Genomic DNA, 57,343 nt, shown 5'->3' with positions numbered 1-57,343 from the left:
GGGCGCGCGGATGAATTTCGGCTTGCGACAGCACGGTGGTCTGCGACCTGAAACGCTCCACCAGCGAGTGCACGAAGGGCCGGATCGCCGCCGACGTCACCAGCACCGGCGCCTCGCCGTCGCGCGCGGCCTGTTCGAACCGGTCCCGCACCACTGTCATGAATTCCGACAGCTTCGACGGCTGCATGGCGAGGCTGCGCTCCTCGCCCTGACCGATCAGCGACTCGGCAAAGGCCTGCTCCCATTTGGCCGACAATGCGACCAGCGGCAGGTAGCCGTTGATCGAGGTGTTCTGAGCGCAGATCTGGCGCGCCAGGCGGGCACGGACATGCTCGACCACCGTCGCCGGATTGCGCGAGAACGCCAGCGCGTCCGCAATGCCTTCGAGGATGGTGGAGAGATCGCGGATCGAAATCCGCTCGGCGAGCAGCAGTTGCAGCACGCGCTGGATACCGGACACCGTGATCTGGCTCGGTACGATATCCTTGACCAGTTCGCCCTGCTCTTTCGGCAGGTCCTTCAACAGCTTCTGCACCTCGCCATAGGACAACAAGTCCGACATGTTGTTCTTGAGCAGTTCGGTGAGATGCGTCGACAGCACGGTGGCGGCGTCGACTACCGTATAACCCTTCAGCGAAGCTTCTTCCTTCATCGCCGCGTCGACCCAGGTTGCCGGCAGGCCGAAGGTCGGCTCGATGGTGTGAAGGCCGGGAATGTTGACCTGGTTTCCACCGGGGTCCATGACCATGTACTGGTTCGGCCAGATCCGGCCGGTGCCGGCATCCACTTCCTTGATCTTGATGACGTAGCTGTTGGCCTCCAACTGCACGTTGTCGAGGATGCGCACTGAAGGCATCACAAATCCCATCTCGATCGCGAGCGAGCGGCGCAGCGCCTTGATCTGCTCGGTGAGGCGGTCGGTGCCGTCAGGGCCGTTCACCAGCGGCAGCAGCGCGTAGCCGAGTTCGATCTTGAGATCGTCGATCTTCAGCGCGGTGGCGATCGGCTCGTCCGCCGCCGCGGTGGCCGCGGCTGCCGCCGCCGGCGCGGCTGCCGCGAGCGCTTCGGCGGCCGATGCGGCGCGGTTGCGCTTGCGCGCAGATAACGCCAGCGCCGCGGCGCCGCCGCCGAGCGCGAGAAACGGCAGCATCGGAATGCCCGGCAACAGCGCCAGCACCAGCATGACGCCCGCCGACATGCCGAGCGCCTGCGGATAGCCGGAGAGCTGCTTCATCAGCGCCTTGTCGGCAGCACCGCTGACGCCGGCTTTCGATACCAACAGGCCCGCGGCAGTGGAGACGATCAGCGCCGGCACCTGCGTGACCAGGCCGTCGCCGACGGTAAGCAGCGTGTAGGTTCGCGCGGCTTCGCCAAAACCCAGCGACTGCTGCGCGACACCGATGATGATGCCGCCGATGATGTTGATAAACACTACCAGCAGTCCCGCCACCGCGTCGCCGCGCACGAATTTCGAGGCGCCGTCCATGGCGCCGAAGAAGCCGCTTTCGTCCTCCAGCGCCTTGCGGCGTTCTTTTGCGGCCTTCTCGTCGATCAGGCCCGCCGACAGGTCGGCGTCGATCGCCATCTGCTTGCCCGGCATGGCGTCGAGGTGGAAGCGCGCCGCCACTTCGGCGATGCGCCCAGAGCCCTTGGTGATGACGACGAAATTGACGATCACCAGGATCGCAAACACGATAATTCCGATCACGAAATTACCGCCCATCACGAAATTGCCGAACGCCTCGATGACGTGGCCGGCGGCGGTCGTGCCTTCGTGGCCGCGCGACAGGATCAGCCGCGTGGAAGCAAGATTGAGCGACAGCCGCAGCATGGTGGCAATCAGCAGCACGGTCGGGAACGAGGAGAATTCCAGCGGCGCCTGGATGAACAGCGCCGTCATCAGGATCAGGATCGACAGGATGATCGAGATCGCCAGAAACAGATCGAGCACGATCGAGGGCAGAGGAAGGATCAGCACCACCAGGATAGTGAGGATACCGAACGCCAGCGCGAGGTCGCCGCGCTTCAGCAAAGTGGCGATATCACTCAGGCTGGGGAATCCTGATCCCGGTTGCGCGCCTTGAGCCGCCGTCATATCCGCCATAAAAGCTGCTTCCCCCCGCCGATGCCGTTGGCGGGCGCCAAACGTCTGCGCGGCGGCCGATGGACCACCGCTTCGAAAGTGAGGCACCGCATTGGCGTCCACAGGGTACTCCCCCGCCGCGACCGACGACACTCGACTTCACCTGGGCAAAATTTGCCCGGTTTATGGTTAGGAAAGGGTTAACGTAGGTGTCGCCTCCGCGCAGGCGGGGACCCGGGACCACGGCGGGTGGGTGTCGGCTATGTCTCCGAACACCTGTCGGTGATGTCTCCGGTCTGAACACTTGACCCGGCAATCCATCGCTTCGAAACGGCTCTTCCGAAGATGGATGGATACGCGGGTCAGGCCCGCGCACGACGATTTGTGTTTATGGAGGTCCCGGTTTTGCGGTGAGCACTTTGCGCCGCACCGCGCCGGGAAACGAACCCTCCCATGTGCGGACCATCGTGCCGAGGAGACGGGTCCCGCCGCATTTGCATGCCCAACATTTCATCACGGCGCTTGACCCGCGACCTTCGGCCGACGAAGTTGCGGCCGTGTTCGCAATCTCCGATCCATCCATCGTTTCGCCGGTTTTCATCCCCGACTCGCGCCAGGCGTGGGCGCGGCTGGGGCTCGCGCTGCTGATCGGCTCGCTCGGCAGCGTCGGGATGTGGTCGGTCGTCGTCGTGATCCCGGTGGTGCAGCCGGAATTCGCCGCCTCTCGCGGCGCGGTATCGCTGGCTTTCACGCTGGTGATGCTGGGATTCGGCTTCGGCGGCGTCGCCGCCGGCAAGGTCACCGACCGGTTCGGCATCATCACTGCGCTTGGCATCAGCATCGCCATCCTGACGCTCGCCTATATCGGCGCCGGGCTTTCCACCACGCTGTGGCAATTCGTTGCCGTGCATCTGTTGATCGGGCTGGGAACATCGGCGATGTTCGCGCCGCTGATGTCGGAAGCCTCGCACTGGTTCGACCGCTATCGCGGCCTTGCGGTGGCGATTGCCGCCAGCGGAAATTATGTCGGCGGCGCGCTTTGGCCGCCGCTGGTCAACTGGGGCATTCAGGCCCAGGGCTGGCGCACCACCTATATCGCTGTTGGCGTTTTCTGCGGGCTGGCGATGGCGGCCGTGCTGATGGTGTTGCGGGCGCGGATGGGCGGCGAGACCCGGCGCAGCCATGTCGACGCGCCGCCGCCGCGGGTCGACCTGCGACTGTCGACCAACGCGCTGACCGTAATCCTGGGGCTGGCCGGTTTCGGCTGCTGCACGGCGATGGCGATGCCGCAGGTCCACATCGTCGCCTATTGCGGGGATCTCGGCTACGGGGTGGCGCGCGGCGCCGAGATGCTGTCGCTGATGCTGGGATTCGGAATCATCAGCCGCATCGGTTCGGGATTTCTCGCCGACCGCATCGGCGGCATCCGTACCCTGCTGATCGGATCGATGGCGCAAGGTTTTGCGCTGTTGTTCTACGTGTTCTTCGACAGCCTTTCCTCGCTCTACATCATCTCCGCGATGTTCGGCCTGTTCCAGGGCGGCATCGTGCCGAGCTACGCCATCATCGTCCGCGAATCGATGCCCTCCAGCGAAGCCGCGACCCGGGTGGGCATCGTCATCCTGGCCACCGTGGTCGGCATGTCCGTCGGCGGCTGGATTTCCGGCGTGATCTTCGACGCCACCGGCTCCTATGCGGCGGCATTCCTCAACGGCCTGGGGTGGAACGCGATCAACATCGCCATCATGGTGGGGCTGCTGTTGCGGGCGAGGCAAAGGCTGGCGCTGGCGTGAGGTACGCTGGACTAGACCGCCTGTCCCGTCTTCAGCAGCATGCAGCCGGTGATCTTCAGGCTGCCGTCGGGCTGCTGCTCCAGCGTATACAGCGCTTCCCACGGCACGCCATCGGCGTCTACGATGTGGACGCGCTGCGCGATTCTGCCGTCCGCAACGCGCGCTTCGCCGAATTCGAAACTCTTGTGGCGCAAGACCGGCGCGTAGCTTTTCTGCACCATGGCCGTGAAGGCCCCGGTATCCGGGAACAGGCCCTGGATCGCCGGCGCGGCATAGGAATAGGCCGTTGCAAAATCGTCGCGGCCAAAGGCCTGCTCCTGCGAGCGGATCACGCCTTGCGCGGTGGCGATGTCGTCCGCGGCGCAGGGCGCGCAGAGTCCGATCAGCATTACGGCCAGCATGATCAAACCGCGCATGACGTGCTCCTGTCGGCTCTGTGCTCTCGCCCAACCTATCCAGATACGCTCATTTGCTGAACGGGTTTTGCCAGCCGCCGCGGCCCGGTGCACGGGGCGGGTAGGCGGTCTCGAGATAGTTCAGCAGCACCTCGCGCTCGTTCGGCGCGGGTGGCGGCATGTTGTGGCGGCGGATCATCAGGTTGATGGAGTCGTCCCATCCGGCGCGGCTCAATCCTTGCGCCGCCACCAGCTTGAAGTTGTGGCAGGCGGTGCAGGCATAGAAGGTTTCATCGCGTCCCGGCGCGGCGGCGAATTCTTCCGGACTTTCGTCGCGCGGGGTGAATGTCGTTTGCGCGATTGCGGGGGCCGTCCAGAGCAAGCCCGCGATCGCTAAAATCGCCAACCGCATCATCTACCCGACCAGCACCGCGATCCTGTGCATCGCGTTGCCGCCATAGCCTTGCGGATTCCACGACGCCGCCTGATGCGGCTGCATCGCGCCTTTTGAATCGGTAGCGCGCGCCCACACCTCGTAATAGCCGTCGGACGGCAACTTCACGCTCGCGGTCCAGCGCTGCCAGTCGTATTTGTTCTTCGGCTTTTCGAGTTTTGCCTGTCGCCACGTCATGCCGGCGTCGGTGGAGATGTCCACCTGTTTGACGGTGAGGTCGCCGGCCCATGAGGCGCCGCGCAGTTTCAGGTCCCTGGTCCCGGCGGCGAGTTTGGCGCCGTTTGCAGGGTTGGTGATGATCGAGCGTACCGGCATCGATTCCAGGATGCGGAAGTTCGCCGGATCGCCTTTGTCGCCGGGCACCATCGGCTTGATCGCAATCCGATAGGAAAACTCGGTCATGCCGGGGCCGTCATGCTCCCTGTCGCGCACCCAGATGCGCGTCAGCCATTTTTGCGACGCCGAGCCGGGCCAGCCCGGCACCACCAGCCGCACCGGCCCGCCGTGAATGTTGGGGAGCGGCTGGCCGTTCATGGCCCATACGATCAGCGTATTCGGGTCCAAGGCTTTTTCGATGCGCACGCCACGCGAAAGCGGGGGCTTGCCCGCGTCGCCGGACAGATGCAGGTCGGATGAATAATGCGCGGTGTATTTCGCGGTTTTCTTCAAGCCGGCGGTTTTGAGCAGGTCGGCGAGCGGTACGCCGGTCCATTCGGCGCAACCCGCGCCGCCATTCGTCCACTGATTGCCGCGCGCCGGCGGCGAGAACGCGGCGCGGCCGTTGCCGCCGCATTCCAGCACCATGCGGCGCGTCACCGCCTTGTATTTCGATTTCAACTCGCCGAGCGTGATTTCAAGCTTGTTGTTGACCTCGCCATCGATGGTGATCTTCCACCCGTCGGGATCCCTGGTCTCCTCCGGAATCTGCCCGTTGTTGCGAATATAGAATTTTTCCGTAGGCGTGGTGTCGTCGTCGAGCAGGCTCTCCGGCGTCTCGGCGACCAGCGGCCGGTCGCCGAGCACGACCAGTCCTTCGTTCTTGCCGGGGAATTTCAGATGCTGCGGTGCTTTCGGCGCGACAGGGGCCGGTGCCGGCGGAGCGGCGGACGGAGCGGCGGCCTGCGCGTATGCGCTGGAAATCCCGCTGCCGGACAATGCCCCGGCGTCGCCGATGAGGGCGCCGAGAGCCGCCAACGCCGTGCCGCCCAAAAACCTGCGCTTGCCGGCATCGACGCCGCACCGGGCGTCCGCGGCATTTTTTTCCGCCATGATAGTCCTCCCGTTTTCCGACTTGCGGTCGTGTCTCCCCGCCGGGATTCGCGATCCCGGCCGGGGTCGAGTATTTGCGGTTTGCGGCCATGCTGCAAGGCCGACCGGGATGGCACTTCGTCTACCGATTCAATCCGTTTCGATCGGCAGCGACGTGTCCTCCGCATCATATTTTGGAGCGGGAACGCCGCATCCCAAGGGGAGCGCACTCGCTGGCCGTAAGGCGCGCGGAACGGAGCATTGCCCACCGCCAGCCGCCATTGTAAGGGATATCGGCACCGTCGCGTGTCGCATCGCGACGCTTGTCGGGCCTGTAGCTCAATGGTTAGAGCCGGCCGCTCATAACGGTCTGGTTCCTGGTTCGAGTCCAGGCAGGCCCACCACGCTTTGCGACTTGTCGGCCGCGCTTGGCGCACCGCCGCTCGAAGCTCGCTTTCAGCGAGCAGCAACTGGAAGCCGGTTGCCCGGCAAACCGGTGCTGCCAGGCTTTTCGGAGCAAGCCTCGTTAGAAACACCGACAGCGCCTGTCGGCGCGATCGTGAACATGATCCTTACCGTCATCATTGCACGGTGCTTTTTTTCTCGGCTGCGCCCTTCGCAGTCAGCGAACTCAGTGGAACGTCCAAGATATAAACAAACCCAGCAGGCTTATAGGTAAGTTGCACTTGTCCGTTCAACTGTTGCCCAAGCGACCCCATCATGCGGGTGCCAAAACTTCGCCGGGTAGGCTCCTCGACTGCGGGACCACCGCTTTCCGACCACGTCATTTGCAGTCGTTGGGCTGCATCATCGACCTTCCAAAAGATCTCCACGCGCCCGTCCGGAACCGACAACGCGCCGAATTTTGTGGTGTTGGTACTCAGCTCGTTGAACGTCATCGCCAGCGCGATTACAGCCCCGGAGCTAATTCCGATATCGGGGCCTTCTATCGAAAAACGCCCCGCGCCCTTGCTGTCATAAGGCTCGGTCGCGCTGCGCACCGTCTGCGCCAGACTGGCGTTGGCCCACTGGGCCTGCATCAGGAGGTCGTGCGCCCGTCCAAGCGCCACCAGCCTGCCTGCGATGGCCTGCTGGCCGTGCTCGATGCTTGGCGCTGTCCGGAGACTCTGGGACGCTATCGCGCTTACGGTTGCCAATGTATTCTTGATGCGATGATGCAGCTCTTCCAGCATGAGCCTTTGCAGCTTATCGGCCGTCTGCCGCTCCTTTGCATCTATGCCGGCCTGCGCGAGCAGGGCCTTTGCATCGATGCTCGCCTGCTCCAGCAGAAGGCGAAGGCTGTCATTTTCCACCGTCAGCGAGTGCGCAGTTAAGCGAACTGCCGGCCCGGTTTTAGCGAGCGTTTCAACCGCAAGCGGTATAGCCGCCTCCGGGATGACTTTCAAAGCGCCGGCGCCGACCATATCCCGGAGTTCGGACATCATTCCCTTGACGTCGATGGGTTTCTCGAAAAAGCGGCTGTCTGCGGGCTTATCATCCTCGGTTGGCTTGACCTGTCCGGACACAAGGATGATTTTGATCGAAGGCCAGCGAAGGCGCACGGCCTGCGCCAGCTTTAATCCATCCATGGTGCCTGGCATCTGAATATCAGAAAACAACAGAGAGATGTCGGATCGGGATTCGAGAAGGGAAAGCGCTTCATCGGCATTGACGGCTTCCACGGCATTGAAACCGGCATCCTCGACGAGATCAACGGCTTGCATTCGCAGCACCATTTCATCTTCCACGACAAGAACGGTGGCAGGCTGATCAGATTTCATTAGGTGCCTAGAAGGTTGGAGGTTTCACGGCCCATATCCGGCGTTTCTGTACGGGCGACCGTGCCGGATCGTCGAAAAGGACTTGCGGGCAATAGCAAATAACCGCTGCTGGCGCCGGCCCGTCTTAACATGCCAACAGAATTGTTGCTGCCGGTTGCCGACTTGATCAAGCTCCGGGACTGCCGCAACAACAACCCGTGCGAGAATTCGTTCCTCTTTTGCATCTTTCATCTGCAAGCGCGTGACGAGGGACCAGAAGCCAGGTCCTGAGCGCCGGTCAGGTCACCATGTCGTGGCTGAGACGCCGACTGGAGTGCGAGGGAGATCTGCTTGCAGCCATAAAGATGCTGCCTGGGCCGGCTGTGAGCATGGAACGCTTGCAGCCGAACGTCGTTCTCTGCTCTTTCGGAGCAGGCGTATCCAATGCACAAGGTTGTCGATCAAGATCAAACCAGAAGCCATGACGTCCACGCTGGCGGCGAAGACGACGGGCGCGGACGTCATGCGGTTGCGCCTTGGCAAATACCATGGAAGGGCTGGAAGGATATCCTGATCAGGACCTATCAGCAGATCAACAACGACCGGGTTCTGGCGGTGGCTGCCGGGGTGGTGTTCTACGGCCTGCTGGCGCTGTTTCCTGCCATAACGGCGCTGGTGTCGAGCTATGCGTTGTTTGCTGACGGAAGTACCATCAGCAAGCATCTGTCGCTGCTCGCCGGGGTGTTGCCGGAAGGCGCATTCGACATTGTAAAAGATCAGGTGGACCGGGTGCTTGCCAAGGGCGAGGTCAAGCTGGGACTCGCATTCGCCTTCAGCTTCGCGCTGGCGGTCTGGAGCGCCAATGGCGGTTTGAAGGCCATCATAGACGCCCTTAATGTTGTTTACGAGGAAAACGAAAAACGCGGTTTTTTCAAGCTGAACGCACTTTCGCTTGCCCTGACCTTTGGCGGACTGCTGGCTGTTCTTCTTGCTATTGCCTGTGTGGTCGCGCTGCCGATCGTCCTGAATGCCATTGGTCTTGGATCGGTCAGCGACACCCTGCTGCGGATCGGTCGATGGCCGCTCCTGATTCTCATGATGCTGCTGGGCCTTGCCGTGCTTTACCGCTATGGACCGAGCCGCCGGGAGCCGCAATGGAAATGGCTCAGCGTGGGCAGCACGCTCGCAACCTTGATCTGGCTCGCGGGCTCGGCGCTGCTGTCATTCTATCTGGCCAACTACGCAAATTATGATGCGACCTATGGATCACTCGGCGCGGCTATCGGCTTGATGATCTGGATGTGGATGTCCACCATCGTGGTGCTGATGGGCGCCGAACTCAATTCGGAGATAGAGCACCAGACAACTGCGGACACCACCAAAGGCGGCGAGAAAAGCATGGGGATGCGCGGAGCCGAAGTTGCGGACACCGTCGGGGAAGCCAAGGCCTGAGCTGCGGTAACGCCGCAGTTTTTGTTTGGTAAGCGGCGTGACCCGTGATCGCGCGTTTGTCTGCAGCAGTTTCGTGATGCGGCAGCCCGGTGCGGCGCTGTCCGCCTCAATGAATGACATCGAGCGGGAACCGGCCAACTTGCTCGCCGTCTTCGTCGGTGACCAGAATGGCAAACCCCCGGTTTCTTAGTTCCGGCCGTTCCTGGATGAGCCGTTTCGCCAGCAGGTCGGCTGCAACCGTTGCCGCGGCTTCATCGGGCATTTCCGCGCCGCCTTCGTCGGCGACGATCTGCGAATCCACCAGATCGAAATGATAGCGTGGCATCTTTTGCTTGACCTAGTTGGCGAACGGAGGTGCTCGGCCGGCGCGCGGCTCTTGGTCCACGACGTCGGGACCGTCCAGTTGCTCTGCGGGCGCGCCAGAAAGCAGAAAAGCCGGCGTGCGCAGCACGCCGGCTCGGGTTTCTCAGGCTTCCAGTTCGGATTGCTCGATGGCTGCCGGCATTTTGGCGACCGACATCAGGGTGCGAGCCACCTTGTTCAGCAACTGGTCGGCATTTTCCTCCTCGGCCAGCGATTTTGACAGCAAGGCGACGACGGCGCTGTGGCGGAGCTGCTGGGCAAGATTCCTCGCAGTGGTGTATCCGGACATCTCGTAGTGTTCGACCCGCTGGGCGGCCCCGATCAGCGCGAGATCTGCGGCGGCGTCCTCCTTGGATTTACCGTTCTCCATCACCTCCTGGCCTTCCTCCACCAATCCCATCATGCCCTTGCAGGGTTTGGCCCGCGCATTCGCGCCCAGCAGGGAAAAGCATTCGTTGATGCGCTCGATCTGCTGCTCCGTTTCGACGAGGTGCTGCTCGAACAGTTCACGAAGCTGGTCAAATCGGGCTGCCTTTGCCATCTTGGGCAGCGCCTTGGTCAATTGCTTCTCGGCATGCAGGATGTCGCGCAACTCGTCGATCAGCAATTCGTCCATGCCGTCCGGCGCGGTAGGCGGCGAACTTTCGGTTTTGATGGGCGCAGATGCATCGCCGGCCTGCTGCATCGCCGGCGACTCGACGAATTCCCAATCGCCACCCTCGTTCCACGGACCTCTGGTGTCGATTTCGCCCTCATCTCCAGCGCCGGTCGAGTCGTTGAAGAACTGATCGACCAGTCCGGGCGTCGGCGCGATTTTTCCAATCGAGAAGGCGGGCTTTTTCATGCTTTCAAGCGCCGCCGCGAAGGCCTTCATGTGGGTAATTTCGCGGGTCATCAGGAATTGCAGCGCATCTTTGGTGCCGGCATCGTCGCAGAAGTTGATAAGACGCTCGTACACGATTTTGGCCCGGGCTTCCGCCGCGATATTGCTGCGCAGATCGACATCCAGCTCGCCGGTGATCTTGAGATAATCCGCAGTCCAGGGATTGCCTTGGGAATTGAACAGGTTGACGCCACCGCCGCCTGCAATGGCAATTAGAGGATCCACCTCGGCGGCCTCGCGATCGAACTTGGAAGGCTTCAGATGCATCCGCGCCAGACAGCCGACGACTTCGAGATGGCTGAGCTCTTCGGTTCCGATATCCATCAACAGATCCTTGCGCTCGGGATCCTCGCAGTTCAAGCCCTGAATCGAATATTGCATTGCAGCCGCCAGTTCGCCATTGGCGCCGCCGAATTGTTCAAGCAGCATGTTGCCGAACCGCACGCTTGGCTCGTCGACGCGGACGGTGAACATCAGCTTTTTTACGTGGTGATACATGAAGACCTCATATGTGAAGGGGGAGAACGGGTGGGTAGAACCTCGCATCGGCAACGTCGTTCCTGCCTCAGCCGAACAACTTCGCCTCAATCGACTTCGTCAAAAGCCAGTCAGTCCGGACGCGTCCGTCGCCGTTGGTTATGCCGCCGCTGCCTCATCGATCGCCGACATTACTGACGACGTTGCGGTCTGGTGAACCATATGGCCGCTGCCCGGCACCCGGTGCATCCTGCTTTGGCGAATTTCACCATGAAGACGACCGGATTGCTGTTCCGTATCGATGAGCCGGTCATCGGCGCCGGCAATAATGATCACCGGCATTCTCAGATTTCCATACTTGCGGTTTGAGGCGACTGCATTGGGTATCATAAGGCCCGACTCTTGCGCACTGGCGCGGATTTGCGATGGCCGAACCGCCATTGCTTTCGGGAAACCGTCGAATTTCCTTGGGACCGACCGGGGTCCGAATATCACTTTCAGCAGAAGCGGCCAGATCATCCTGCTGACAAGCGGAGACACCGTGTGGCTCAATACGTCGCCGACACCCGGAATGGCCGGGGCTGACATCGCCGCAAAATCGGCCCGGGCCGACGGAAAGTAATAGCCGGAGGCGAGCACAAGGGCTTCAACAAACGCCGGATGCTTGAGGGCAAGCGACACGGCCACCGAGGCGCCCCATGAATGTCCGAGGACAACGGCGCGCCGGACGCCAAGTCGCTGCAATGCTTCATGAAACAGGTCGGCCTGTGCTTCCGGCGTCCAAATAACGTTGCGCGGGCGCTCGCTATGGCCATAGCCGGGACGGTCGAACACGATGACACGGTAATTTTCAGCAGCGAGTCCGATCAGGCCGCTCGATTGAAAATCCTGGATCATGCTGCCATTGCCGTGGAAAAGAACCAGAGGACGGCCGGCGCCGCGTTCCACGTAATGGATTCTGACGCCGTTGACCTCCATGAAGCGCCCGGCCGGCGGGTTTTCGCGCTGCGCCTTCTTGGCAAGCTGCCTGTTTACGACGGCCGACGCTGCAAGCGCGCCGGCTATCAAGCCTGCCGCGGCGACGAAGGGCCGGGCTTTGATGGCTGATAGAGATTTATCAAGTACTGAGACGGCACCGGGCATGGCATGATCCGAAAGCGCATGCACGATCACCCGGAAATCCGAAGAAATGTTGCAGCAGATGGCGAACAGCCGAGCGCGCCATTCGTTCCCGGAAGCAGGCTTAAAGCTGCCGCACACACGACGGCGACCGCAGATTGGAAGCCCGTTTCCGCATGTATTCGACGCTCCGGATGCCGCGGATTTCAGCCGCGGCCGGAGGTCAGCTACTTAACAATTGACGCAGCTTGAGCGCATCGGCAGGTGCGGCGCTCTTCTGGTCATTGTCGAAATACACGAATACGTCGCAGCCTTGCTTCTTCCATCCCCTGATGCGTTTGGCCCAGTCCGCCAGCGTGTCGGCGCGGTAATGACCTTTATAACGGCCGCCAGGACCGTGTCCTCTGATGTAGACAAAATCCGCCGTGCGCTTCCAGGGGGCAGGTGCGTCATGATGGTCCGACAGGCAGAGCGATATGTTTCGTCCGGAAAGCAGCTTCAGGATTTGCGGCGCGTACCAGCTCGGATGCCGGAACTCGAAGCTGTAGCGGCGCTTTTCCGAGAGCAGTTTCAAGAACGAAGCAAGCCGCTCGCCATTGGCTTGAAAATTCGGCGGCAGTTGAAACAGGATGGGGCCGGCTTTGTCACCCAGCAGCGACAGGCGGGCTTCGAGCAATTCAAGGCTGTTGACAGAGTTTTCCGATAAGCGTTTCCAGTGGGTGATAAATTTCGAAGCCTTCCATGCAAAGATAAAGTCATCGCCGGTTTGCTCGCACCAGCTTCTCACGGCTTCGGGCGTCGGTGTCCGATAGAATACGCCGTTAAGCTCGGCCGTGATGAACTGGCTGGCGTAGTATTGCAGTTGGCTGTTGATCGGCAGACCCTTCGGGAAGAAGGGTCCGCGCCAGGAATCGTAGTGCCATCCTGAGGTGCCGATCAGAATCCGGGCCACGGCGTCCTCGTCATGGTGTCACGACCGATCTGGCTTTGCCCTGCCGTACCAGTGCTTTCCTTGGTCTTTGTGCTGCAAGCGGAAAGGACGGTCACTTCGGATGCAGCAGGCTGATGTCGGAGTTTACATCTTGTTGTGCGGCTTGGCGGCGTGGCTGCCTTCCGGCAGCTTATCCCGGCCTTGGTCGCCATTGTCGTCCTTACCGCCGGACGTCGAGGTGCCGCTGCCGCTTGGATTGGCCGTTGTCGACGTACCCGTTATCGGTGCGCTCGCCGGGTTGGCGGAACTCGCCGCGGGATCTCCGGTCGTCGACCCGCGTCCGCTGGGCGCTCCAGCCTGCGCGACCAAAGCCCCCGAGGGCCTGGAATCCATCTCGCGATGCTTGGACAAGCCGCCTGCGGTGCCATTGGACGCTTGAGCGTATGCGAGGGCTGCCGAAACAGCGAGAGCGGTCGTCACCGCGGTGGGAAGAATCTTCATTGTCGTCTCCGATTTGCTAGCAATGGAGCTTATATCGCCGAGCTCGGGTTAAGGTTCCGCGCCAGCCCCGTCAGTCCAGCCGCTAGGAACGTAACGGCGGCGCACGTTTTCCCGCGTTATCGCGCGCCATCAGCTGGGTTGTTGAAAATGCATCTGATTGAGATATTCCTGCCGTTTTCCGACAATAAGGGCGTGCCGTTCGCTTCCAGTCACTATGTACAACTCGGTGCACTCTGACGAGGCAGAAACAGCCCGGAGCCTCGGCAGGACGCAGGTCTCGCACGTCCACGGTCGGCTTGGTTAGCCCTGCTCCAACGTCCGTCAGAGCGGCGGCGGCTTTTTGAGATGCAGATAATGCGGATCGAACTCGCCTATTTCTGTCAACTTCCGCCAATTCCTGACAATGAGTTCGCCGTTCTGAAAATCCATCGCCCGCGAGACGCGAAGTTCGTGCAAGGTGCGGTTGACGGTAGCGATGGACATGCCGAGCGCCTCCCCCAATTGCACGAGACTGACCGGCACTGCAAAGGCGAAGCCGGTGGCCAGCCCCGAGGCCCGGGCTCGATAAAATATCTCGCAGAAGAGGTGGGCCATGCGGGCGGGCATAGATCTTGCGCTGTTGTTGGTGATGGCTTCACGGAAAATCGCGGCGTCGATCAAGGTTTCCCGCCAGATCGCAAATGCAACCGATGGTCGGCGATTGAATATCGCGAGCAGCTCCTTGTGCGGCAGACTTGCGACCAGCGCCGCTCCGATTGCGCAGACGGCGTGATCCATCCGGTCAACAAAAAGCGCCTGCGAGTCGGGCATATCCCCGGTCATGTGAAACGAGAGATACTGGCGACCGCCGTTCGGAAGCAAGTGATAGCGCGCAACCATGCCCGACAGTATCAGAACAGAGACGCTCGGATCGTCGCCTTGCCGGATCAGGTCCTCGTTCGGTTTGAGCTCCCTGGTAGAACAGCTCAATGAGCCTATTTCGCCGATATCCTCCCTGCTTAAGCGGGAATGCTCCTGGAGCTTGCGGATCAGGATTTGGGGGATGTTCGTCAAAACAGACCTGCCTTTGACCTATCAAATGATACTTCGCAGCCCGCTACGCAGTATAAGGTGACGCCACTATTCAAGTCCAGGGTTGTACTAATCCCGGCATGGCCGGCAGGTTGTGCGACCCCTCGTTCGAGACTCAGGCTATGTGGGGCGCAATGTTTTTTTCCCGGCTGCTGACGATGCCGTTCTCGAAAGGGCGGGGGTCAAGCAATTGCTTACCGAAAGCATCGCTCGATGAGCGCCATGTCGAACCGATGTCGGACCGGCAACTGGCCGTCGCCATCCGCCAATTTCAGCGATCTCCATTGATAAATGGCGGCCCCCGATTCCCGGAACAGCGCCCCGGGCCGGCAGCCAAACTCGATGACGCGGCCAACGACGACAGGCGAACGGACCACGCCTAGAATTTCCGTTCAGTGGCTTTCGATATCAACCTGAAGCGACAAATGAGCCATCCATGATCTTAGAAAGTTTTGATCGGCAAACCCTGGCGAGAATGGAGATCGCCCTGGAGCGCGCATGCAGGTTCGTTGTGACCGGCAATCAGAAGCACAGGTCGCGCCGTTATATCGCCAGACGGATTGTCGGATGTGCGGCCGGCGGCAGCCGAGATCTCGATAGCCTGACACGGTCCGCGATCGCTGCGGCCAAAGAGCTCAATGCGAGACGAAGCAAAAACAACGTCGAAGCGGGTAGGGCATCGCCTGATAATCGGCCGACCCCGAGTCCCGCTGCCGTCGCGCTCGCGTCTAGCACGCGTCAATCGGAGTCGCCGGCGGTGTATGGAGGATTCGGCAAGGGTCGAGAGTACGAAGTGCAACTCGATCGTCGGTAGCGGCGCAGTTCGCGGCCGTGAGGCGGACCAGTTGCTACGCAATCGGATCGAACAGGCCGAGAGCCTCGACGAAGGCAAAGTCTCCGTCAACCAGTTTTGCGCCGATATCGCGACGATATCTCATGTTTGGAACAATAATTCTGTCGGCAAGTTCGCCGGCTTTGCGACGCGCCTCGTCGATGCCGTCGGCTACCGCCGTCGCCACCATGGTCCATCCATACATTCCGGAGGTGACGAGTTGCCCGTTTACGATGCCGACTTCCCCGTAATAAAGCCGATCCTGGTCCTGCTTGCCAAGTCCGCCATCGAACATCACCGGTAGTCCGACCGTGGCTTCCTCGACCGACTCGCGGTCGTAGGGGAACGGCGGCGTGGTCAGCACGATGGCGGCGCAAAACCCCGGCAGCATCGTCGCATTGCCTTTGCGGTCGATCATGGCCCGGAACAGATCGCCCCAGCGGGTTTGCTGAAGCGGTCCCAGCACGGCGAAACCCGGATAACCAAAACGGCAGGTGAATTCCAGCGGCCAGATGCCGCGCTGGTTTACGATCGTATTCAAATTGATGTATCCGCAGTAGCCGCCGGCGGCCAACATCGGTGCCATGCGTTTCAGCGTCCGTTCGAAAAATGTTCTGGATCGGTCGAAGGTGGCGATGGTGCCCATCTCGCCGGTGAGTTCGCCGAGGTTTCCGGGAAAAAACCGCTTGTGTTCCCAATCGAGGCAGGCTTCGCCTATGAAATTCTCGCCATTGAAATAAGCGCCGACTCCCATTTCGACGCCGTCGACGTGCTCCATCAGGACGAAACTGAGCGCCTCCGACTGCTCTTCGAAAAAAAACTTGGTGCGCAGAAGCGCGCGGACATCGGCGCCGTCCGCTAGCCGGCCGACATAATTGTCATACGAACTGAATTTCGGGCCGTTGAATTTGAGGACGTATCGCGCGGGGTGTTCGTCGATGAACTTGCTTGCGCTGGCAAGGTCGTTGAATTCCGCAACGTCGGCAGTCTGGAGTCCGATGTCGGCGAGTACCCGCTGGGCGAAGGCCCTGTCGTTTTCGAGGCGATCGCCATATGCGCTGCCGCCCACGACGTGAAATCCATCCTTGCGCAGCGTGTCCTGCAACTCGCCGCGAGCCTGCGCGACATTCTCGAACAGGATGACGCCGTCCTCTCCGGCAGCCTTGACCCAATCGAGTTCATTCTCCCAATTTGATGTATGTTCGACCAGACCGGCCATCGTGCCCTGCGCCAGAGGGTCCGCGACGAACACCTTCACCTCATGGCCGTCCGCCAGAAGCCTCATGTACAAAGCGCCGAGATCGCAGGTATCGCCTATCCCGAGAAAGCGCATGGCAGGTTATTGAAGTCCTAATTCGCTGCGATACCGGTTGAAACAGCGCGCCCCACATTCCAGTCGCATCAACGCTCCTTCGGCGATCGCCACCGCTACAGCGGGATTTTCGGTTACGAGCGGCTCGATGGCTTCGCTGTTCCAAGCCATCGAGTGTTTGATATCAAGGATAGCATGCAGCGCAAAATAGTGCCGGTTGCCGGCTTTGACGCCGAGCCGTTTCAGCCCCGCGGCGGTTGCGGCCGAACGGCCGGGCGCGGTCATTTCGATGACGCCGAGCGCGCCGACCGAATGATAGGCGTAGCGGCGATTTGCTGCGAGCCCGGCCATCGTATTGGCCAGAGCCAAAGCCTCGGTGACCGTGGTCTCGGGCAAAGGGCTGAGTTCGAGATGGTCTGCCAAGGCGGCCAGAAGGGGGCCATGCATCGCTTTCGGATTCCCGCGTCCCATCTCGTCCCAGTAATTGCGAGCCAGTTCCAGCTTCGGCCGGGTCGGAAGCTTCAATTGCGTCAGTGCCGTCAGGTCTTCGAATCCGGCTTCTCCGGCCACTTCCTGCGTCAGGAACCATTTCATCTGATCCATGGAGCATTCTTCGGCCAGCCAGCGGAACAGGGGGTCGTTCTGGCCCGGGCCGTCTTCTTTAAGCCGCTCGAACCATGCGATGAAATGATCTGCGTCCGTCGGAGCGTCGGCGGCTCGGGCCGCAACCGCCTGCCGGCTGCTCTCGAGGAATTTTCCCTCCAGGAGGCTAAGCTTCGCCACTTCGGAGAGCTGTTCTTTCCAGTGCGGCGATGGAAGCGATGGATTGAAGCGCAGATTATTGAGGCGATTAAGCCGAAACTGCAGGTCCCGCTCGTAGTCCACCTTGGGTGAACGAACAATGTCTAACACGCTAAACTCCTGATTTTCGCGCGGTGAGTACCACCGCGGCTATTCGGTCGACGGTGCTGTAGGCGGGAGTTTCCAACTCTTCTCCAAATACGTCGGGGTCCATTTCCTCGTAGCGCCATGCCAAGTCGCAACCAGCAAAATCCTGCTTGACGGCCTGCAGCAGCCGATCGACCCCACCGACGATTGGTGAACCCGTGTACAGCAACAGCGTTCCACCCCGTGAGAGCCTGTCTTTCGCCGACCGCGCGATCGACAAGGAAAGGGCGCTTCCGAGTTCGCCGCCGCCGTGCCGATAGGCCCGCTGCAGAGAATCGTTGAGATACGGCGGATTGGCAACGATCATGTCGAAACAACCTTCCACGTCTGCAAACAGGTCGCTGCGCACGGTTTCGACGTGGGGCAGGCCGGCTGCATCGGCATTCAGACGAGCCATTTGCAACGCGGTGTCGTTGATGTCTGTCAAAACCAGTTCGCGGCATGGCGCGTTCTTCGCAAGGATGACCCCGCCGGCTCCCGATCCGCATCCCAGGTCCAATGCACGCTGCAGACGGCGCGGCTCGGAGCAAAGATTGTGTTTGATTGCCCCGGCAAACCGATAGGTGTCGGGCCCAAAAAACACCGCATCGGCTGAGACGGTCGGAAACGCCGAATGCAGAAAGAGTTCCCCATCCAACGTCGAGGCTCGCACCGAACTCCTCCAGCCGGCCTCGCATTCGATAATGACGGCGCAATCTCGCAGCAGATCAAACAGCGAACCCGGAAGCAGCGACGGCGGGAAGGGCCGGCTCCAGCCAAACGCATCCGTTAACGTTCGCGACCGCTCGTTCCCAGCCCGCCGATTGTTACGGAAATGAGTAGCGGGAGTGGGCGTGACGAAGCCGTAGCGCTGCTCCTTCAGGAACGAAATAAGCGCGGACAGGCCGATATCGGACTTCAGATTGCGTTCGTGCTGCATGACCGATCAACCCGCTCAAGTCATTGGCGTTCCGTCTTTGGAACAAACCTTTCGCTGAAAGGTTCAGGAAATTATGAGTAGGCGCGTTACAGATATTGAACCCGCGGCAATTCGCCCGGCCTTGACCCCTTCGGCTCCTATTCGTGCTCAGTTGGCGGTATGCGATTTCGGCGATCGCGGCCGGGGCATCGTAGCTTTGGAAGATATTGAAGCCGGACGCCTTGTTGAACGATCCCCGGTTCTGATCATTCCCTCAGAGGAACGCCCTGCGGTCGATAACACCGTCATTTTTACGTACGTGTTCATGTGGGAGCATCAGACGGTGGAGGAGGACCTGTACAAGCACCAAGGTCGCTCCGCAATCGCACTGGGTTATACCAGTCTGCTGAGCCACTCTTACGAACCGAACTGTATTTTCGTCCGTCATATTGACGAACTGCTGATCGATGTGTTTGCCAAGCGTCCCATCAATGCCGGCGAGGAATTGACAATAGACTACCAGATGACGCTGTGGTTCGATCCCGTCAGCATCCGGTCGTAAGCAATGCGGATCCGAGCCTCGCAACGCGATACGGAACCGACAGGTCCTAAGGGCGGAATGCGTCTCCACTGGCCGGTTTCAGCATTTCGCCGTATGCAGCGGTCCGCGGTTCGGACCCGCGATCGGCCTTGGATATCTGCGTATTGTCAACGACCAGCCGCAACACCGGATGCACTGGGTTCAACACTGTGGTCGGCGCCGCCGCAGCCTCTTTTTCTGGCTGTCGCTGCTGACACGCGATCGGCGGTGACGCTTCCAGCGCATCCAGAAACTGCCGGCCGATATCGGTGATCCGCCAGCCGCAATCGTCCCGCAATACAAATGCACTTCCGAAAATGTCGAGCTGTGGAGCGCGAGCAGCCAGGCTTTTCGTGCGGTTGGCCCAATCCGATCCACTTGACATCAAAATACTGACAGAGCGGGTCAGTTCGGCAATACAGGCGCGTCCTTCCGGATGTCCGGCCAAAACCTTCAAGACTGTAATCTGAAAACTCACACGACGCCCCGCGACGAACATGCACTTCTGACTCGCTAGGTGCAGAAAACAACTTCATCCGCTCGCCGTCCAGCCGTCGTTTGGAGCTATTTCTTCTGTGTGTCCTGCCGGCCACAGGTCAGGGAAGCGGCTCAACCGCCGGCTCCGGGCTTGCTCAGGTCGCGCTCCCATCCAAAGACGGAACGGCCGTCCAGTGCCGGCGATGCTGCGCGTTCGGCGGCGATAAAGGATTCCAGGGATGGACCCTGGGTGGTTCGCTCCAGTCGGCGGGCCTGATCGTCCAGACGCTTCAATGCCTGCATCTCCTCCTCGCGTCCAAGTTTCTCGTTCTGAACGGCAGATTTCAGGACCCGGATGGTTTCATCGTAGACCTTGATCGGAACCGGATAGGGATGCCGGTCCTTGCCGCCATGCGCCAGTGAGAACCGCGCCGGATCGCGAAAGCGATACGGTGCGCCGTGGACCACCTCGGCGACCATCGCAAGCGAGCGAACGGTGCGCGCGCCGACGCCCGGGGTCAACAGCAACTCCGGAAAGTCGACCGGCCCGCGGTCGGCTGCTGCGGCGAGCGTGCCATGGAGCCGCCTCGAAAACACATCGCTTGGCCGCACGTCGTGATGCGCCGGCATGATCAGATGCGGCAGCAGACCTTGCGCCGGCGCTTCACCGGTCAAGGCGCCAAGCTCGGAGATGATGCGATCAGGCCCAAACTCGGTCAACAGTTCCAACTGCGCGGCGCGCGATGGCTCGGCCCGCTTGTCCGTGAGATTGACGATCTCGCCCTGCGGCGGTCCGTCGATCGCTCGGTGCGGTTCGTCGACGAAGCTCGTCAGATTCTCCGAATGCCAATGGTAGCGCCGCGCCTGTTTCTTGCCGCCGTTCATGCCCTGCTGCACGACGGTCCATTTGCCGTCGTCGGTGACAAAGAAGCCGTGCAGATAGAGATCGAAACCGTCCTGCACCGCGGCGCTATCGACCTTGGCGACAAGGCGGCTGGCGCGCGTCAGTCCGGCACCGTCAAAACCGATGCGCTCGCCGAGCAGCCGCAATTCATCCGGGGTCTTGCGCGCGTGCTGGCCGCGTCCGCCGCAGACATGGATCCCGAGTTCGCTGTCGAGCGGCCTGAGGCCGCGCTTGAGGGCGCCGATGACGCTGGTGGTGATGCCGGAGGAATGCCAATCCATTCCCATCACTGCGCCGAACGACTGAAACCAGAAAGGATGCGACAGCCGCCGCAAGAATTCGTCGCGGCCGTAATGATGGACGATCGCCTGCGTGATAATGGCGCCAAGCGACGACATGCGCGTCGCCAGCCATGGCGGCACGCGCCCGCCGTGGAGGGGAAGATCGGCACTGCCGGTGCGTCTCGCCATTCGATTCCTGATCCTGCCGGCCGAGCCTATCAGATGGCCCGTTCCGGGGTCACGACCTCCGCCCGACCATGGTTCGAAATGTGATCGAATAGCGCAGCGCGGCGACGGCGGGGATGCTGTGCTCCCAAACCTGCCGGGAGGCATCCGTCATCATGTAGAGCGACCGTGGCTGCGCGTCGAGCGTGAAGCGCTGCCATTTTACGCCGGCGGCCCTGCGAAACCTGAACTTGCATGCGGATCCGAGGGACAGGCCGAACACTTTGTCGAAGTGCGGCTTGTCGCGGTGCCAACCGATGCCGACTCCTTCCTCGTATTCGGTGCAAAGGACCTGGCCGATCCGGATGTCGGGGCCGCCGAATGCCTCGACTTGGCCGATGATCGGGCTCAGCCATTCCGGAATAGGATCAGCGTCCTGCAGCCGCCGCAGCGTGTAGTCGTACTGGAACCCGAACCACGCCACCCGCCGCTTGCCCTCATACTGGCCGAACTGAAATGGCTGTAATGGCAACGCCGCAACACGGCGGACCAGTTCCTGCTCGGTGGCGGGGGAGATAAATTCCGGAGCGTATTGTAACCCCGGGGGTTGGCCGGACAGGTTTGGCATCAAAGCAAGTTGCTCGGACAAACCGGCGCCTTTCTTCATGGTGGTGGAATGGCTCCCATATGGGATCGCGGCGTGCCGATGCAAAGGCCGCCGTCGCACGGCGGGACCGCTGCAGCCCACGCCGCACTGCGAGCGTGTGCAGCAGTGGAACTCTTTGTTCCCCGGCAGATTGTTCACCAGAATTTCGAGCAGATTTTGTGGACAATCGAAGCGCCGCTAATTCAAGCCGGGGCATGACGTGAAAAAAGCCTGGATTCTTTGCCGGTCTACCGTGCTCGCGTTTATCGAGGACGACGCTCTCAGCAAGGGGGCGGCGATCGCCTTTTACACGGTAACGTCGATCGCTCCGATCCTGCTGATCGTGGTGGCCATTGCCGGCCTGGCTTTCGGCCGCGAAGCCGCGCAGAACGGCATCGTCGGGCAACTTACCGGACTGATGGGAAAGGAAAGCGCCCAGCTTCTTCAGTCGGCGATCGCCGGCGCACAGGACAAATCCTCCGGAACGTTGGCGGCGCTGGTAGGGGTGGTGACGATCCTCGCAACGGCGTCGGGGGTGTTCGGTGAAATGCAATCCGCGCTGAACGCGATCTGGAAGATCAAATCCAGCGACGCACCAATCTCCAGGATCATACGGGCTCGGGCCGCGAGCCTGGGCCTTGTCGTTTCGCTGGGATTCCTGATGCTGGTTTCGCTTATTATCAGCGCAGCCTTGACGGCGCTGGGCGAATATCTGAACGCCGTTTTGCCGTTCGGAAAGATTCTGCTGACGGTCATCAACGCCATCGTGTCTTTTTTGCTGATTTCCGTGCTGTTCGCGGCAATCTACAAGGTACTCCCGGACCGGCCCATTCAGTGGCGAGATGTCATCGTCGGTTCTGCCGTGACCGCGCTGTTATTCGCAGGGGGAAAGTCGCTGATTGGCTGGTACATCGGCAGCAGCGCAGTGGCGTCCACCTATGGCGCTGCCGGCGCGCTCATCGTGATCCTGCTCTGGGTATATTATTCGGCGCAGATTTTCCTGCTCGGCGCAGAATTCACGAAAGCTTATTCAGATCTCCGCGCCGGAAAACAGCCCGGGCCGAACGACAACCGCCAGGCGGAACAATAGGAAGAGATAAGCCTTGGGTCAGCGTTGGCCGTCAAAACTCTGGATCGTGCGGCACGGCGAAAGTGCCGGGAATGTCGCGCGCGACGCCGCGCATGCGGCAGGCCTTGCCGACATCGCAATCGACTCCCGCGACGTCGATGTTCCCCTCAGTCCGCTCGGTGAGCAGCAATCGGCGGCGCTGGGGAGATGGTTCGCATCGATGGCGCCAGAAGCGAGGCCCGAGGTCGTGCTGAGCTCCCCCTATCTTCGGGCGCGCAGCACCGCTACGGCGATACACGGGTCGTCGGGTTTCGCGACCGATTTCACCGGGCTGGTGATCGACGAGCGGCTGCGCGAAAAGGAATTCGGGATATTGGACCGCCTGACGCGTCTCGGCATAGAGCAGCGTCATCCCGAGCATGCCGAAGCCCGCCGGCTGCTCGGCAAGTTCTATTTCCGGCCACCTGCCGGCGAAAGCTGGTGCGACGTGATCCTGCGGCTTCGCAGCGTGCTGGACACCATCAGTCTTCACTACCGCGGCAAGCGCGTCCTCATCGTCGGCCATCAGGTCGTGGTGTTGTGCATGCGCTATCTTCTCGAGAACATGGACGAGGAAACCATCCTCGCGATAGACGCCGAGGGCGACGTGGCGAACTGCGCCGTCACCGAATATTCCTATGAGCGGACGACATGCGGCGAAGAGGCTCTCGTGCTGACAAAGTACAATTTCGTGGCGCCGATGGAGCGGGAAGGAACGCCGGTAACCTCGGCTCCCGACGCCAATGTAGCCGCCCGATGAACGCGGTCCGCGTTACACGACCGTTCCTCAAGGCGCATCCGCTGCCCCGGCACGAGGAGAACAGCGACAAGCAAGCGCGAGGGCGCGCGCTGGTGATCGCAGGAAGCGTCGAAGTCCCCGGCGCGGCTCTTCTGGCCGGGCTCGGAGTGCTGCGGGCGGGGGCCGGTATCCTTCAAATCGCAACGTGCCGTTCGGCCGCGCATCATCTCGCGATGGCGATGCCGGAGGCGATGGTGGTCGGATGTGCGGAAACGCTTGCAGGAGGCATCGATCCCGCCAGTTTGCAGCGATTGGCCAGGCTTGGATCGGATTGCGACGCCGTCCTGATCGGCCCGGGCATGGTCGACGAAGCGGCCGTCGCCGAACTGACGCTGGAGCTGTTGAAGCAGCTCGAAAGACCCGTTGTCGTCCTCGACGCTTCCGCGTTCGCAACGCTCAAGATGGACGGAATGACTGCCGGGCGCGACGGCAGGATTGTCGTAACGCCGCATTCGGGTGAGATGGCGACGTTTCTCGATGTCGCGCGCAAGGAGGTCGATGGCGATCCGCTGAGCGCCGCCCGCCAGGCCGCCGAGACCCTGCGGGCCGTCGTCGCGATGAAAGGGGCGAGTACGTATGTCGTTTCCCCGGACCGCGAAGCGTGGCTCTGCGAGAATGGTTCAATCGCGCTTGCGACCTCCGGCTCCGGAGATACCTTGGCCGGCATTCTCGCCGGACTTCTTGCGCGGGGCACCGATCCGGCCTTGGCGACCATCTGGGCCGTCTACCTTCATGGGGAGGCGGGACGACGACTGGCCAAGAAGAACGGAACGTACGGCCTGCTGGCGCGGGAGATTCCGGACGAAATCCCTATTATTATGCAGGAATTGAGCGGCGTCACGATCGCCTGACAGGCTCGGGCGGCGGAGCCGAGGCTGGTCGCCGCTTGCTCCCGGCTGGAACGCCGGCGTTTCCAAGGATGCGGTGTCCCCGATCGTTCCGGGCGCTGGAACATTCGCCGCTACCGCCGATTAAAAAGGTGGCAGCCGGATTGGTCCGAGTCGGCCGCATTGGAGGTCATCGAACTTGGTCGTTCCGGCAGGTCTCGCCTTCACAAACTTCGTCGTCCTGGCGCTCGTCGTTGCCGCCCTTTATTTCACCCGCGACATACTTGTCCCGATAGCCCTTGCCGTCCTGCTCAGTTTCCTGCTGGCGCCGCTGGTGCGGCTGCTGCAGCGCTGGCGGCTGCCGCGCTCGCTCGCCGTCACGTGCACGGTCCTCGGCGCCCTGGCCATCACGCTCAGCCTTGCGACCATGGTGATGATCGAAGTCAATCAGTTGGTCAACGACCTGCCGCGCTATCAGGCGACGTTAGGGCGCAAGGTCCAAAATTTGCGGGAAACGGTGGGAAGCGCAGGCCTGCTGAAGAACGCGTCGAGTATTCTGCAGAGCCTCGACAAGGAACTGAGTAAGAAAGACGACAACGCGGTCGATGGGCCGAAGCAGGCCTTTCCGCAAGAACCGCTGAGGAACTCCCCGATCCCGGTCGAGGTCCATCAGCCCGATCCGGGAGCGTCGGCGGCGCTGATAGCCCTGCTGAAACCGCTTGCAGCGCCATTCACGACGATAGGAATCGTCGTGATCTTTCTCGCCTTCTTTCTTTTCCAGCGCGAAGACCTCCGCAATCGTTTCATCCGCTTGGCAGGTAGCGGCGACCTTGAACGCACGACGGCGGCGTTGGATGACGCAGGCCGCAGGCTCGGGCGTTTGTTCGCGACCCAACTCGTCCTTAATGCAATTTTTGGCGTTGTCATCGGGTTTGGGGTAGCCCTGATCGGAGTACCCAGTGCGCCGCTCTGGGGTCTTTTGGCAATGATCCTGCGGTTCGTGCCGTATATCGGCGCCGTCCTGGCGGCTGCACTTCCGATTTCGCTCGCGGCAGCGGTCGGAAGCGACTGGACCATGACGGTCTGGACCGTCGTCCTGTTCGCGGTTGCGGAGCCGTTGATGGGTCAGGTCATCGAGCCCCTCGTCTGCGGCCGGACCGCGGGACTCTCTCCCGTCGCCATCGTCGTGGCCGCTTCGTTCTGGACATGGCTGTGGGGGCCCTTGGGTCTGTTGCTGTCCACGCCGCTTACCTTATGCCTCGTGGTGCTCGCGCGCCACGTTGAGAGACTGCAGTTCATCGACGTGATGCTTGGGGATCAGCCGGCGCTGACGCCGAAGCAGGCCGCCTACCAGCGAATGCTGACCGGCGATCCGTTGGAGGCGATCGAGCAGGCCCGGGCTTTCCTCAAGGACGGCACCCTTGCCGCGTATTACGACGAGATCCTGCTGGGAGCGCTGCGGCTGGCGCAAGCCGATGCCGAATTGGGCCGGCTCGACGATGTCCGGCTCGAAAACATTTTCCAGACCGTATCGGAAGTCGTAGACGACTTGGCCGAACACGGCGGCGGCAAGGCGTCATCGGAAGAAAAGCCGAGGGGGCGGAGCTGGACCGGCGGCAAGGTCGTAACTTTCACCGGCGGCGATTTCGCAAAGCCGGTGTTCTGCATTCCCGGGCTGGGCCGGCTGGACGATTGCGCAGTCCTGGTGGTCGCGGACGCGCTCAAGCGCGCCGGTATCGATGCTCGCATCTCGGGCGCGACGACGGCGATCGAGGACGGCGAGGCCGCATTGATCTGCGTCTGCTACCTGGAAAATGTTCCGAAGGCCAGGACCGACTATACCGTTAGAAAACTGTCGCGAAAGGCCTCGTCCGCCCGCATCGTGATCTGCCTGCTCGGCGAGCCGACCGAAGTTATGGCGGCGCAGCAGGATATGACGCCGCGTTCGATTAGCGCGGTCGTCGCCGCTTTCGTTGATTCGGAGAGCCAGCAGAGAGTGTCGGGAACTAATGGCAGCATTGCAGGTTCAGCTTTGGAGTAATCTGGAGAGGACCAAACCATGGCACAAGCCGACACCCGTTCACTGCAGCAGATCAAACGGGAAACCGAGCTGACGAGGGCCAACTTGACCGACACCGTCGAGCAGCTTCGCGCCACGGTGTCGGATACGGCCACCGACATCCGCGAGCGGCTTCGTCCCGACGCCATCAAGGCAGAGGTGTCCAACTATATCAAAAGTCGCGGCGAACAGTTGATGGACGATGTTACCACCGCTGCGCGGCGCAACCCCATGCAGGCCGTAGCAATTGGTGCGAGTGTTGCGTATCCGCTGCTTCGAATGGCGCGCGCCATTCCCTTACCGGTGTTGATGGTGGGTGCCGGGCTGTTTTTTGCCGGGTCCAAGACAGGACAGGCGGCATCACAAAAAGCACTTGATGCCGCTTCCGATCTTTCCGACGACGTACGCCGGCGTGCCCATGATATCAGAGATCAAGTGGGCGAAACGGCAACGGCGGCAAAAGCGTTTGCGTCGGATAACCTTGATCGTTTGCGCGATGCGGTTTCCGGCGGAGCCGATCAGGTTGGCCAGGCCGCAGATCAAGTCAATGCAGCCGCCGGTCGAGTCGGCGCAACGCTGGCCTCGGGCCCCGACCGCTTGATGGATAAAGCCGCGTCGATGGGCGCTTCGGCTGCCGATCAGGCGAACGATGTCAAGGACAGGAGCCTCCGGGCCGTCGGCTCGGCAGCCGCCGGCGTGCAGGACCTGGCTTCCGACGCCGCTGCCGCGGCCATGCGAGCGGCAGGTAGCACGGTCGACGCAGGGCTCAATGCCGCCAAGACCGCCCGCGAGACAGCGTCCGATCTTACCGGGCGCGCCGGCAAAACCTTCCTTGAAACCATTGAAAAAAATCCTTTGGTGGTGGCAGGGGTGGGGCTTGTCCTCGGCGGTTTGATTGCCAGCGCGCTGCCGCGGTCGGACTTCGAGGACGGCTTGATCGGAGAAACCAGCAATTCGCTGAAAATGCGCGCTCAGGCCGCCGCAGCGCAGGGTATCGACGCCGCCAAAGACGCCGCCGGCGATGTCTATGACAAAGCGTCACAGCAGGCTGAAGCGGAAGGGCTGACGCCGAATGCGTTAAGCGAAACCGCGCAGGAAATCGGACAGCGCATACGGCGCGTGGCGGAAAGCGCCGTCGCCACCGCGTTTGACCCGCAAAATCAACCTCAACAGAATACCAACGGAGTACGCGATCATGGCTGACCAGACCATAAAAAGCACCAATAAAATCGGAACGCCGACCGGTATTGGTGCGGCTTCCCATGGCTTTGAAAAAGCGGCGAGCACTGCCAAGGGCGCCAGCGACCAGGCCGCAAGCGTGGCCGATCAGGCGCTATCGGCCGGTCGTGATTTGAAGGAAAAGGCGATCGACGTCGCGGGGTCTTCAGCGGAAACGCTCAAGGGTCGTGCCTCGGATTTGATGGATTCGGCCAAGGAGGTGGCGTCGCAAACCACCGACAAGCTGAAACAGACCGTCGATGGGCAGAAGAACGCCGGTGCCGAATATGTTGGAAACCTTGCCGACACCCTGCGCCGCGCTGCACGTGAGTTCGATGCCGATCTTCCTTTAGCAGGGACTTACATCCGCAAGGCCGCGTCGCAGGTCGAAGACATGTCCGAAACAATCAAAAACGGAGACGTCAATGATCTAATCCGAAGCGCACAGTCGTTTGCCCGCCGCCAGCCAACCGCATTCCTTGGAATGGCAGTACTAGCCGGTTTTGGTGTGGTGCGCTTTCTGAAGAGCTCGGCCGATAGTTCTCAAAGCGCAAGCCGTGCCGGCGGAGCCTCGTTCGGCGGTGCCCGTACGGGAGGCGGCGGGTCTCGTACCAGTGGCGGCGCCTATACAGGTGCGGGCGGCGCATATACGGGTTCGGGCAGTGGCGCCTCTTCGGGTGCTGGACGATCCTTTACCGAGAACACGAGGTATCGTGATGAGTTCACCAAGTAATCGTTCGATACCGGATCTCATTAGTGACGCCTTTGGACAACTTGCCAAGCTGGTCGGCAATGAGTTCGACCTGGCGCGGGCCGAGCTTGCAGACAAGGCAAGCCAAGCCGGCCGGGCCGCCGCGCTTATCGGCGCCGGTGCCGTCATCCTGATTCCGGCGTTGGTGCTGCTGCTTTTTGCAGTCGCCGCGGCGCTGATACGTGCCGGATTATCAGAGCCTGTCTCTTATCTGCTGACCGGAGTGGGTGCAGCCGTGGTTTCGGGCGCCCTCGTCGCAATAGGCCTTAACCGCCTGTCCGGCGATGCGTTGAAGCCGTCTGTCACCCTGGGTCAGGTGCAGCGGGATAAGGTCGCGGTCAAGGAGATGGTGCGATGAGCGATATTTCGGAAAAGGGTTCGGACTTCCTCAAGGATCTAGGCGATGCGGCGCGCGGAAATCCTATATCTGCCGCACTCATCGGCATGGGGATATTGTGGCTCATGACCGGAGGGCGGACCGCTGAGAGGGTAGGCGGTTTGGCACGCAGCGCGGGTCTCGATCGAATTCCGGACGCCGCGGGAGCGGCTTTGGATATGGCCCGTTCGAGCGCCGAGTCGATTGGTGACCGGGTCTCCTCTGCCACGGATACGCTTCGCGATGGCGCCGCGTCAGGCTTCGGCCGCGTTGCCAAAGCGGGGTCGGAATATGCCGATGCCGCTTATGGCTATGCGCGCAACGTGCCGGACGCCGGTGGCGCCTTTTTCGGCACGGCACGGGAGAATCTGTCAGAAATGTTCCAAGCGCAGCCGTTGGCGCTGGGCGCGATCGGACTTGCGATCGGAGCTGGCATTGCCGCGGCGCTTCCGGCAACGGAGGTCGAAGCCCAGTATCTTGGCGAGGTCAGCGATAATCTAAAACGTCAGGCCAGTGACTTCGCCTCCGAACAGGTTGACCGAGCAGCGACCATTGCGGATGACGTGATTACGGCCGTGTCGAATGAAGCCCAGAAACAGGGGCTCACGATGGACGCCGCGAAGTCGGCCGTCGCCGACATTCCGGCAAAGGTCAGCCGCGTCGTCGATGCCGCAGGAAAAGGCATGTCGGAAAAATTAAAACCCGCGGCCTCCTAGGCGCGGGACATCGCGGCCGATCGGGCGCCAAGTCAATGGCGCCTGATCAGCCGCGTTCATAGCTATGCAAACCAAGTTCGATTGTCTGATCATCGGCGGTGGCCCGGCCGGCCTCGCCGCGGGGGTATACTTGGCGCGTTATCATCGAAAGGTGATGATCGTCGACTGCGCAGAGAGCCGCACCGCGCTGATACCCGAGAGCCACAACTATCCCGGGTTCGCGCACGGAGTGTCGGGCCGGCGGCTGCTTGCCTTGCTGAAAGAGCAAGCGGATGGCTATGGCGCGGGATATTGCAAGGGGCGAATAATTTCCCTGGAGCGGGAAAAGCAGGGATTCTGGGCAAATATGACGGAAATCAGGTGTCCGCGCCGTTCGTTCTATTGGCCACCGGCCTGGTCGATGTACATCCCAGTATGACGGCAATTGGCGAAGCGCTCGCCAATGGGTCGGTGAGATATTGCCCCGTCTGCGACGGATACGAGGCCACCGACCGAAAGATTGCCGTGCTGGGCAGCAGCGACGATGCGATTGAGAAGGCCAAATTCATGCGCAGCTATTCGAAAGACGTCACGTTGCTGTGGCAGGCCGGCAAGCCCGTCACGAACGCGCAGACGCGGTCAGCGTTGAACGCCGGCGTCGAAATCGAAGGCCCCGTTGACGAACTGACGTTAAATCATAAGCGGATTCGAGCGGATATTGGCGGGCGTCACCTGGATTTCGATATTGTTTATCCGGCGTTAGGCTGCGAGGTGCGTTCAGATCTCGCTTCCGCCTTGGGAGCCGCCACGACTGAAATGGGCTGCCTGAAGGTCGATCAGTATCAGCAAACCACGGTTCAAGGCTTGTACGCCGCCGGCGACGTCGTATCGGACCTGCACCAGATCGCCGTTGCAACGGGGCACGCCGCGATCGCCGCCACCCATATCCACAAATTGCTTCCGGACAATTTTCGCTAGCACTCGATGCGGTCTTGTTGAACCGTCATTGCTTCGCTCGCAATGCCGCGTAGCAATCTGATATCGGCACGTTCTGGCACCCCGAGAAATATCATTCCTGTGCGGAACCATGGGATCAAAGCTCTGCGCCGGCGGTTAGGCATCGTCTGGCGCTGGGATGAACAATGAATAATGATCGCATGACTCGCGGAGCTGATAAGGACCTTGGGCTGGACGGGTATGTCCGCGTTCGGGGGGCCCGCGAACATAACCTCAAGAACGTCGATTTAAACATCCCACGGGACGCCCTCGTGGTTTTCACCGGAGTCTCAGGCTCAGGCAAGTCGTCGCTGGCGTTCGGTACGCTGTACGCAGAGGCGCAGCGGAGATATCTCGAATCAGTTTCGCCGTATGCGCGGCGCCTTTTCCATCAGATGCCGGTGCCGGAGGTCGACGAGATCGAGGGCTTGCCGCCGGCTGTGGCTCTTCAACAGCAACGGGGATCGCCAACCACCCGATCCTCGGTTGGCAGCGTGACGACGCTCGCTAACCTGCTGCGCATGCTGTATTCGCGCGCCGGCGATTATCCCCGCCGTCAGCCGCTGCTCTATGCCGAATCCTTCTCTCCGAACACGGCCGAAGGCGCCTGTCCGAAATGCCATGGACTTGGACGCGTGTACGAAGTGACCGAACAGTCGATGGTCCCGGATCCTTCGCTGACGATTCGCGAACGCGCGGTAGCGGCATGGCCGACGGCATGGCATGGCCAGAACCTCCGCGATATCCTGACGACGCTGGGGTATGACGTCGACCGGCCTTGGCGCGACCTGCCCAAAAAGGACCGCGAGTGGATTCTCTTTACCGAAGAGCAGCCTACGGTGCCGGTATACGCAGGTTACGACGCGGCTGAGGTGAAACGCGCGCTCAGACGCAAGGAGGAAGCGAGCTATCAGGGCACCTTCACCGGCGCCAGGCGCTACGTCCTGCAAACCTTTGCAAATACGCAAAGCCCGCTCATGAAAAAGCGGGCCGCTCAGTACATGATAAGTAGCGGATGTCCGCTGTGCGGCGGCAAACGCCTCCGACGTGAGGCGTTGTCCGTCAAGTTTGCCGGACTGGATATCGCAGAAATTTCCCGCATGCCGCTCAAGCGGCTGGCCGAGCTTATCAAGCCGTTCACCGCAACCCGCGGCGACGGTGCAGACAAGCAAGACCTCGGCGATTCTGAAAAGGCGATTGTGGTCAGGCGGATTGCCCAGGACCTGGCGACCCGGCTAACCGTTCTGCTCGACCTCGGGCTTGGTTACCTCACTCTGGAACGCAGTACGCCGACTTTGTCGCCGGGCGAACTGCAACGTCTGCGGTTGGCAACGCAGGTCCGATCCAACCTTTTTGGCGTAGTTTATGTGCTCGATGAACCCTCGGCCGGACTGCATCCGGCGGATACCGAGGCGCTGCTGAAGGCTCTTGATCGTCTCAAAGCCTCCGGCAATTCGCTGTTCGTCGTGGAGCACGAGCTCGACGTCATCAGGCATGCCGACTGGATCGTGGACGTTGGACCCGGCGCCGGAGAGGCGGGCGGCCATATTCTGTACAGCGGGCCATGTGACGGATTGAGGCAGGTCGAGCCGTCGGAGACAAGGCGTCATCTCTTCCGAAAGGCTGCTCGGCCTCGCTCGGTGCGACGAGCGCCGACCGGATGGCTGAAACTTCGAGGTGTCACTCGCAACAATCTCGAGGGCCTCGACGTCGATCTTCCGTTGGGTGTGCTGACCAGTGTGACCGGCGTTTCCGGTTCGGGAAAATCCAGCTTGATCAGTCAGTTTCTTGTCGAAGCCGTTCAGGAAAGATTGGGCCACCATATCGAATCGGAAGATGAGGGCGATCCGCTGGAAAAAACCACCGTCGAAACGCTGGGTGGGGAAATCGCCGGCGGAATGGAGAGCGTCAGGCGCCTTGTGGTCGTCGATCAAAAACCCATTGGCAGGACGCCACGCTCGAATCTCGCAACCTACACCGGCCTGTTCGACCATGTTCGAAAGCTGTTCGCGGCCTCCAAAATGGCACGAGCCCGCCGGTATGACGCCGGAAGATTTTCATTCAATGTTGCCAAGGGACGCTGTGAGACCTGCCAAGGGGAAGGTTTCGTATGCGTCGAATTGCTGTTTCTTCCGAGTGTCTACGCGCCGTGTCCGACCTGTCACGGCGCGCGGTTCAACGCCAAAACCCTCGAAATCAAGATACGCGACAAGTCGGTTGCCGATGTCCTGGGCATGACCGTCGATAATGCATTGGAATTCTTTGCCGACGAGCCGCAGTTGCGAAGGTCGCTTGATGTCATCAGGCAAGTCGGCTTGGGCTATATCCGGCTTGGGCAACCGGCGACGGAGCTTTCCGGCGGCGAGGCGCAGCGGGTTAAGCTTGCCACCGAACTGCAGCGCACTCAACGCGGCGGAACACTTTATATCCTCGATGAGCCAACCACGGGACTGCATCCCTCCGACGTCGAAAGGCTTACGGCGCAGCTTGAGGGGCTCGTTACAACCGGCAGCACGGTGATCGTCGTGGAACACGACATGAGCGTCGTCGCGGCGAGCGACTGGGTGATCGATATCGGTCCGGGCGCCGGCGACGAAGGCGGGGGCGTAGTCACCGCCGGCATACCCGAGGACATTGCCGGCTCACCAGCAAGCCGTACGGCAAAACATCTGGCACTGGCGTTGCTCTAATCGCGGAACAGCAACGTCCCAGAGGCTTCTCTGCTGCTACTCCGCCGTTTAATCGCTAGTGCATGCGACGATGGGAACGCGCATGGCGCCACGAACGATGATAGCGCATGCCGGCATAGGAGTCGCCGCGGTACCGTCCGGCCTGGTAACTTCCGGTGTAGGGATTGCCCGGCCCGTAGTTCTGGCAATTTGCGTTGGGATAGAACTGGGCGCAGTAGCCGGGGTTGGTGACGACCCTCTGGGCCGCTGCGGGCGTTGCGAGCATCGCCGCGGTTGCCACGAGAGCCGCGCCTATCAATGCGATCTTCATGAATTCCTCCTTGGTTGACGACGAGAGAACATGGGACTTCCTCTTACGTTCCGCCAAACGGTGTTTTGTGATGCAAGCTATCTTGATGGCGTCGGCTGAAACTTCGGCTCTTCTGCGCCGTATCCGCCGGGACGCGTATTGCGGCCATTGCAGCGATCACCAAAGCTGGACCGGCGCTCAAGTGCCGAATGCCAAACATCCGCGCCGAAGCAGGATGGCCGGTGTTTCCAATCGGGCGAGGAACGGAACGGCATAAAAAATGTTCGTGTCGGGAACGTAGGGTTTTCCAACGTACACGGAGTATATTTCATGTCGCCCGATTATCCCAAGCCGCCTTTTCCCGCGCAGAAGCAGCCTGTGCCGGGCTCGACTGACAAGATGCGGCCGCGGCCGGACCATGGCGAGGAGAGCTACAAGGGATCGGGCCGGCTAAACGGGCTCAAGGCCGTCGTCACCGGAGCAGACAGCGGCATCGGCCGGGCCGTCGCGATCGCGTTCGCGCGCGAAGGCGCCGACGTCCTGATCGCCTTCCTCAGCGAGAACGATGAGGCGCAAGAGGTCAAAAAGCTCGTCGAGCAAGAGGGCCGCAAGGCCGTCCTGGTTCCGGGCGACCTTAAAGACGCCAGCCATTGCCGCGACGTCATTCGGCGCGCGGTAGATGAGTTGGGCGGCATCGACATCCTTGTCAACAATGCCGCACACCAGGCAACGTTCAAGGACATCGGCGACATCAGCGACGAAGAATGGGAAATGACGTTCCAGACCAACATCCATGCGATGTTCTATCTGACCAAGGCTGCGGTGCCGCACATGAAGCCCGGAAGTTCCGTCATCAACACCACCTCCGTCAATGCCGACATGCCGAATCCGATCCTGCTCGCCTATGCGACAACCAAGGGAGCCATTCAAAACTTTACAGGCGGCCTTGCACAGATGCTCGCGGAAAAAGGCATTCGTGCCAATGCGGTGGCACCGGGTCCGATCTGGACTCCTCTGATTCCTTCCACGATGCCGGAGGAGACCGTGAAGAATTTCGGCAAGCAGGTGCCTATGAAACGGCCTGGACAGCCGGCGGAGCTCGCAACGGCGTACGTGATGCTGGCCGATCCGATGTCCAGTTACACGTCCGGCACGACCGTGGCGGTTACCGGCGGCAAGCCGTTCATCTGACCATGGCGGGGCTCCAACACCCGGTTACGCCGGACGGAAGATACTTCGTGGTTCGCGGTAAATTGTGGCGGATGGCGAACCCGGACCTTTCCCCGGCGAAAAGGTCTGCCTTGGTCAGCGCCCTCATGAGCGCGCGCAGTTCGGTGCGCTCGGCGAAGCGTTCCGGCGACCACGCCGCGGAAGCCGCGGCTCACAAGGCCGTCGATGTCATTAAAAGAGAGCTGGGGGAGCGAGGCCCGGTCTGGTGGACGGATGCTTCACCCGATCTTAACAGGCACATGGTGAAGAACACCCCGTATGCCGGGTGGTTCTCCGCGCTCAGAGCGACCGCACGACGGCGCGACTCAAAGCATCCGGCGTCCAGCTTGGCCGGCCGCGCGCCGGGAAGTTCCGGCTAGCGTCGGTGCTTACCCGCGGGCGTCTTTTCGGCATCGGATCAACTGGCGACTGCGGAGATCTGCGCAACGTTTGACTCCGGTTTTGGCGGCTTTGCAGCTTTGATGCAGGCATCGACAGCTTCGTGAAGCGATCGGCATGCGAAGTCGGCCTTGGCGTTTTCGCGCAGTTGTTCGAGCGCTGCGTCGGCGATATCGCGGTTCCAAGTGCCCAACAGTATAATCGCCTTTGGAAGTTTGCGCCGGATACGGCGCACCGTGAAGCGCATATGGGCGGGGCTGCTGGTGTCGAGGTAGGAAAGACAGACCAAAGCGACGCCTGCCGTCTCCAGTCGAAAGATGTTCGCGGTCGACAGTGCGTCCGCTCCCTCGATGCGGCCTTCCAGGCCGTGCGCGCGGACCAAGTCCATGAACATCAAGCCGGCGGCCTCGTCCAGGGGGGTCCGTCCCGCGATGCAGAGAATGGCGCGCTCGCTCTGCCATGGCCCGGCGAGTTCGTCCCGGATCACGACTCGCAATTCGGGTTGCGCAGGTGCACCCTCGAGGGCAGCCGCAGCTTCCGGATCGACGATTTCGGATTTGACGGCGCTACCGACGGGATCCGAAAGGTCCTCTGCAAACTCGCTGACCGCGTCGCGGATTTTGACCAGCCGCGCAACGTCGAGGACTTCCCGGTCAAGATCGGCTTGAGCGAGGTGCAACCCCGGCAAGGCCACCTCATCGTAGTAGATAGCAAGCGAGCGCTCTTTCAAGAATTCTTCGGCTTTCTCAGCGGCTTCGGTCGGATCCCCCGCCAGCATGCGCTGGTAGAAGATTTCAGGCGGCGAAAGCGCCGGACGGTCGCCGAACATGACGTCCAAAAACGCCAGCCGTTCGACGTGACGGCCGAGAACGACGAGACACACCGTCAGCGGCGTGGCCAGGACGAGTCCGATCGGTCCCCACAACGCCGTCCAGAATGTCGCGGAAACAACTACCGCGACCGGCGACAAGCCGGTGCTGCGACCGTAGATCATGGGCTCGACGACCTGGCCGATGACGGGCTCGATGACGAAAAACAGCACGGCGGTCCAGGCAAGCATCGTCCAGCTCGGATCGACGGCGACGGCCAGCACCAATGGAAACGCCGCTGCGATGATGGAGCCGATATATGGAACAAAGCGAAGTACCGCGGCAAGGATGCCCCAAAGGACAGCGCTGGGAATACCGATGATCCACAGGCCGACGCCGATCACGATTCCAAAGCCGGTATTGATCAGCAACTGGTTCAGGAATAACCGGCTAAGCCGGCCGGCGGCATCGTCGAGCGCTGCGGTGGTCCGCTGCAGATCGTGTGAGCCCGCCAGACGGATCAGCCGGTTGCGGAGATCCTCACGCTGGATCAGGATGAAAATGACAAAGATGACGATAATGCCAGTGGTGGCGAGCGGAGAAACCAAGGGGGCGATCAAAGAGCGCAGGCTTTCAAGCGTCCCCGGATCAGGCTGCAGTACTTCCACCGGCACGGGCGTCACCGAGCGACCGCCGGTGGTTACGGGATTTGCCGTCTTCGGCAACGTGCCGCCTTTCGGCTTGTTCAGCTCCTTGCCAAGGTCCTGGAGCATTCCTTCGGCGCGCTCAAGCGTGGAACTGCCGCCGGCGATGCCGCGCACCGACTGTATCTTGCCCTGGATGGTCGACTGGTACTGCGGCAGCTCGCCGGCCAGACGGTTCAGTTGAGAGGCGATCAGACTGCCCAGCGCAAAAATGACGGCAAAGGCGAACAGCACGACGCCGACCACCGCAATTCCCCGCGGTACGCGCAGGCGCTGCAGCAGGCTGACAGGAGCGGCCAGTACGAAGCTCAGGAGGATTGCCAGCGCGACGGGGACAAAGATTTCCCTTCCGAGGTAAAGGACGCTGACGATGATCAATCCCAGCACCGTGACGGCGACCGCGCCCAGCAGCGGGACGACCTCCTCCAGCGTACGCGACTTGCCGACCTTCACCATGGCTTACATTGTCCTGCTTCGAGAGTCGTGACGACGATGGCTGCCGGCGTTCATGATGATCGCTGCCTGCGCAGCGCAGTTTGAACCCGGCGTCCGCTGGTTCGGTAGGTGTTCACGAAAGCGACTTGATCTCCCAAAGCGCAAGCGAACGTCCTTCAAGGTGGTGCGTCGGTCCGAACTCCAGATAAGGAAGTTGACGCTGTGAATCGCTGGTCTCGACCAGAAGCTTCCAGACCCGCCCCGAAACATCGGGGAAGGTGAACTCGACGGGCTCGTGATAGGCGTTGAACATCAGCAGCAGTGTCAGATCCGATCCCTTCTGACGTATTCCCGTGGGTTGCGCCCGGCCGTCAAGCAGCATTTGCAGGCACCGTGCGGAGGAATCGTTCCACTGACCCGGCTCCATCTCGGATGCCGACGGATCGAACCAGGTGACATCCTTGACCCCCAGTTCCTCGTTGAAGGCCCCGGTCAGGAATCGTCCGCGATGGAAAAGCGGCTGGCGCTGCCTTATCTCGATCAGCTGCTGCGTGAAATTTCGCAGATCCCAGCCGTCATCGTCGATACCCTCCCAGTCCAGCCAACTGATTTCGTTGTCCTGGGCGTAGGCATTGTTGTTGCCCCGCTGGGTGCGGCCGAATTCGTCTCCCGCCAGAATCATGGGCGTGCCGCGGGCCAGCAGTACGGTCGCAAGCAGGTTGCGCATCTGACGTAAACGAAGAGACCGGATCTCCGGATCGCCGGTCGGCCCCTCGACGCCATGATTCCACGAGATGTTGTTGGAATGGCCGTCCCGGTTGCCCTCTCCGTTCGCATCGTTGTGCTTGTCGTTGTAGGAAACGAGGTCGTTGAGCGTGAAGCCGTCGTGGGCGGTGATGAAATTCACCGACGCCCACGGTTTGCGCCCACGCTTGCTGAACAGGTCGGGCGAAGCGGAGAGGCGGGTCGCGAAATCGGCCAGCTTGCCTTCGTCACCCTTCCAGAACGCACGCACCGTGTCGCGGAAGCGGTCGTTCCATTCCGCCCACCCGGGAGAGAAATGACCGACCTGATAGCCGCCCGGACCGCAGTCCCACGGTTCGGCGATCAGCTTCATCTGGTTCAGGACGGGATCCTGCCGGCAGGCATCAAGGAAGCCGCCGCCTTCGTCGAAACCGTGAGGCTCGCGGGCGAGTATCGTCGCAAGGTCGAAACGAAACCCGTCCACGCGCATTTCCTGCGCCCAGTATCGGAGCGAATCCGCCACCATCTGCAACACCCGCTGATTGCTCAGGTTCACCGTATTACCGGTGCCGGTGTCGTTGATGTAATAGCGGCGGTCCGGCGCCAAGCGGTAGTAGGAGGCGTTATCGATTCCCTTGAAGGAAAGCGTGGGACCCAGCTCATTTCCCTCCGCGGTGTGGTTGTAGACCACATCGAGGATGATCTCGATTCCCGCTCGATGGTATTGCGCGACCATTTCCTTGAATTCATTGACATTCGGCACCGACAAATATCGCGGCTGCGGCGCAAAGAATCCGATCGTGTTGTAACCCCAGTAGTTGCGGCGGCCCTTCTGGACGAGATAGTCGTCGTCCACGAACGCATGGGTCGGCAACAGCTCCAGTGCCGTGATGCCGAGTTTGCCGATGTAGTCGACGACGTCGTGATGCATCAATCCGGCGAATGTGCCCCGGTACTGTTCGGGCACGGCGGGGTGCCGCATCGTAAATCCCCGTGCATGCGCCTCGTAGAAGATCGTCCGTTCCCATGGAATATTCGGCCGCCGTTCCTCTCCCCACGTAAAAGCCGGATCGATCACCCGCGACTTGGGCATGAAGGCTGCACTGTCGCGCGTATCGAACGACAGATCGCCGTCGGGCGCACCGATGGTGTAGCCGAACAAGGCATGATCCCATCGCAGTTCGCCCACGATCTGCTTGGCATAGGGATCAAGAAGCAGCTTGTTCGGATTGAAGCGATGACCTTCCTTCGGCGAATACGGACCGTGGACGCGATATCCATAGACCTGTCCCGGCCGCGCGTCGGGAAGGTAGCCGTGCCAGACCTCGTCGGTATATTCCGGCAGTTCGATGCGCTGGGTCTCCAGCGTTCCGTCGGAGTTGAACAGGCAGAGTTCCACTTTGGTCGCGTTGGCCGAGAACAGTGCAAAATTGACGCCGAGTCCGTCCCAGGAAGAACCGAGCGGAAAAGGCCGCCCTTCCTTGACGCGGTGGAGGTTCGCCAGCGCAACCTCAGGAAGCTCAACTGTGAGCATTTTATTCATGTGATGCCCCTTATCGGCCGGCCCGGGTAGCCGGCATCGCTGCGGCAACCTGCGGACCACATCCCCGTTCGGCGGAACAACATCCGGTCAGGGCTAACGTTCCTGCAGGGCGCTGAAATGATGCCGGCGCGCAGTTATGGATTCGTCGAACAAGCCGAAACGAAGATCGGCGTGCAAGTCCTGCAGAGCGACCAGCGGAATCCGTCCTCATGCTCAGGAACTATGGAAGAAGTGGCGAGTTACGAGCGCTCCAGAAACGTCAGGAGCAGAAAATATGAAACGCTCGTTTATCGCCGCAGTCATCGGCTTGCTTGCCGCAAGTGCGGCTTCGGCTCAGAACCCCCCGGCACAGTCAGGCCCAAACAACAACGCGGTCAACAGCTCGGGCCAGAACAACTCCGACAAACCCGTTGCCGGCCGCAACAGCTTCACCGAGGGCCAGGCGAAATCGAAGATAGAGGATGCCGGCTACACCAGCGTCACTGATCTGAAAAAAGACGACAACGGTGTGTGGCGCGGCAAAGCCGATAAAGGCGGATCGGCCACCGCGGTAAGCGTTGATTTTCAGGGCAACGTCAATTCAGCAAAGTAAGGAAGGTTTCGACATGACTGCCACAATTTCTCGACTTTATGACACCTACAGCGATGCTCAGACCGGAGTTCAGCGGCTTGAAGCCGCAGGGGTACCGCATTCCGATATCAGTATTGTCGCCAACAACTCGGACAGCTGGTATGGCGGCAACAACAAGGTGGATCGCGATGGTGATGGCGTCGATGACCGCGCCGAAGGTGCCGGCACAGGTGCTGGAATCGGTGCGGGCCTTGGCGGGACGGCTGGCCTGCTCGCCGGGCTGGGTCTGCTTGCTATTCCCGGGCTCGGGCCGGTGGTAGCTGCCGGCTGGCTGGCGGCGACCGCAGTTGGCGCCGCGGCCGGTGCAGCCACGGGCGGCATTGTCGGTGCGCTTACCGAGGCCGGCGTTTCCAAAGAAGACGCCGACAGGTACGCGGAAGGTGTCCGTCGCGGCGGTACGCTTGTCACGGCTCGTGTGCCGGACGCCGATCGAACGCGCCTCGATGCGGTGCTCAATCAGTCCGCGGTGGACCTGCAGAATCGCAGCGCAGCGTGGCAGAAGGCTGGCTGGAAGTCGTTCGACCCCACCGGTAAGCCGTACGGCGCCGACGAGGTTCGCAAGGAACGCCAGCTTTATGGCGGCGATTTCCGCTAAAATGCAAAACAAAAGGCCCGCTTCGGCGGGCCTTTTTTCTGCGACGGCAAATCGGCGGCGAAAGCGTGCAGCGAACCCGATCCGGGAGCTTTGTCGGTGACAGGACAGAAACGTAGATTGAAGCCGCCGGATCAGCGTGTCATCATCGGAATTCCTGCTACCCGTCAGAACTTCATGACACTTCGAATGCCGAACACGGACGCATCCCTGAGCCGGATGCCGGGAGTGATTCCTGCGGGATCGGTAGCGCCACCTCCCGGCCGGAAGATATACTGGTAATTGGGCAACAAATTCCAGCCCGACTTGATTTCGTAGAGATAGGATGCCGTAAACAATGCCTCGGAGGTCCTGACCGGCCATTCGGATTGCGCTGTGAAGAAACGGTAGTCGCGGTCGAGTGCCTGCGCGCGTCGGGAAACATGCGCATAACCGACTGCCACCCCGAATTTGTCGTTCTGCCGCTGATCAAAAAATCCGATGAAATCGATCCCGGCGTCGGTATAGAGATCGATCAGGTTGCGGTCGGAAGGACTGGCGGACGTGCGCATGAAAGCCCCGATGCCGCGATCCTTGGAATTCGCGACGCTGTAGACCTTCTGTTCGATGACCGAATAGATCCCGTCGTCGGCCTGCAGCCTTTGGCCCAGTCCTGACCCGCCCGGATCGGCAACCGATCGGCCATCGGCTGTAAAGCGCTGGTCGGTGAAGGTTCCGAAATGATGCCATCCTCCGATCTTCAACGTTCCGGATCGGTTGTCGCCGGGTATGATGTTGTTCCAGGTGAACTGCATCTCCCCAAGCACAAGCGGAGGATCGTTGACGCGGAAATTCAGGCCGAAGCGGTTACGCTGCTGCGGATCGCCGACGCCGGGACCGGCGGAATCGCCGTCAAAGATCGCCGTGAGAACCGTGATATTGTCGCTGAGTTTACCGTACAGCCTCGCGCCGACCGCGGCCAGCGGCGGGGCGGGACCGCCTGCCGGCAGGTTGATGGAGGTGATGGCGGGCCAGCCCATCGAAGCGTTGGTAAACACGTCGGTGTATTTGCTGGCGAGAAACTCGCTGTCCGCCGCCAACTGGCCGGCGCGGATCGACCACTTGTCGTCGAAGAATTTCTGTTCGAAATAGGCCTCATAGAGCCGGGCAGCGGGAAGCGCCTCAATGCCGCTGACGACGAAGTAATTCTGCAGATTGGTGCGCGACAGGCCGTCGCCGTGAATGACAAACACGTTGGCGTGCGCGGTCATTCCCTTTCTTCCGGCGAGCTTGTCGAAATCGACGTCGAGCGCAAGGTTGAGCCGTCCTTCGAACGTCGCGCCCTGTTCGACGCCGCCGGTGGCGTTTCCAAGCACTTCGCTGATATAGGTCGCAGCGAATTTTATGCCAAGGCGTTCGTACGGATTCGGCAAGAGACCGAGCGTGCGTTCGGCAATCGTGCTCTCCCCCGTATCGGGATCCGGCGGTTGATCTTCATTGCTCTCCTGGCAAATCGCGGCGATCGAAGACAGGCCGACGAAAGCACAGGCCAGAACCCGGATTGCGATCGGTTGCCAGCGCGACATGGACGCTCATTTGGAAAAAAAATGACCCCCACCATACATTCAACTGCAGGAATTGGGATGGCCGAAACGCCGATGGAACCCGAAATCCAAGGTTTTCCGGATATGTTTGGTGGGTGCCGGCGCGCTAGTCCACCGACGCTCCGGAGAATTCCACCACTTTGCGCCATTTCTCGGTTTCATCCGCGACCAGCTTGCCGAACTCGGCAGGGGTCATCGGCATCGGCAGGCCGCCGACTTCCGCAAGCCGCGCGATCAATTTCGGATCCTTGAGCGCTTCGGCCACCGCCTTGTTCAAGAGGTCGACAATCTCCGGGGGCGTGCCCTTGGGTGCTGAGATGCCGTAAAATCCGACCGCTGAGAAGCCCGGCACGGTCTCGGCAATGGCCGGCACATCGGGTACGCCCGGCCAACGCTCCGGCGAGGTGACGCCGATCGCGCGCAGGGTTCCGCCGCGAACCTGCTCCAATGCGCCAGGAAGGTTGTCGAAGATGGTCTGCACCTTGTTGGAGATGAGGTCGGGGTAGGCGATCGCGGAACCGCGATACGGCACATGGTTCATGTCGGCCTTGGTCATCGCCTTGAACAACTCAGCCGACATGTGCACCGAGGTGCCATAGCCGGACGATGCGTAGGAGACTTTGCCGGGATTGGCTTTGCAGTAGTCGATGAACTCCTGGACGGTCTTCACCGGCAAATCCTTCGGCACCACCATCATGTTGGTGAGCCGCATGATGCCGGCGACCGGCACGGTGTCGCGAATGAAATCGTAAGGCAGCTTCTTGTAGAGCGAGGTGGAGATGGCGTTGTTAGGCGCGACGAACAGCAGCGTATAGCCGTCGGGCGGCGCATTTACCGCAGCCGCGGCGGCCAGATTGCCGCCGGAGCCGGCGCGATTTTCCACGACGAATTGCTGCCCCAGGCGTTCCGACAGCCACTGTCCCATGATCCGCGCCACGATGTCGACCGGACCGCCGGCCGCAAAGCCGATCAGCCAGTGCACCGGGCGGTTCGGGTAGTCGGCGGCGGATGAGGATGTAACGCCGCCCGTCAGGCCCAGAAGACAAACCAAAGCCGTTATCGCCGCGCGCAAAGAACCAGTCATGAACCGCTCCATAGCAAATCGCGTGCGCTGCACGCGCAACCTTTCATAGTTCGACTCCCGTATGTTTCATAGAAATCTGCGTTTGCCTACATTGCCTTTCGGCCAATGCGTTGGTCTTATGACATTGCGCGCGGTGCGATGGCTGAGGAGTGGTGATGAACATTATCGGCGTCGTCGGCGCGGCCACGTTGATACTGGCGGGGAGCGCCTCCGCGCAGGCCGGAGGAAAGACCATTCCAAGAACGGCGATCACACTCGGGACGGCGACGCCGGGCGGCGGTTTCCCGCTCTACGGCGATATGTTTGCCGAGGTCATGAACGAAATCGATCCAGCCCTCGTGATCGAGCCGCGCAGCACCAAAGGCAGCAACGAGAATATTCCGCTGCTGGAAGCGGGCAATCTCGATATCGCGCTAGTGGCCGGAGAGCCGTCCTATGAGGCATTCATGGGGATCGGACGGCCGGCAACCCGCCTGAAAATCCTGACCGCGATGTATTCGAGTCCGGGGCTGTTCGTGGTGCGGGCCGACAGCTCCTACAAGACCATTCGCGATCTGGTCGGCAAACCGGTCGCGTTCGGCGCCAAAGGCTCCGGTCTCCCGATCCTGTCGCGTTATCTGCTCGATGGCCTCGGGCTGAAGCAGGACGACGATTTCCAGTCGATCTATCTCGACCGCGCCGGCGACGGGCCGGCTATGGTGCTCGACGGGCGCGCCGCCGCGCTCTGGGGCGCGGGCATCGGCTGGCCCGGATTCAAGGCGATGAGCGAGAGTCCCGGCGGGGCGCGGTTCATCGCGCCGGATGCCGACGAGATCGCGCGCATCAAAGCCAAACACACGTTCCTCAAGCCGCTCACCGTGCCGGCCGGCAGTTATCCGAGCCAGTCCGCGCCGATCGATTCGCTGGGGTCGTGGAGCTTCATCCTGGCGCGGGAAAACCTGCCCGATGATGTGGCCTACCATCTCGCGCGATCGCTGCACAACGCTGAAGGCCTATTCTGCAAGAAGCTGCCGCAGGCCTGCGAGACCACGGCCGCGAATACGGCTGCCGCCGCGCCGGATCTCGATCGCATCCATCCCGGCGTGCTCAAATATCTCCGCGAGATCGGGGTGGTGAAATAGGGTATCGTGCGCCGGACGCAGCGCGGTTCTTGCGCAACGGTGCGCTGCATAGCCCGGCCCGTAACAACACAATATTGTCGTCGTGCGCGGGCTTGACCCGCGTATCCATCTTCCTTCGCATGAATCTTTCCAAAGGGATGGACTGCCGGGTCAAGACCTACTGGATGCACACATCTCATCGTCATTGCGGGCTTGACCCTGCCATATGCACACATCTCCGCCGTCATTGCCGGGCTTGACCCGGCAATCCATCCGCTTCGAAACGACTCTTCCGAAGATGGAGGGATACGTGGGTCAAGCCCGCGTATGACGCGATATGTGAACCCATAGGGTCAAGCCCGGCAATGCCGGTTCGCTTGGTACGGTCCCGGCTCCCGCGGAGCGGCACCAAGAATGCCGCACCGCGTCCGGGATACGAGAGCCGGATTACTTCTTCCCCAACGAGCACGCCGGATCGGGCGGTCCGAATGCCTCCTCGCCGGAGATCTTCGCCAGGATCTTGTAATAGTCCCACGGATATTTGGACTCTTCCGGCGTCTTGACCTGCACCAGCATCAAATCGTGCACCATCAACCCGTCCTCGCGCAGCTTGCCGTTGCGCGCAAAAAAGTCCTCGATCGGCTTTTCGCGCATCTTCGCGGCGACCTTGAGCGGCTCATCGGTGCCGGTGTCCTGGATCGCGTTGAGGTAGTACACGATCGAGGAATAGACCCCGGCCTGCCACATCGTCGGCATCCGGTTCATCTTGGCGAAATAGCGCTTCGACCATTCGCGGGTCTTGTCGTCCATGTCCCAGTAGAACGACGTGGTCAGCAGCAGACCTTGCGCGGCGGGAAGCCCCAATGAATGGATGTCAGTGATGAGCGCCAGAAGAGCAGCCATCTGCTGGCCGCCCTTGAAGACGCCGAACTCGGCGCCGGTCTTGATTTCATTGCCGTTGTTCGGCGGACCGCCGGCGATGCCGATGATCTTGGCCTTCGAAGCCTGCGCCTGCAGCACGAAGGATGACAGATCGGGCGTCGCGAACGGAGGGCGGACCGAGCCAAGCACCTTGCCACCCATCCTGGTGACGACGGAGGAAGCATCTTTCTCGAGCGAGTGCCCGAACGCATAATCGTCGGTGATGAAGAACCAGCTGTCGCCGCCGCGCTTCACCACTTCCTGCGCGGTGCCGACCGCGAGCGCACGGGTGTCGAACACCCACTGCATGGAATAGGGCGAGCAGAATTTGCCGTGGAAGTCGGCGGCGCCCGTGGCGTGGGTGATGAACAGCTTCTTCTTGTCGTTGGCGATGTTTTGCACCGCAAGGCCGACCGCCGATACCGGCACGTCGACAATGAGATCGACCTGCTCGACATCGTACCAGCGGCGCGCAATGCCGGCGCCGATATCGGGTTTGAGCTGATGATCGCCGATGATCACGCTGATTGGCTTGCCCAGCACCTTGCCGCCGAAATCATCGACCGCCATTTGCGCGGCGGTGACCGAGCCTTGCCCGGTGGGCGTGGACGCCGGTCCGTTCATGTCGGTGAGGACACCGATCTTCACCACGTCATCCGATACCTGAGCCAAGGCCGGCGGCGACGGCAGCAGCAGCGCGGCGAGTGCTCCAAGCGCAAAACGTCTTCTGGCGGGCATGCTTGTCTCCTCCGATGGATTTGCGGCGCATCGGCCATATTCTTGATTGGCAGGCCTTGATGCTGCGTCTGCCCTCTTCTTCGATTATTCAGCGCCACGCGTCAACTCACGGCAACCCTGCCGATGGCCGAGACCGGAGCAAGGCAATCCACTGTGTATTTCTGAGTTTATTCAGTAAATTGACGCGGCATGACACCGACCCAACGCTTGGCCGTCTCCCTGACGTCGCTCGATGCGGCGCGCGCGATGCTGCTCAAGACAATCGGGCCGGTCGCTCCAGTTGAACTTCCGCTGCTGCAGGCGCTCGGTTGTGTCGCCGCCGAACTGCCGCCGCTGGAACTGCTCCCGCCGTTCGACGTCGCCGCTGTCGACGGCTGGGCCCTGCACGCCCGCGAACTGGTCGGCGCGTCGTCGTATTCGCCGTTACCGCTGGCCGTCCCCCCAGTCTGGGTCGAGGCGGGCGATCGAATGCCGGAAGGCCGCGACTGCGTGATTGATCCGGCCTCCGTCGAGCAGGCGGGCCCGCTGTTTCAGGTTTTGGCCGACGCAGTACCCTGGCAAGGCGTTCGTCGTGCCGGCGGAGATATTACCGAGAGAGATTCGCTGATCGCCGCCGGACGGCAAATCCGGGCGCTCGATCTTCTGACCGCGCGAATGGCCGGTCTCGCCAGGCTTGCGGTTCGCCGTCCGCGGTTGCGCGTGATCGATATCCCGGCGACGGGCGGGAATGCGACGACGGCGCAACTGATCGCGGAGAGCGCCGGGGTGGTGGGCGCCGACGTGGTCTGCGCCAAAGCTGCGGGACGCGATGCGCGATCCATCGCAAACGCGGTCGATGCCGAGTCGTGCGATCTCATCATTACCATCGGCGGCAGCGGCATTGGGCGCACCGATGCGACGGCCCAAGCGCTTGCCCAGCGCGGCGCGCTGCTCGCCCATGGGATCGCGCTGCAGCCGGGCCGAACCGCCGCGATCGGCAAAATCGCCAGCAGTCCCGTTATCGCCTTGCCGGGCGCGGCGGATCAAGCGCTGGCGGGTTGGTGGACTCTTGCGCTACCGGTTCTGGAGCGGCTGTCCGGCAGAGAATCGCGGCCAATGACGACCCTGCCGCTTGTGCGCAAGATCGCCTCAAGCGTCGGGATCGCAGAAATCGCACTGCTCAAAAGGGCCGAGGATGCCTGGATGCCGCTTGCCATCGGCGACCTTGCGCTGGATACCATCGCGATCGCCGATGCCTGGCTCGCCGTGCCCGGCGGCAGCGAGGGATATGCGGCGGGCACGGCGGTCGATGCCTATATGCTTCGGGACTGCTCATGAGCGCTTCCAATATGCCGAATTCTCCGGTGCCGAAAAATCGCGACAGCCTGGAGCAGGATCAGTTCCTGACTGTCCTGTCCCGCGAGGATGCGCTGGCGCGTTTCGAAGCGGCGTTGTTCCCGCGCCTGATCTTAAGCGAAACGCGGACGCTGGCCGATGCGCTCGGTCACGCCCTGGCGGAAGACCTCGTGGCGCCGATCGACGTGCCGCCGTTCGACCGCTCCAATGTCGATGGCTTTGCGGTGCGTTCCGCCGACCTTGCATCGGCCGGCGAAGCGACACCGGTACGCGTCACGCTCAACCACGAGGTCATCGCCTGCGGCGTTGCGCCATTGCTGCCGGTGTTGCCCGGCACAGCAACGGCGATAGCAACGGGCGGACCGGTGCCGCGCGGCGCCGACGCCATCACGATGGTCGAACACACCCAGCCGGCGTCCCACGGTGAAATCGAAATTCGCCGCGCGGCTTCTCCGGGACAATTCGTATCCTACGCAGGCTCCGACATCGCGCGCGGCGAAGCGCTATTGCGTGCCGGGACCATGATCGGCTCGCGCGAAATCGGTATGCTCGCCGCCTGCGGCATCGCCGACGTCGCGGTGGCGCGGCGCCCGCGGGTCGCCGTTATTTCAACCGGAGATGAATTGATCCAGCCTGGACTGCCGCTGCGCCCGGCCGCAATTTACGACACCAACGGCGCCATCGTCGCTGCCGCCGTCGGCGAGAACGGCGGCGATGCGGTGTTTTTCGGCGCCATTGCCGACGATGAGCGGGAACTTGAGGCCGTCATAGGCAAGGCACTTGCGGGCTGCGATATGTTGTTGCTCTCCGGCGGCACCTCGAAAGGCACGGGCGACGTGTCGCATCGGATCGTCGCGCGGTTGGGCCGGCCCGGCATCATCGCCCATGGCGTCGCGCTGAAGCCGGGCAAGCCGCTGTGTCTTGCGGTCTGCGACGGCAAACCGATCGTGATCCTGCCGGGCTTTCCGACCTCGGCGATGTTCACCTTTCACGACATGATCGTGCCGGTGCTGCGCCGCATGGCGGGGTTGCCGCCGCGTTCCGACGCCAAGGTCACGGCAAAAATTCCGGTACGCATCGCATCGGAACTGGGCCGCGCCGAATTCGTCATGGTGTCGTTGGTCGAAGGCCTCGATGGCCTGATCGCATATCCGAGCGAGAAGGGTTCGGGAGCCATCACCTCGTTTGCGCAGGCCGACGGATTTTTACGGATCGACGCGCTTGCGGATCAGATGCCCGCCGGCACCGTGGCCGACATCACGCTGTTCACGCCGCATGTGCAAGTGCCGGATCTCGTCATTGTCGGCAGTCATTGCACCGGCCTCGATCTGGTCGTTGCGCCGCTGGCGCGGGCCGGATTGTCGGTGCGCTCGATTGCCGTGGGGAGTCTCGGGGGCCTGGCGGCGGCCCGGCGCGGTGAATGCGATTTCGCGCCCATCCATTTGTTCGACGAAAATACCGAAACCTACAACGAGCCGTTCATGGCGGCCGGGCTCGAACTGGTGCCGGGATATCGACGCATGCAGGGCATCGTATTTCGCGCGGAAGATGAACGCTTAAAAGGGTTGAACGCACAGGACGCGGTGCGCGCGGCGCTGGCCGATCCCGCCTGCATCATGGTCAACCGCAACCAGGGCGCCGGCACCCGCGCCCTGATCGACCGGCTGCTCGGCACCGCGCGGCCCGATGGCTACTGGAATCAGCCGCGCTCGCATAACGCCGTTGCCGCGGCGGTGGCGCAGAACCGGGCGGATTGGGGCGTCACCATCGCCCCGGTTGCCCATGCGGCGGGCCTTGGCTTTATTCCGCTGGCGGAAGAGCACTACGATTTCGCGCTGGTCACTGCACGAAAACAACGGCCGGCGGTTCAGGCGTTTCTCGCCTCGCTGGCATCAGAGGAAACCCGCGCGGCATTGCAGCGCGCGGGATTCCGGCCGGCGTGAATTGGGGCCCCGACTCTGCAGCGCACCGCTACGCGCTGCGCTGCGTCCGGGCACGTTAGCCGTCAAGCGCCGCCAACCGCTCCGCCTCCGCGATATCATCCATCGTATTGGCGTTGAAGAAGGGATCGAGCGGCTCTGCCGGCCACGTCACCGTCGCCAGCTTGTACCGCGCGGTCCAGCGGTCGATCTTGCGGATATCTTCCTTGACCAGCGCGTGGCGAAGCTCGTCGCGCAAGCTCACATTCCACAGTCCGATGACGGGATGCGTCTGGCCCGCAGAAGCGGCGACCGCAAGCTGCGAACCCTGCTCGATCCGTGCCTGCTGCAAACGTGCAACGAGGTCGCGCGGCAGAAACGGGCAATCGGCGGCGGCGCTCACGACCCAGGCAACGTCGGGGCGATCGGCCGCGGCCCAATCAAGCGCGGCGAGGATGCCGGCGAGCGGTCCGGGAAAATCCTCGACCGTGTCGGCTATGACCGGGAGGCCGAACGAGGCGAAGCGCGCCGGATCGCCGTTGGCGTTGAGAATGAGGCCGTCGCATTGCGGGGCAAGCCGCGCGATGACGCGGTCGAGGATGGTCCGGCCGGCGATGGTTCGCATCGGCTTGTCGCCGCCGCCCATGCGCCGCGCCAGTCCGCCGGCGAGCAGCACGCCGGGAGTTGCAGCAAGGCTAGTCATCCCGCTCGCTCTTGCGTTTATGGCGCGCGGATTCCTCTTCGACGTAGTCGAGGTTCTGGTCGTAGACGATGCGCTCCTGGCCGGCCAGCGCAATGAACCGCTTGCCGCGCGCGCGGCCGATCAGCGTCAGTCCTACCTGCCGTGCCAGATCGACGCCCCACGCCGTAAAACCCGAACGCGAAACCAGGATCGGAACCCCCATGCGAACCGTCTTGATCACCATTTCGGAGGTGAGGCGCCCGGTGGTGTAAAGAATTTTGTCGGCGGGATCGACGCCGTGGCGATAGATCCAGCCTGCAATCTTGTCGACGGCGTTGTGGCGGCCGACGTCTTCGGTGTAGCACACCGGCGTGCCCTTCTGGCAAAGCACGCAGCCGTGGATCGCGCCGGCCTCGAGATAGAGCGAGGGCATGGTGTTGATGGTGTGCGTCATCTGGTAAAGCCACGACGTGCGCAGCTTCGCCTTCGGCAGCGCGACGCTTTCGACGGCTTCGAGCAGGTCGCCGAACGCGGTGCCCTGCGCGCAGCCCGAGGTCTGCGTGCGCTTCTTCAGTTTCTGTTCGAAGTCGGTGTGGTGTTCGGTGCGGACGACAACAACCTGCAGGTCGTCGTCATATTCGACCTCGGTGACAATATCGTCGTATTTCAGCATGTTCTGATTGAGCAGATAGCCGAGTGCGAGATATTCCGGATGGTCGCCGATCGTCATCATGGTGACGATCTCCTGCGCGTTCAGATACAGCGTCAGCGGCCGCTCGACCGGGACGTTGATCTCGATCGTGGCGCCGGCCTGATCGGTTCCGGCGACGCGCTCGGTCAGCCGCGGATCCGAAGGGTTTGGGACGATACGGGGAGCGGGGAGCTTATCCATCTTCATCATGACCGGTTCGATAGCATGACAATGCCGCCAGCCCATATATAAAGCACCGTCGCGATTGCGATTGGGCCGCTGGTCCAGGGTCGAACCGGAGAACCGAATGAAGGTGATTGGTCTGGCGGGGTGGAGCGGCGCCGGCAAGACGACGCTACTGACGCGCCTGATCCCTTATTTCATCTCAAAGGGCTTGCGCGTTTCCGTGATCAAGCATGCCCACCATGAATTCGACGTCGATATCCCGGGAAAGGATTCCTGGGTGCACCGGCAGTCGGGTGCAGCCGAGGTGCTGGTCTCTTCGGCCCGGCGCTGGGCCCTGATGCACGAGTTGCGCGGCGCAAGCGAGCCGGAAATCCCCGAACTGCTGGCGAAGATGTCGCGGGTCGATCTGGTCCTGATCGAGGGTTTTAAACGCGAGCCGCATCGCAAGATCGAGGTATATCGCGCCGCCAACGGCAAGCCGCCATTGTTTCCCGACGATCCCGAAATCGTGGGCATTGCAAGCGATGCCAAGCTGGAAACGGGGCTTCCTACCGTTCATCTCGATGACATCGCCGCCGTCGCCGCCCTGATGCAGGCGTCGGCGATCGGCATTGCGGACGTGCTGACGCGTCACGCGACGGGAACCTGAAAAGCCATGGCGCAATTGTCCGACGATTGCTTTGCCTTCGGCGGACCGATGATGTCGGTCGATGACGCCGTTGCAATCATCGCCGCGCGGGTGACGGCGGTGCAGGATATCGAAACCGTCGACCTGAGGCATGCCGATGGCCGCATTCTGGCGGCAGGCATCTCCGCCCCGCTGCCGCTGCCGCCGTTCACCAATTCCGCCGTCGATGGCTATGCGGTGCGGCACGGCGATCTTCCGCTGACCGCGGAACAGGCATTTCCGGTTACGGGACGGGTGCAGGCCGGCGCCTCGGCACAGGGGCCGGTCGAACCGGGCCACGCCGTGCGCATCTTTACCGGTGCGCCGATGCCCGAGGGCGCTGATACCGTGTTCATGCAGGAGGATGTCCGTATCGACGAGGCAGGCAAAGTCGTTCTTCCCGGCGGGCTGAAAGCCGGCGCCAATGTCCGCCCGGCGGGTGAAGATATTGCGGCAGGCACGCGGGCCTTGCCGGCCGGACAGCGCCTGCGTCCGCAGGACGTCGCGCTTGGCGCCGCGTTCGGCCTGATGCACATCGAGGTGCGCCGCCGCATCCGCGTGGCGGTATTTTCGACGGGGAACGAACTGGTAGCGCCCGGCGCACCCCGCGCAGCCGCGCAACTCTATGACTCCAATCGTTTCATGATGATGGCAATGCTGGCCCGGTTGGGCTGCGATGTCAGCGATCTCGGCATCCTGCCTGACAACCGTGCCTCGCTCGCCGCCGCCTTGAAGAAGGTGGCTGGCGCACACGATCTGATCCTGACGACCGGCGGGGTTTCAACCGGCGAGGAAGATCACGTCAAGGCTGGTGTGGAGGACGTCGGGACCCTGGTGCTCTGGCGCATGGCGATCAAGCCGGGCCGCCCCGTGGCGATGGGGATCATCGATGGCACGCCCTTTATCGGCCTGCCCGGCAATCCGGTGGCTAGCTTTGTCACCTTCGCCTATGTGGTACGCCCGACGGTGCTGGCGCTGGCCGGCGCCCTGCAGCAAAATCCGATGCCGATGCCGGTGCGCGCGGCGTTCACATACCGGAAGAAGGCTGGCCGCCGCGAGTATGTCCGCGCCACGCTGCGCAGGGCTGCGGATGACATGCTGGAGGCGGTGAAATTTCCGCGCGAGGGCGCCGGCCTGTTGTCGTCGCTGGTGCAGACGGATGGACTGGTCGAACTCGGAGAAGGGATCACGCGGGTCGAACCTGGCCAAACGGTTGGATTTCTAGGCTATGCCAGCCTGACATGAACCGAATAGTTGAGCGCCGACGCGGCCGGTTGACGATAACAGCCCGCTTCGCCATCTTCAGTGCCATGGCGCAGACGAAACTCGATTTGACCGGACTAAAATGCCCATTGCCGGCCCTGAAAACCCGCAAGGCGCTGAAGTCGCTTAAACCTGGCGATCTCCTGGAAGTACACTGCACCGATCCGCTGTCGGTGATCGATATTCCGAGTCTGATCCGGGAAACCGGCGATCGGGTCGAGATCATTGAGCGCGCCGAGCGTCGGATCGTGTTCCTGATCGAAAAGACAGACGGGGCCGGAATATCAGCCGAATGAGCGACATAGGCCGTGCCTATATCGTCCATCGATCGATGCTACTTTTTGTTATGCTCAATATTCTTGGTGATGCCGCGCGCGTTGTGCTTTGCTGACACCAACAATGCTGGTTTGCCGAGGCACACTTCTTGATCGACAAACTCGAACTCCTGCTGGCGTTGGCGAAGGAAAAGCACTTCGGACGCGCGGCCGAAGCCTGCGGCGTAACGCAGCCGACGATGTCGACAGGCCTCAAGCAGCTTGAAGAAATCCTGGGAGTCACGCTGGTGCAGCGCGGCTCGCGTTTTCTGGGATTCACACCCGAAGGCGAGCGCGCGCTGGACTGGGCTCGACGGATCGTCGGCGACATGCGTGCCATGCGGGAAGAAATCAACACGCTGAAGCAAGGACTTTCCGGCGAGCTCAGGATCGCAGCGATACCGACAGTCCTTGGCATGGTCGCATCGCTGACCACGCCGTTCAGGGCCCGACATCCCAATGTGCGCTTTCGTATCGTGTCATGCACCTCGGTCGAGGTGCTCGCACTGCTGGAAAATCTGGAAGTCGATGCCGGGCTCACATATCTCGACAATGAGCCATTAGGCAAGGTTCGTGCAATTCCCCTTTACGATGAAAGATATCGATTGATCACGGCGCCGGATGGCCTTTACGGAGACCGCGACCAGGTCACATGGCACGAAGTAGGCCAGGTACCCTTATGTCTGCTGACGCCGGATATGCAGAATCGCCGAATCATTGATCGCGCGCTGCTGGCGGCCGGAACCCAGGCGACGCCGACGCTCACCTCGAATTCGGTCATCGTGCTTTACACGCATGTCAAGACCGGACGCTGGGCGAGCGTGATGCCGGCAAAGCTCGCGGAAACCCTGGGTTTGTCGGATGCCGTCCGCACCATCCCGATCGTCGACCCCCTTGTGACCTATAGAATTGGACTGGTCATTCCACCGCGCGAGACGATGACTCCGCTGGTTGCGGCGCTGGTCCAGACGGCGCAGGAAGTCGCGCCTTCGCTCAACGCCTGAGCAATATTGTCTCTCTCATCGGGAGTTGCTGCGGCCATCAGATTTTCATGATGCGGCAACTCATTTCATTTCCATATCGGCCGATTGCATATGCTGATCGATGCTTATTCAGTATCGCCGCATGGGAAAGCTTATCGTACCTGCGCATTTACTAACCGCTACCTTTGGCCTATCGAGACAGGCATTCGGTTCTGCCCGACTAATATCGCCGTCACGGCAGCGAAAGACTCGCGTCAGGGGTCCGGCGTCGGGGACAATTTTGAGTGAAAGAAACCGTGCCGCGACGCCGTGGCATAAGCGTTCGCATCGGGTGTTTTAGTTTGCCGAATATGCTCGATATCCTGACGCATCGTGATCCGCCGGGAGTGCGGCACTCGGAAAGCCAGTACGCGGCGGACAACTGAACAGAATCATATACGGCAGACTGGCCTGGGAAGGGTAGCTGCAGGGGAGGATGGAATGAGTACATATGAGGGAGCCGGCGCGATGACCGGCGGCGCACCGGGAATTCTCGACAAGGAGCGCACCATTGCGACCGCCGGCTTCAATCGCTGGCTGGTGCCGCCGGCGGCGCTCTGCATTCATCTGTGTATCGGCATGGCTTACGGCTTCAGCGTGTTTTGGCTGCCGCTGTCGCGCGCGCTCGGCATCACCGCGCCGAAGGTCTGCCCGGATATGTCGCTCATGCAGGAACTGTTCACCACCACCTGCGACTGGAAGGTTGCCAGCATGGGATGGATGTATACGCTGTTCTTTGTGTTGCTCGGCATCGCCGCGGCAGTGTGGGGCGGCTGGCTTGAACGCGCGGGACCGCGCAAGGCTGGCTTTGTCGCTGCGCTGTGCTGGTGCGGCGGGCTCTTCCTCGGCGCGATCGGCATCTATATCCACCAGCTCTGGCTATTGTGGCTCGGCTCCGGCGTGATCGGCGGCATCGGCCTCGGGCTTGGCTACATCTCTCCCGTATCGACCCTGGTGAAATGGTTTCCCGACCGGCGCGGCATGGCGACCGGGATGGCGATCATGGGTTTCGGCGGAGGCGCCATGATCGGCGCACCGCTGGCCAACATCCTGATGAATTATTTCAAGACCCCGACTTCGGTCGGCGTCTGGGAAACGTTCGTCGCCATGGGCGTCATCTATTTCGTGTTCATGACGATAGGCGCGTTCCGCTACCGCATCCCTCCGGCCGGATGGCGTCCGGAAGGCTGGACCCCACCCGCCAAGATCAACGCCATGATTACCCAAAACAACGTGCATCTAAAGGATGCACACAAGACGCCGCAGTTCTGGCTGATCTGGTGGGTGCTGACGCTGAACGTGTCGGCGGGCATCGGCGTGATAGGCATGGCTTCGCCGATGTTGCAAGAAATCTTCGCCGGTAAATTGATCGGCCTTCCCGACGTCGGTTTCAATGCCCTCAGCGGCGAACAGAAGGCCGCCATCGCCGGAATCGCCGCCGGCTTCACCGGCCTGCTGTCGCTGTTCAACATCGGCGGCCGGTTTTTCTGGGCGTCGCTGTCGGACAAGATCGGACGCAAGAACACCTACTATACGTTTTTCATCCTCGGCATTGCGCTCTATGCGCTGGCGCCGACCTTCGCCGCGATGGGCTCAAAACTGCTGTTCGTGCTCGGCTTCGGCATCATCCTGTCCATGTATGGCGGCGGCTTCGCCACCGTGCCGGCCTATCTCGCCGACATGTTCGGAACGCAGTTCGTGGGCGCCATCCATGGCCGGCTGCTGACCGCGTGGTCGACGGCCGGTATTATCGGTCCAGTGGTGGTGAATTACATCCGCGAGTTCCAGCTTGCCGCGGGCGTGCCGCGCGACCAGCTTTACAACACGACCATGTACATTCTCTGCGCCATGCTGATCGCGGGATTGATCTGCAATTATCTGATCAAGCCGGTCGATCCGAAGTGGCACATGAGCGATGCCGAGGTCGCGAAGCTACAGGCGGCTACCGCCACTACGGCTTTGGCATCCCCGACCGGTTCGTATGGAATAGGTTTCGGTGGACTCGACGGCAAGGCCGGGTTGTTCTGGGCGTTTGTTGGCGTTCCGCTGCTGTGGGGGGTCTGGATCACGCTGCAGAGCGCGGCCAAGATATTCTGAGCACTCAGATGAATGTGGGACATGGCGGTGGGAAATCGCCATGTCTCCATTCCAGTGCCGGAGGCGGCATCGGTAACATTCTTTCTTCTTGGCATGTGGCATACCACAGATTAGAGTTGCATGGCTGGAAGGGTGGAAACGAGATGATCCATGAATCATGACGTGCAGCAGGTCCGTTCGTTCGAGCATCCGGGCGAGGGCCGGCGGCGCGCCAAATCGACCCCCAAGGGACGCCAGATCGATCCGCAAGCCGCTGAAGAAATGGCGTTTTTATTGGGTGACCGGCCGCGGCGCAGGGATCTGCTGATCGAGCACCTGCACCTTATTCAGGATACATACCACCAGATTTCGGCTGCGCACTTGGCAGCCCTTGCCGACGAAATGGACTTGGCCTTCGCGGAGGTGTTCGAGACCGCGACCTTCTATGCGCATTTCGACGTAGTGAAGGAAGGCGAGCGCGATATTGCCCCGCTGACCATTCGGGTCTGCGATTCACTTACCTGCGCCATGTTGGGTGCCGAAAAACTGCTGCAGGAATTGCAGAGCGCGGCCGGTCCCGGAATTCGTGTCGTGCGCGCGCCTTGCGTCGGACGGTGCGACACCGCGCCCGCGGCGGAGGTCGGCCATCATTTCGTCGATCGTGCGAGCGCGCAGAGCGTGCTCGCGGCGGCGAAATGCGGCGATACCCATGCGCATCTGCCTGCCTATGTCGACTACGACGGCTATGTCGCAAGCGGAGGGTATGCACTGCTGAAACGGCTGCGCTGCGGCGACTTGGCGAAAGAGGAATTGCTGAAGGCGCTCGACGATGCGTCGCTGCGAGGTCTCGGCGGCGCAGGATTTCCGACGGGGCGCAAATGGCGCGCGGTGCTCGGCGAACCGGGGCCGCGGCTGATGGCGATCAACGGCGACGAGGGCGAGCCCGGCACTTTCAAGGATCGCTGGTACCTCGAGACCGATCCGCATCGCTTCCTTGAAGGCATGCTGATCGGCGCACACGTCGTGGAAGCGCCCGAGGTCTACATCTATCTGCGCGACGAATATCCGGCCTCGCGCGAAATCCTTGCGCGAGAAATCGCAAAACTGCCGCCGGGCGGTCCGACGCTGCATATGCGGCGCGGCGCCGGCGCCTACATCTGCGGCGAGGAGTCCGCGCTGCTCGAAAGCATCGAGGGCAAACGCGGATTGCCCCGTCACAAGCCGCCTTACCCGTTCCAGGTCGGCCTGTTCGGATTGCCGACGCTGATCAACAACATCGAGACGCTGTGGTGGGTGCGCGATATCGTCGAAAAAG

General features: G+C 61.6%; 52 protein-coding genes and 1 tRNA gene (2 of these 53 running past the window's edge). 28 read left to right on the top strand and 25 right to left on the bottom strand.

Features of this window, described 5'->3' with window-relative positions; all coding sequences use genetic code 11:
* Window positions 1-2,206, bottom strand: the 5' portion of a protein-coding gene (flhA, locus tag ACFE72_RS03345; RefSeq protein ID WP_375411626.1) for a flagellar biosynthesis protein FlhA. Its footprint begins 26 nt before the window's first position; 2,206 of the gene's 2,232 nt are visible here — the first part of the coding sequence; the start codon lies at window positions 2,204-2,206; its stop codon lies beyond the left edge, outside the window.
* Window positions 2,207-2,640: 434 nt separating this feature from the next.
* On the opposite strand from flhA, the gene ACFE72_RS03340 reads away from it, so the two are divergent.
* Window positions 2,641-3,876 (top strand): MFS transporter, encoded by a 1,236-nt coding sequence (locus ACFE72_RS03340; protein ID WP_375411625.1) that lies wholly within the window; start codon window positions 2,641-2,643, stop codon window positions 3,874-3,876.
* An 11-nt stretch (window positions 3,877-3,887) separates the two neighbouring features.
* Here ACFE72_RS03340 and ACFE72_RS03335 read toward each other — a convergent pair whose 3' ends face one another.
* Genes ACFE72_RS03335 through ACFE72_RS03325 form a run of 3 tightly spaced genes read right to left on the bottom strand, consistent with a single transcriptional unit; the run spans window position 3,888 to window position 5,994 of the window.
* Window positions 3,888-4,292, bottom strand: coding sequence for a DUF4864 domain-containing protein (locus tag ACFE72_RS03335; protein ID WP_375411624.1), 405 nt, complete (start codon window positions 4,290-4,292; stop codon window positions 3,888-3,890).
* A gap of 49 nt (window positions 4,293-4,341) precedes the next feature.
* Window positions 4,342-4,683 carry a hypothetical protein gene (locus tag ACFE72_RS03330; protein ID WP_375411680.1) on the bottom strand — a complete coding sequence of 114 codons (342 nt, stop codon included), beginning with the start codon at window positions 4,681-4,683 and terminating at the stop codon, window positions 4,342-4,344.
* 3 nt (window positions 4,684-4,686) lie between these two features.
* Complete coding sequence (locus tag ACFE72_RS03325) at window positions 4,687-5,994, bottom strand: sulfite oxidase (protein ID WP_375411623.1); 1,308 nt, start codon at window positions 5,992-5,994, stop codon at window positions 4,687-4,689.
* A 307-nt stretch (window positions 5,995-6,301) separates the two neighbouring features.
* Between ACFE72_RS03325 and ACFE72_RS03320 the strand changes: the two genes are divergently transcribed.
* Window positions 6,302-6,377: transfer RNA gene (locus ACFE72_RS03320), tRNA-Ile, on the top strand.
* A gap of 177 nt (window positions 6,378-6,554) precedes the next feature.
* On the opposite strand, the gene ACFE72_RS03315 is transcribed toward ACFE72_RS03320, so the two are convergent.
* The gene (locus ACFE72_RS03315) at window positions 6,555-7,754 is read right to left on the bottom strand and encodes a sensor histidine kinase (RefSeq protein ID WP_375411622.1); all 1,200 of its coding nucleotides are present in this window, start codon (window positions 7,752-7,754) and stop codon (window positions 6,555-6,557) included.
* 423 nt (window positions 7,755-8,177) lie between these two features.
* On the opposite strand from ACFE72_RS03315, the gene ACFE72_RS03310 reads away from it, so the two are divergent.
* On the top strand, window positions 8,178-9,185 hold the full coding sequence (locus ACFE72_RS03310) for a YihY/virulence factor BrkB family protein (protein ID WP_375411621.1): 1,008 nt from the start codon (window positions 8,178-8,180) through the stop codon (window positions 9,183-9,185).
* Window positions 9,186-9,291: 106 nt separating this feature from the next.
* On the opposite strand, the gene ACFE72_RS03305 is transcribed toward ACFE72_RS03310, so the two are convergent.
* From ACFE72_RS03305 to ACFE72_RS03265, 9 genes are all read right to left on the bottom strand, one after another.
* The gene (locus tag ACFE72_RS03305; RefSeq protein WP_375411620.1) at window positions 9,292-9,510 is read right to left on the bottom strand and encodes a DUF6894 family protein; all 219 of its coding nucleotides are present in this window, start codon (window positions 9,508-9,510) and stop codon (window positions 9,292-9,294) included.
* A 141-nt stretch (window positions 9,511-9,651) separates the two neighbouring features.
* Window positions 9,652-10,929: a DUF892 family protein gene (locus ACFE72_RS03300; protein WP_375411619.1), complete on the bottom strand. Its 1,278-nt coding sequence runs from the start codon at window positions 10,927-10,929 to the stop codon at window positions 9,652-9,654.
* A gap of 138 nt (window positions 10,930-11,067) precedes the next feature.
* Window positions 11,068-12,051 (bottom strand): alpha/beta fold hydrolase, encoded by a 984-nt coding sequence (locus ACFE72_RS03295; RefSeq protein WP_375411618.1) that lies wholly within the window; start codon window positions 12,049-12,051, stop codon window positions 11,068-11,070.
* A 199-nt stretch (window positions 12,052-12,250) separates the two neighbouring features.
* Entirely contained in the window at window positions 12,251-12,979 is a 729-nt protein-coding gene (locus ACFE72_RS03290; protein ID WP_375411617.1) for a DUF72 domain-containing protein, read from the bottom strand.
* Window positions 12,980-13,102: 123 nt separating this feature from the next.
* Window positions 13,103-13,459: a hypothetical protein gene (locus ACFE72_RS03285; RefSeq protein WP_375411616.1), complete on the bottom strand. Its 357-nt coding sequence runs from the start codon at window positions 13,457-13,459 to the stop codon at window positions 13,103-13,105.
* A 321-nt stretch (window positions 13,460-13,780) separates the two neighbouring features.
* Entirely contained in the window at window positions 13,781-14,512 is a 732-nt protein-coding gene (locus ACFE72_RS03280; protein ID WP_375411615.1) for a Crp/Fnr family transcriptional regulator, read from the bottom strand.
* Between the two features lie 866 nt (window positions 14,513-15,378).
* Window positions 15,379-16,647, bottom strand: a complete 1,269-nt coding sequence (locus tag ACFE72_RS03275; protein ID WP_375411614.1) for a hypothetical protein — start codon at window positions 16,645-16,647, stop codon at window positions 15,379-15,381.
* Window positions 16,648-16,701: 54 nt separating this feature from the next.
* Window positions 16,702-17,586, bottom strand: a complete 885-nt coding sequence (locus ACFE72_RS03270) for an iron-containing redox enzyme family protein (protein WP_375411613.1) — start codon at window positions 17,584-17,586, stop codon at window positions 16,702-16,704.
* 1 nt (window position 17,587) lies between these two features.
* Window positions 17,588-18,541, bottom strand: coding sequence for a methyltransferase (locus tag ACFE72_RS03265; protein WP_375411612.1), 954 nt, complete (start codon window positions 18,539-18,541; stop codon window positions 17,588-17,590).
* A gap of 73 nt (window positions 18,542-18,614) precedes the next feature.
* Here ACFE72_RS03265 and ACFE72_RS03260 point away from each other — a divergent pair, with 73 nt between their 5' ends.
* Entirely contained in the window at window positions 18,615-19,082 is a 468-nt protein-coding gene (locus ACFE72_RS03260; RefSeq protein ID WP_375411611.1) for an SET domain-containing protein-lysine N-methyltransferase, read from the top strand.
* Between the two features lie 46 nt (window positions 19,083-19,128).
* Here ACFE72_RS03260 and ACFE72_RS03255 read toward each other — a convergent pair whose 3' ends face one another.
* From ACFE72_RS03255 to ACFE72_RS03245, 3 genes are all read right to left on the bottom strand, one after another.
* Window positions 19,129-19,578, bottom strand: a complete 450-nt coding sequence (locus ACFE72_RS03255; protein WP_375411610.1) for a hypothetical protein — start codon at window positions 19,576-19,578, stop codon at window positions 19,129-19,131.
* A gap of 131 nt (window positions 19,579-19,709) precedes the next feature.
* Window positions 19,710-20,951 carry a DUF763 domain-containing protein gene (locus ACFE72_RS03250; protein WP_375411609.1) on the bottom strand — a complete coding sequence of 414 codons (1,242 nt, stop codon included), beginning with the start codon at window positions 20,949-20,951 and terminating at the stop codon, window positions 19,710-19,712.
* 49 nt (window positions 20,952-21,000) lie between these two features.
* Complete coding sequence (locus ACFE72_RS03245; RefSeq protein ID WP_375411608.1) at window positions 21,001-21,594, bottom strand: alpha-ketoglutarate-dependent dioxygenase AlkB; 594 nt, start codon at window positions 21,592-21,594, stop codon at window positions 21,001-21,003.
* 199 nt (window positions 21,595-21,793) lie between these two features.
* On the opposite strand from ACFE72_RS03245, the gene ACFE72_RS03240 reads away from it, so the two are divergent.
* The 11 genes from ACFE72_RS03240 to uvrA all read left to right on the top strand — a co-directional run bounded on the left by ACFE72_RS03240 (window position 21,794) and on the right by uvrA (window position 33,092).
* The gene (locus tag ACFE72_RS03240; protein WP_375411607.1) at window positions 21,794-22,663 is read left to right on the top strand and encodes a YihY/virulence factor BrkB family protein; all 870 of its coding nucleotides are present in this window, start codon (window positions 21,794-21,796) and stop codon (window positions 22,661-22,663) included.
* A 13-nt stretch (window positions 22,664-22,676) separates the two neighbouring features.
* Entirely contained in the window at window positions 22,677-23,441 is a 765-nt protein-coding gene (locus ACFE72_RS03235; RefSeq protein WP_375411606.1) for a histidine phosphatase family protein, read from the top strand.
* Complete coding sequence (locus tag ACFE72_RS03230) at window positions 23,438-24,331, top strand: NAD(P)H-hydrate dehydratase (RefSeq protein WP_375411605.1); 894 nt, start codon at window positions 23,438-23,440, stop codon at window positions 24,329-24,331. Before ACFE72_RS03235 ends, ACFE72_RS03230 begins: the two co-directional genes overlap by 4 nt.
* Window positions 24,332-24,506: 175 nt before the next feature.
* The gene (locus ACFE72_RS03225; RefSeq protein WP_375411604.1) at window positions 24,507-26,348 is read left to right on the top strand and encodes an AI-2E family transporter; all 1,842 of its coding nucleotides are present in this window, start codon (window positions 24,507-24,509) and stop codon (window positions 26,346-26,348) included.
* 18 nt (window positions 26,349-26,366) lie between these two features.
* Entirely contained in the window at window positions 26,367-27,569 is a 1,203-nt protein-coding gene (locus tag ACFE72_RS03220; protein ID WP_375411603.1) for a hypothetical protein, read from the top strand.
* Window positions 27,562-28,317 carry a YtxH domain-containing protein gene (locus ACFE72_RS03215; protein WP_375411602.1) on the top strand — a complete coding sequence of 252 codons (756 nt, stop codon included), beginning with the start codon at window positions 27,562-27,564 and terminating at the stop codon, window positions 28,315-28,317. Before ACFE72_RS03220 ends, ACFE72_RS03215 begins: the two co-directional genes overlap by 8 nt.
* The gene (locus tag ACFE72_RS03210; protein ID WP_375411679.1) at window positions 28,301-28,693 is read left to right on the top strand and encodes a phage holin family protein; all 393 of its coding nucleotides are present in this window, start codon (window positions 28,301-28,303) and stop codon (window positions 28,691-28,693) included. Before ACFE72_RS03215 ends, ACFE72_RS03210 begins: the two co-directional genes overlap by 17 nt.
* Window positions 28,690-29,427, top strand: a complete 738-nt coding sequence (locus ACFE72_RS03205; protein WP_375411601.1) for a hypothetical protein — start codon at window positions 28,690-28,692, stop codon at window positions 29,425-29,427. Before ACFE72_RS03210 ends, ACFE72_RS03205 begins: the two co-directional genes overlap by 4 nt.
* 64 nt (window positions 29,428-29,491) lie before the next feature.
* Entirely contained in the window at window positions 29,492-29,845 is a 354-nt protein-coding gene (locus ACFE72_RS03200) for an FAD-dependent oxidoreductase (RefSeq protein WP_375411600.1), read from the top strand.
* Window positions 29,788-30,384 carry an NAD(P)/FAD-dependent oxidoreductase gene (locus tag ACFE72_RS03195; protein ID WP_375411599.1) on the top strand — a complete coding sequence of 199 codons (597 nt, stop codon included), beginning with the start codon at window positions 29,788-29,790 and terminating at the stop codon, window positions 30,382-30,384. The genes ACFE72_RS03200 and ACFE72_RS03195 overlap by 58 nt, the downstream gene beginning before the upstream one ends.
* Window positions 30,385-30,548: 164 nt before the next feature.
* A complete protein-coding gene (gene uvrA, locus ACFE72_RS03190) occupies window positions 30,549-33,092 on the top strand; it encodes an excinuclease ABC subunit UvrA (protein WP_375411598.1) in 2,544 nt (847 codons plus the stop codon).
* Window positions 33,093-33,147: 55 nt separating this feature from the next.
* Here uvrA and ACFE72_RS03185 read toward each other — a convergent pair whose 3' ends face one another.
* Window positions 33,148-33,402, bottom strand: coding sequence for a hypothetical protein (locus tag ACFE72_RS03185; RefSeq protein WP_375411597.1), 255 nt, complete (start codon window positions 33,400-33,402; stop codon window positions 33,148-33,150).
* 309 nt (window positions 33,403-33,711) lie between these two features.
* Between ACFE72_RS03185 and ACFE72_RS03180 the strand changes: the two genes are divergently transcribed.
* Window positions 33,712-34,572 carry an SDR family oxidoreductase gene (locus ACFE72_RS03180; RefSeq protein WP_375411596.1) on the top strand — a complete coding sequence of 287 codons (861 nt, stop codon included), beginning with the start codon at window positions 33,712-33,714 and terminating at the stop codon, window positions 34,570-34,572.
* 2 nt (window positions 34,573-34,574) lie between these two features.
* Entirely contained in the window at window positions 34,575-34,970 is a 396-nt protein-coding gene (locus tag ACFE72_RS03175; RefSeq protein WP_375411595.1) for a hypothetical protein, read from the top strand.
* A 38-nt stretch (window positions 34,971-35,008) separates the two neighbouring features.
* Here the strand turns inward: ACFE72_RS03175 and ACFE72_RS03170 are convergent, their stop codons facing one another.
* On the bottom strand, window positions 35,009-36,958 hold the full coding sequence (locus ACFE72_RS03170) for an AI-2E family transporter (protein ID WP_375411594.1): 1,950 nt from the start codon (window positions 36,956-36,958) through the stop codon (window positions 35,009-35,011).
* A gap of 112 nt (window positions 36,959-37,070) precedes the next feature.
* The gene (gene glgX, locus ACFE72_RS03165) at window positions 37,071-39,224 is read right to left on the bottom strand and encodes a glycogen debranching protein GlgX (RefSeq protein WP_375411593.1); all 2,154 of its coding nucleotides are present in this window, start codon (window positions 39,222-39,224) and stop codon (window positions 37,071-37,073) included.
* A 274-nt stretch (window positions 39,225-39,498) separates the two neighbouring features.
* Between glgX and ACFE72_RS03160 the strand changes: the two genes are divergently transcribed.
* Both ACFE72_RS03160 and ACFE72_RS03155 read left to right on the top strand, forming a co-directional pair.
* The gene (locus ACFE72_RS03160) at window positions 39,499-39,816 is read left to right on the top strand and encodes a hypothetical protein (protein ID WP_375411592.1); all 318 of its coding nucleotides are present in this window, start codon (window positions 39,499-39,501) and stop codon (window positions 39,814-39,816) included.
* 13 nt (window positions 39,817-39,829) lie between these two features.
* On the top strand, window positions 39,830-40,450 hold the full coding sequence (locus ACFE72_RS03155; RefSeq protein ID WP_375411591.1) for a hypothetical protein: 621 nt from the start codon (window positions 39,830-39,832) through the stop codon (window positions 40,448-40,450).
* A gap of 164 nt (window positions 40,451-40,614) precedes the next feature.
* Here the strand turns inward: ACFE72_RS03155 and ACFE72_RS03150 are convergent, their stop codons facing one another.
* Window positions 40,615-42,012, bottom strand: a complete 1,398-nt coding sequence (locus tag ACFE72_RS03150) for a carbohydrate porin (protein ID WP_375411590.1) — start codon at window positions 42,010-42,012, stop codon at window positions 40,615-40,617.
* A gap of 124 nt (window positions 42,013-42,136) precedes the next feature.
* Complete coding sequence (locus tag ACFE72_RS03145; protein WP_375411589.1) at window positions 42,137-43,114, bottom strand: Bug family tripartite tricarboxylate transporter substrate binding protein; 978 nt, start codon at window positions 43,112-43,114, stop codon at window positions 42,137-42,139.
* 155 nt (window positions 43,115-43,269) lie between these two features.
* Here ACFE72_RS03145 and ACFE72_RS03140 point away from each other — a divergent pair, with 155 nt between their 5' ends.
* On the top strand, window positions 43,270-44,235 hold the full coding sequence (locus ACFE72_RS03140; protein WP_375411588.1) for a TAXI family TRAP transporter solute-binding subunit: 966 nt from the start codon (window positions 43,270-43,272) through the stop codon (window positions 44,233-44,235).
* A 426-nt stretch (window positions 44,236-44,661) separates the two neighbouring features.
* Here the strand turns inward: ACFE72_RS03140 and ACFE72_RS03135 are convergent, their stop codons facing one another.
* The gene (locus ACFE72_RS03135) at window positions 44,662-45,873 is read right to left on the bottom strand and encodes an ABC transporter substrate-binding protein (RefSeq protein WP_375411587.1); all 1,212 of its coding nucleotides are present in this window, start codon (window positions 45,871-45,873) and stop codon (window positions 44,662-44,664) included.
* A gap of 189 nt (window positions 45,874-46,062) precedes the next feature.
* Here ACFE72_RS03135 and ACFE72_RS03130 point away from each other — a divergent pair, with 189 nt between their 5' ends.
* Complete coding sequence (locus tag ACFE72_RS03130; protein ID WP_375411586.1) at window positions 46,063-47,190, top strand: molybdopterin-binding protein; 1,128 nt, start codon at window positions 46,063-46,065, stop codon at window positions 47,188-47,190.
* 11 nt (window positions 47,191-47,201) lie between these two features.
* Window positions 47,202-49,151, top strand: a complete 1,950-nt coding sequence (locus ACFE72_RS03125) for a molybdopterin biosynthesis protein (protein ID WP_375411678.1) — start codon at window positions 47,202-47,204, stop codon at window positions 49,149-49,151.
* Window positions 49,152-49,206: 55 nt separating this feature from the next.
* Here ACFE72_RS03125 and mobA read toward each other — a convergent pair whose 3' ends face one another.
* Complete coding sequence (gene mobA, locus ACFE72_RS03120; RefSeq protein WP_375411585.1) at window positions 49,207-49,830, bottom strand: molybdenum cofactor guanylyltransferase MobA; 624 nt, start codon at window positions 49,828-49,830, stop codon at window positions 49,207-49,209.
* The gene (fdhD, locus tag ACFE72_RS03115) at window positions 49,823-50,710 is read right to left on the bottom strand and encodes a formate dehydrogenase accessory sulfurtransferase FdhD (RefSeq protein ID WP_375411584.1); all 888 of its coding nucleotides are present in this window, start codon (window positions 50,708-50,710) and stop codon (window positions 49,823-49,825) included. Before fdhD ends, mobA begins: the two co-directional genes overlap by 8 nt.
* 97 nt (window positions 50,711-50,807) lie before the next feature.
* Here fdhD and mobB point away from each other — a divergent pair, with 97 nt between their 5' ends.
* The 6 genes from mobB to ACFE72_RS03085 all read left to right on the top strand — a co-directional run.
* Window positions 50,808-51,335 carry a molybdopterin-guanine dinucleotide biosynthesis protein B gene (mobB, locus tag ACFE72_RS03110; protein WP_375411583.1) on the top strand — a complete coding sequence of 176 codons (528 nt, stop codon included), beginning with the start codon at window positions 50,808-50,810 and terminating at the stop codon, window positions 51,333-51,335.
* 6 nt (window positions 51,336-51,341) lie between these two features.
* Window positions 51,342-52,598, top strand: coding sequence for a gephyrin-like molybdotransferase Glp (gene glp / locus ACFE72_RS03105; RefSeq protein ID WP_375411582.1), 1,257 nt, complete (start codon window positions 51,342-51,344; stop codon window positions 52,596-52,598).
* Between the two features lie 65 nt (window positions 52,599-52,663).
* Window positions 52,664-52,912 carry a sulfurtransferase TusA family protein gene (locus ACFE72_RS03100; protein ID WP_375411677.1) on the top strand — a complete coding sequence of 83 codons (249 nt, stop codon included), beginning with the start codon at window positions 52,664-52,666 and terminating at the stop codon, window positions 52,910-52,912.
* Between the two features lie 128 nt (window positions 52,913-53,040).
* The gene (locus ACFE72_RS03095) at window positions 53,041-53,934 is read left to right on the top strand and encodes a LysR family transcriptional regulator (protein WP_375411581.1); all 894 of its coding nucleotides are present in this window, start codon (window positions 53,041-53,043) and stop codon (window positions 53,932-53,934) included.
* A 459-nt stretch (window positions 53,935-54,393) separates the two neighbouring features.
* Window positions 54,394-56,049 carry an OFA family MFS transporter gene (locus ACFE72_RS03090; RefSeq protein ID WP_375411580.1) on the top strand — a complete coding sequence of 552 codons (1,656 nt, stop codon included), beginning with the start codon at window positions 54,394-54,396 and terminating at the stop codon, window positions 56,047-56,049.
* A gap of 150 nt (window positions 56,050-56,199) precedes the next feature.
* On the top strand, window positions 56,200-57,343 hold the 5' portion of the coding sequence (locus ACFE72_RS03085; RefSeq protein ID WP_375411579.1) for an NADH-ubiquinone oxidoreductase-F iron-sulfur binding region domain-containing protein. 566 nt of this gene lie beyond the right edge of the window; the window shows 1,144 of its 1,710 coding nt (coding positions 1-1,144); it begins with the start codon at window positions 56,200-56,202; the stop codon falls past the right edge of the window.

Origin of the sequence: uncultured Bradyrhizobium sp., assembly GCF_964252615.1 — a bacterium.
Classification (GTDB): Bacteria; Pseudomonadota; Alphaproteobacteria; order Rhizobiales; family Xanthobacteraceae; genus Bradyrhizobium.
This window is presented reverse-complemented; position numbering and strand designations above follow the sequence as displayed.

Coding starts and splice junctions, on each gene's coding strand:
- ACFE72_RS03335 (WP_375411624.1), bottom strand. CDS start 4,292: ATGCGCGGTTTGATCATGCTGGCCGTAATGCTGATCGGACTCTGCGCG.
- ACFE72_RS03330 (WP_375411680.1), bottom strand. CDS start 4,683: ATGCGGTTGGCGATTTTAGCGATCGCGGGCTTGCTCTGGACGGCCCCC.
- ACFE72_RS03325 (WP_375411623.1), bottom strand. CDS start 5,994: ATGGCGGAAAAAAATGCCGCGGACGCCCGGTGCGGCGTCGATGCCGGC.
- ACFE72_RS03315 (WP_375411622.1), bottom strand. CDS start 7,754: ATGAAATCTGATCAGCCTGCCACCGTTCTTGTCGTGGAAGATGAAATG.
- ACFE72_RS03310 (WP_375411621.1), top strand. CDS start 8,178: ATGCACAAGGTTGTCGATCAAGATCAAACCAGAAGCCATGACGTCCAC.
- ACFE72_RS03305 (WP_375411620.1), bottom strand. CDS start 9,510: ATGCCACGCTATCATTTCGATCTGGTGGATTCGCAGATCGTCGCCGAC.
- ACFE72_RS03300 (WP_375411619.1), bottom strand. CDS start 10,929: ATGTATCACCACGTAAAAAAGCTGATGTTCACCGTCCGCGTCGACGAG.
- ACFE72_RS03295 (WP_375411618.1), bottom strand. CDS start 12,051: ATGCCCGGTGCCGTCTCAGTACTTGATAAATCTCTATCAGCCATCAAA.
- ACFE72_RS03285 (WP_375411616.1), bottom strand. CDS start 13,459: ATGAAGATTCTTCCCACCGCGGTGACGACCGCTCTCGCTGTTTCGGCA.
- ACFE72_RS03275 (WP_375411614.1), bottom strand. CDS start 16,647: ATGAGGCTTCTGGCGGACGGCCATGAGGTGAAGGTGTTCGTCGCGGAC.
- ACFE72_RS03265 (WP_375411612.1), bottom strand. CDS start 18,541: ATGCAGCACGAACGCAATCTGAAGTCCGATATCGGCCTGTCCGCGCTT.
- ACFE72_RS03260 (WP_375411611.1), top strand. CDS start 18,615: ATGAGTAGGCGCGTTACAGATATTGAACCCGCGGCAATTCGCCCGGCC.
- ACFE72_RS03250 (WP_375411609.1), bottom strand. CDS start 20,951: ATGGCGAGACGCACCGGCAGTGCCGATCTTCCCCTCCACGGCGGGCGC.
- ACFE72_RS03245 (WP_375411608.1), bottom strand. CDS start 21,594: ATGAAGAAAGGCGCCGGTTTGTCCGAGCAACTTGCTTTGATGCCAAAC.
- ACFE72_RS03230 (WP_375411605.1), top strand. CDS start 23,438: ATGAACGCGGTCCGCGTTACACGACCGTTCCTCAAGGCGCATCCGCTG.
- ACFE72_RS03220 (WP_375411603.1), top strand. CDS start 26,367: ATGGCACAAGCCGACACCCGTTCACTGCAGCAGATCAAACGGGAAACC.
- ACFE72_RS03215 (WP_375411602.1), top strand. CDS start 27,562: ATGGCTGACCAGACCATAAAAAGCACCAATAAAATCGGAACGCCGACC.
- ACFE72_RS03210 (WP_375411679.1), top strand. CDS start 28,301: ATGAGTTCACCAAGTAATCGTTCGATACCGGATCTCATTAGTGACGCC.
- ACFE72_RS03205 (WP_375411601.1), top strand. CDS start 28,690: ATGAGCGATATTTCGGAAAAGGGTTCGGACTTCCTCAAGGATCTAGGC.
- ACFE72_RS03200 (WP_375411600.1), top strand. CDS start 29,492: ATGCAAACCAAGTTCGATTGTCTGATCATCGGCGGTGGCCCGGCCGGC.
- uvrA (WP_375411598.1), top strand. CDS start 30,549: ATGAATAATGATCGCATGACTCGCGGAGCTGATAAGGACCTTGGGCTG.
- ACFE72_RS03185 (WP_375411597.1), bottom strand. CDS start 33,402: ATGAAGATCGCATTGATAGGCGCGGCTCTCGTGGCAACCGCGGCGATG.
- ACFE72_RS03180 (WP_375411596.1), top strand. CDS start 33,712: ATGTCGCCCGATTATCCCAAGCCGCCTTTTCCCGCGCAGAAGCAGCCT.
- ACFE72_RS03175 (WP_375411595.1), top strand. CDS start 34,575: ATGGCGGGGCTCCAACACCCGGTTACGCCGGACGGAAGATACTTCGTG.
- ACFE72_RS03170 (WP_375411594.1), bottom strand. CDS start 36,958: ATGGTGAAGGTCGGCAAGTCGCGTACGCTGGAGGAGGTCGTCCCGCTG.
- glgX (WP_375411593.1), bottom strand. CDS start 39,224: ATGAATAAAATGCTCACAGTTGAGCTTCCTGAGGTTGCGCTGGCGAAC.
- ACFE72_RS03160 (WP_375411592.1), top strand. CDS start 39,499: ATGAAACGCTCGTTTATCGCCGCAGTCATCGGCTTGCTTGCCGCAAGT.
- ACFE72_RS03155 (WP_375411591.1), top strand. CDS start 39,830: ATGACTGCCACAATTTCTCGACTTTATGACACCTACAGCGATGCTCAG.
- ACFE72_RS03150 (WP_375411590.1), bottom strand. CDS start 42,012: ATGTCGCGCTGGCAACCGATCGCAATCCGGGTTCTGGCCTGTGCTTTC.
- ACFE72_RS03145 (WP_375411589.1), bottom strand. CDS start 43,114: ATGACTGGTTCTTTGCGCGCGGCGATAACGGCTTTGGTTTGTCTTCTG.
- ACFE72_RS03140 (WP_375411588.1), top strand. CDS start 43,270: ATGAACATTATCGGCGTCGTCGGCGCGGCCACGTTGATACTGGCGGGG.
- ACFE72_RS03135 (WP_375411587.1), bottom strand. CDS start 45,873: ATGCCCGCCAGAAGACGTTTTGCGCTTGGAGCACTCGCCGCGCTGCTG.
- ACFE72_RS03130 (WP_375411586.1), top strand. CDS start 46,063: ATGACACCGACCCAACGCTTGGCCGTCTCCCTGACGTCGCTCGATGCG.
- ACFE72_RS03125 (WP_375411678.1), top strand. CDS start 47,202: ATGCCGAATTCTCCGGTGCCGAAAAATCGCGACAGCCTGGAGCAGGAT.
- mobA (WP_375411585.1), bottom strand. CDS start 49,830: ATGACTAGCCTTGCTGCAACTCCCGGCGTGCTGCTCGCCGGCGGACTG.
- fdhD (WP_375411584.1), bottom strand. CDS start 50,710: ATGATGAAGATGGATAAGCTCCCCGCTCCCCGTATCGTCCCAAACCCT.
- mobB (WP_375411583.1), top strand. CDS start 50,808: ATGAAGGTGATTGGTCTGGCGGGGTGGAGCGGCGCCGGCAAGACGACG.
- glp (WP_375411582.1), top strand. CDS start 51,342: ATGGCGCAATTGTCCGACGATTGCTTTGCCTTCGGCGGACCGATGATG.
- ACFE72_RS03100 (WP_375411677.1), top strand. CDS start 52,664: ATGGCGCAGACGAAACTCGATTTGACCGGACTAAAATGCCCATTGCCG.
- ACFE72_RS03090 (WP_375411580.1), top strand. CDS start 54,394: ATGAGTACATATGAGGGAGCCGGCGCGATGACCGGCGGCGCACCGGGA.